Origin of the sequence: Variovorax sp. IB41, from assembly GCF_016405905.1 — a bacterium.
Classification (GTDB): domain Bacteria; phylum Pseudomonadota; class Gammaproteobacteria; order Burkholderiales; family Burkholderiaceae_C; genus Variovorax.
The window spans coordinates 1,014,305-1,069,532 of the sequence record NZ_JAEFCB010000001.1; the positions used below are offsets into that span (position 1 = coordinate 1,014,305).

Here is a 55,228-nt window from a genome sequence, read left to right on the forward strand (position 1 = left end):
ACGTGTGGCCCACGCAGGACGTGCTCGCGCTCGAAGACCTGGAGCGCATTCCCGTGCTGACCTACGTGCGCACCTCCAGCCCGCACGCGCATGTGCGCGCGCTGTTCGCGGGGCGCGAGGCCGAGCCGCGCATCTGCAGCTTTCCGTCGGTGCAGTCGATCGTGCAACTCGTGAAGGAAGGCTTCGGGGTGGCGGCGATTCCGCCGATCTTCGTGCAGCGCGAAATCGAGGCCGGCGACCTGAAGCTCTGCGAGGGCCCCGCCCTGCCGCCGCTGGTGGTGACGGTGACGCGGCCCCGCGAATCGTCGCCCGCCGTGATGGCGGTCGACACGATCATCCGGGAGGTGGTGGCCAGCTACTGCAAGGCGGCCGGGCCGCCGTGGGCCATCGACCTGCAGGAAGAGCTCGACGCGGCTGCTGCAGCCGCAACTGCGCCCCTCACCGGCAGCTGATCAGGACGCCTTCTGCACCAGCTTCAGCACGCTGGAGAAATCCAGCGCGCCGTGGCCCGCGAGACTGTGCGCCGCGTACAGGCTGCGCGCGAGACCGCCCAGCGGCGTGGCGGCGCGCACGGCGGCTGCGTTCTCCTGCGCCAGGCCCAGGTCCTTGAGCATCAGGTCGGTGCCGAAGCCGCCCGCGTAGTTCTTCGAGGCGGGCGACGTCTCCATCACGCCCGGCATCGGGTTGTACTTCTCGAGCGCCCAGTTGCCGCCCGAGCTGCGCCGCATGATTTCGGAAAGCACCTTCGGATCGAGCCCGTTGGCCACGCCCAGCGCCAGCGCCTCGGAGGTGCCGATCATGAGGATGCCGAGCAGCATGTTGTTGCAGATCTTGGCGGTCTGCCCCGCGCCTGCCGCGCCGGCGTGGAAGATGTTGGCGCCCATCTTCTCGAGCACCGGGCGCGCGCGCTCCAGATCGCGCGTCTCGCCGCCGACCATGAAGGTCAGCGTGCCTGCGATCGCACCGCCGGTGCCGCCCGAGACGGGCGCATCGATCATCGCGATGCCCTTGGCCTCCGCCGCTTCGGCCACCTTGCGTGAGGTGGCGGCGGCGATGGTGCTGCTGTCGATCACGAGCGTGCCGGCGCGGATGCTGTCGAGCAGGCCGGGCTTGCCCGCGCCGCCCAGGTACAGGCCTTCGACATGCGCGCTGGCCGGCAGCATGCTGATGACGACTTCGGCATCGGCCACGGTTTCCGCGGCCGACTTGGCAATCGGCAGGCCCTCGGCGCCGAACTTCTTGCAGGCCTCGGCCGAGAGGTCGAAGGCACTGAGCGTGTGGCCGGCCTTGCGCAGGTTCAGGGCCATCGGCCCGCCCATGTTGCCCAGGCCGATGAATGCGATCTTCATGTGTGTTGTCTCCGTTGTTCTCTGTGAATCGGGTCAGACCAGCGAGGCCAGTTCCACCGGCATGTCGCCGCGCGGGCGCAGGTGGTCGTCGATGAAGGCGGGCGTGATCTCTTCGATCGTCGCGGGGTTCCAGCGCGGGTTGCGGTCCTTGTCGATCAGCACCGCGCGGATGCCCTCGGCGAAGTCCTTGTGCGCGCAGAAGCCGAGCGACGCCCAGTACTCGAGCCGGAACACCTCGGCCAGCGACATGCGGTGCACGCGCTGCCAGAGCTCGAAGCTCAGTGCGGCCGAGCTCGGCGCGCCCTTCACGAAGGTCTTGGAGGCGGACTGCAGCCACGGGTCGTCGCTCTGCAGGTTGCGCAGGCGCTTGGCGATGTCCAGCAGGTCGTCGCCGGCCATCAGCGCGTTGATGGTGTCGTAGTGCTCGCGCACCTTCGAGGCCGGCAGCTCGGCGCCCTCGCCCGCCTTCGCGAGGATGCGCGAGAGCGTGGCGCGGTCGGCCTTGCTCTCGCCGGCCCATGCCGCTGCGGCGATGGCGTCGAGCACCTGGCCTTTGCGCTCCTGCGGCACGAGCACGTCGGCCAGGCCGCAGAAGATCGCGTCGGCCGCGTTGAGGTTCGCGGCCGTGAGCGCCAGGAACAGGCCGGTGCGCCCCGGCGTGCGGCGCAGGAACCAGCTGCCGCCCACATCGGGATAAAGGCCGATGGCGATCTCGGGCATCGCGATGCGGCTCTGCGTCGTCACCACGCGGTGCGAGCAGCCCGACATCAGGCCCACGCCGCCGCCCATCACGATGCCGTGGCCCCAGCAGAGGAAGGGCTTGGGAAAGGTGTGGATCAGGTAATCGAGCTCGTACTCTTCGCGAAAGAAGTCTTCGGCGTAGGTGTTGCGCGCGGGGCCGCATTCCAGCAGCGTCTGGTAGAGCTGGCGCAGGTCGCCGCCCGCGCAGAAGGCCTTCTCGCCAGCGGCCTGCAACAGCACGCCGACGATGCCGTCGTCCTTCGCCCACTCGCGCAGCTTGGGTGTGAGCAGGCGCACCATGTCCACGGAGAGCGCGTTGAGCGATGCAGGCGCGTTGAGCGTGGCGGTGGCGAAGCGCTGGCCGCCGGCGGTCTTGATTTCGTCGAAGAGAACTACGGAGTCGGTCATTGTCTTGAGGGGTTCCGGGTGCGGGGCGTCAGCGGATATCGCTGTCCCCTTCCAGCAATTTTCGCGCAACGATCACTCGCATGATCTCGTTGGTGCCTTCGAGGATCTGGTGCACGCGGGTATCGCGCACCAGGCGCTCCAGAGGGAACTCGCTCAGGTAGCCGTAGCCGCCATGCAGTTGCAGCGCGTCGTTGCAGACGTTGAAGCCCGCATCGGTCGCGAAGCGCTTGGCCATCGCGCAGTACGTGCTGGCGTCCGCATGGCCCGCGTCGAGCTTCGATGCGGCGAGCCGCACCATCTGCCGCGCGGCGACCAGTTCGGTCGCCATGTCGGCCAGCTTGAACTGCAGTGCCTGGAAGCTCGCGATCGGCTTGCCGAACTGCTGGCGCTCATGCAGGTAGCGGCGCGCCGCGTCGAGCGCGCCCTGCGCCGCGCCCACCGAGCAGGTCGCGATGTTGATGCGCCCGCCATCGAGCCCCTTCATCGCGATGCGAAAGCCCTCGCCTTCCTTGCCCAGCAGGTGGTCGGCCGGGATGCGCACGTTGTCGAAGTTGATGGTGCGCGTGGGCTGGCTGTTCCAGCCCATCTTGTGTTCCTTCTTGCCGTAGCTCACGCCGGGCGCATCGGCCGGCACCGCGAAGGCCGAGATGCCGCCCGCGCCGCCGCCGCCCGTGCGCGCCATCAGCACCAGCACGTCGGTCGCGCCCGCGCCCGAGATGAAGGCCTTGCCGCCGTTGATGACGTACTCGTGGCCCTGCAGTTCGGCACGTGTCTTGAGCGAGCCCGCATCCGACCCGGCGCCCGGCTCGGTGAGGCAGTACGACGCGAGCTTGCGCCCGCTCGTGAGGGCCTCGCCCCACTGCGCGGCCACCGCATCGGTCGCCCAGGTGCCGAGCATCCACGTGGCCATGTTGTGGATCGTGATGAAGGCCGTGGTCGACGGATCGACCGCGGCCATCTCCTCGAACACCAGCGCCGCATCGAGCCGCGGCAACCCGAGGCCGCCGATGCGCTCGGGCGCATAGAGCCCGCAGAAGCCCAGTTCGCCGGCCTTGGCGATGGCCTCCTTCGGGAAGATGGCCTCGGCGTCCCACTGCGCGGCGTGCGGCGCGAACTCGGCCCGCGCGAAGTCGCGCGCGGTCTGCGCAAAGGCGTTCTGTTCTTCGGACAGTTCGAAGTTCATTGTTCACGGCCCTTCCAGCGGTCCAGTTCGGCGGTGCGTTTGCGGGTCGATTTCTCCAGGCATGCGCTGAACACCAGCGGCCAGATGGAGCCGCCCTCGTTCGCTTTCGAAGCCCGCTTGCAAGCCGGGTCGCGGCCCTTGAGCCAGGCGCGCTGCTCGGTGCGCAGCGCGACGCGCATCTGCGGCGAGAGCGTCTTCATCACCTCGCCGTAGCGGATGTTGAGCGCTGCATCGGCCGCACGGAAATCGCGCGCCGCGCAGGCGTTCATCTGCTGCTGGTTGCCGTTGGGGTCGCAGTCGTCCGGGCCGGCGTCGGCAGCATGCGCGCTGCCGGCGAGCAATGCGAGCGCAGCGACGGCACCCCAGGCCGCGACGCGAAGCCCGTGCCTCATTTGAGGCTGATGGTGGTGTTGACGCCGTGCGAGACGGTGCTGTCGTCGAACCAGCGTGCCGTCACGGTCTTGGTCTGCGTGTAGAACATGATGACCTGCTTGCCGTACGGGCCCAGGTCGCCGAGCTTGGAAGCGCGCGAACCGGTGAACGAGAACATCGGCACCGGCACCGGAATCGGCACATTGATGCCGACCTGGCCGACGTCGATGTCTTCCTGGAAGCGGCGCGCCGCGGCGCCCGACTGCGTGAAGATCGCAGTGCCGTTGCCGTTCGGGTTGCTGTTGATCAGCTCGATCGCTTCGTCGATGGTCTCGGCATCGGACACGCACAGCACCGGGCCGAAGATTTCCTGGTCATAGATCGTCATGCCGGGCTTCACGCCCGTGAAGATCGTCGGGCCGACGAAGTTGCCCTTCTCGTAGCCGGGCACGGTCGGCTTGCGGCCGTCGAGCTCGAGCTTGGCGCCGTCGGCCAGGCCCCGTTCGATGAGGGTGTTCACGCGGTCGTACGCGGCGCACGAGACCAGCGGGCCCACGTCCACGCCCTTCTCGGTGCCGGCGCCGATCTTCAGCGTCTTCGCCTTGGCGATCAGTTCGGGCACCCACTTGCGCGCATCGCCCACCAGCACCGCCACCGACACCGCCATGCAGCGCTGGCCCGCCGCGCCGAAGCTCGCGCCGGCGAGGGCGTTGAGCGTCTGCTCCTTGTTCGCGTCGGGCATCACGATCGCGTGGTTCTTCGCGCCCATCATGCATTGCACGCGCTTGCCGGCCAGCGTGGCGCGGTTGTAGACGTGCGTGCCGACCTTGGTCGAGCCGACGAAGCTGATCGCCTTGATGTCCTTGTGGTCGCAGATGCCGTTGACGATGGCTTCGCCGCCATGGATCACGTTCAGCACGCCGGGCGGAATGCCGGCTTCGAGCGCGAGTTCGCACAGGCGCATGGTGACCATCGGGTCTTGTTCGGAAGGCTTGAGCACGAAGGTGTTGCCCGTGACGATGGCCATCGGGAACATCCACAGCGGAATCATCGCGGGGAAGTTGAACGGCGTGATGCCGGCGCACACGCCCAGCGGCTGCAGCAACGTGTAGGTATCGACGCCGTTGGCCACGTTGTTGGCCAGCTCGCCCAGCTGCAGGTTGCCGATGTTCGATGCGTGCTCGACCACTTCGAGGCCGCGGAACACGTCGCCTTCGGCGTCCGGCAGCGTCTTGCCCTGCTCGGCCGTGAGGATCGCGGCCAGCTCGCCCATGTTCTCGCGGATGAGCTGCTGCAGCTTCAGGAAGATGCGTGCGCGCGCGCCGATGGGGGTCTTGCGCCAGGTCTTGAAGGCTTCCTTGGCGGAGGCCACGGCCGCGTCGAGCTCGGCCTGCGTTGCGAAGGGCACGCGGGCCAGCACCTGCTGGGTGGCCGGGTTGACGATGTCGCGCCATTCGGTGGTCTTGGATTCGACGAGCTTGCCGCCGATCAAGAGCTTGACGGTGGCGATCTGGGTCGAGGGCGTGGTGGTGGCGTCCATGGGGTTTGTCTCCTGTGAATCTCTGCGAAATCTGGAAAGGCGATGCCGGCAGGCCGGTGCAGCCCGCATCCTAGCTTTGCAGATTTGCGATGACAATAGACAAATATGCGCCACGGCTTTGCAAAAATGCAGAGCCTTTGCGACGCATCGCTATGGAGACACGCGAGCACATGGACTGGGACAACCTACGCTACTTCCTGGAGCTGGCCCGCTCCGGCACGCTGATGAGCGCGGCGCGCCGGCTCGAGGTGGACCACACCACGGTCGCGCGGCGCATCCAGTCGCTCGAAAAGGAGGTCGGCGCCCCGCTCTTCTCGCGAGAATCGGGCGGCCACCGGCTCACCGAGGCGGGCCGCCGGCTGCAGCCGCAGGTCGAGGCGATGGAGAGCGCCTTCCAGGCCGTGGAGAGCACCGCGCCGGCCTCGCAAGAAGGCCTCTCGGGCCTCGTGCGCATCGGCGCGACCGAAGGCTTCGGCACGGTGGTGCTGGCGCCGCAGCTCGCGCTCTTCGCGTCGCAGCACCCCAAGCTCACCATCGACCTGCTCGCGATGCCGCGGCTGGTGCACCTGTCGCGGCGCGAGGCCGACATCGTGATCTCGCTGGAGCGCCCGGCGCGCGGGCCGGTGGTGGTGACCAAGCTCACCGACTACACGCTGCGGCTCTATGCCTCCAAGCAATATCTCGCCGCGCACAAGCCCATCAAGACGCGCGAGGACCTGCGCGGCCACACCTTCATCAGCTACGTGGACGACCTGCTGTTCAGCAAGGAGCTGCAGTACCTGGACGAGCTGCACCGGCCCGACACCTTCGCGCTGCGCAGCACCAGCGTGCTGGCGCAGCACAGCGCGGTGGCGGCGGGTGCAGGCATCGCGGTGCTGCCGGCCTTCATCGCGGAGAAAGACAGCGCGCTGAAGCCGGTGCTGCGAGGCCAGGCGAACTTCACGCGCTCGTTCTGGATGTCTATGCCGGCCGAGACCAAGCACTTGGCACGCATGCAGGCCGTGTGGGAATTCCTCCGCGAGACTGCGGCGGCGCAGCGGCTATTCCTTTTGCCTGACGGCGCGGCAGAGACAAAATGACCGACCTCGCGCTCCTAGCAGGAGTTAGATGGAAGACAACAGTCAAGGAATCCTTGACAGTTCAAAGCAAGGGCCTGCCGGACGCTTGGAGCGGAAGCGAAGCAGGGTTGAGCACCATGATGGGATTGCTGAAATCCCGATAAGCCTCGCTTGTCCACGAACCAGGAGACACGCATGCCCCGTCATCGTCCCGCTCGGCTCGAACACATCGCAGGCATCGGCGTCGACCGCATGGGCGCCATCGCGGACGATGCGGACGGCCCGCCCTTTCTTCGGCTCGAGAACCTCGACGTCGACATCCCGCCCGACCCCGAAGCCATCGCGCGCACCGTGCGCGCCGCCTCGGAGGATTCGGACAACAGCTACCTGCCCTTCGTCGGCCAGTCGCGTTTGCGCGAAGTCGCCGCGCGGCATGTGTCGGCGCTCTCGGGCGTGGACTACGGCCCGCGCCATTGCGTGATCTCCGCGGGTGGGCTCTCGGGCATCCTCAATGCGCTGCTCGCGACCGTCGAGGTGGGCGACGAGGTGCTGGTGACCGATCCGACCTACGCGGGCCTGCTCAACCGCATCCGCCTGGCGGGCGGCACGCCGAAGTACGTGCCCTTCCAGTTCACGCCCGGCGGCGCATGGAAGCTCGACCGCGCGGCGCTGCAGGCCGCCATCGGGCCGCGCGTGCGCGTGATGCTGCTGATGTCGCCGTCGATGCCGACGGGCGGCTATTTCGATGAAGACGACTGGCGCGCCATCGCCGCGCTGTGCGTGCAGCACGACCTGACGCTGATCCTCGACACGGCCATGGAGCGCCTGCTCTACGACGGCCGCCAGGTGATTCATCCGGCGGGTCTCCCCGGCATGGCCGGGCGCACGATCACCGTGGGCTCGTCGGCCAAGGAGCTGCGCATGATCGGCTGGCGCGTGGGCTGGACCGTCGCGCCGGAAAGCTACATGCCCGATCTCGTGGCCGTGTCGCTCGCCAATGTGGTAGTGCCTGTGGGCATCGCGCAGGACGCGGTGGCGACGGCGCTGGAACAGTCCGCGCACACGCTCGCGCCGTATGTGGCCGAGCTGGAACGCCGGCGCGATACGGTGCTGGACGAACTCAAGGGCCTGCCGGTCGGCGTTCCGGCGGGCGGCTGGTCGCTGCTGCTGCGGACCAGTGATTTCGGCATCGACGGACAGACGCTGTCGGAGCGGCTTTTGAAAGCACGCGTCTGCGCGACTGCGATGAAGGGCTGGGGTGAAACGCACGGCGCGCAGTACCTGCGCTTCGTGTTCTCCAACGAGCCGGTCGAGCGGCTGCGCGGGCTCGGCGACAAGGTGCGCGCCGCGCTGGGCGCCTGAGCGCCTGGTCGCTCAGGAGAAAAGGCGCTTCAGGAATCCGGGCTTCGCCGCTGGCGTCGCGGCCTTTTCCAGCAGTTCGATGAGCCCTTCGACGCGCGGCTTCTTCAGCCGCCGCGCGTAGTCGATGTAGCTCTCTTCCTTGTCCATGCTGTAGAACTGCGGCGGCATCGGCAGGCCTTGCGCCGCGGCCAGCAGCACACGCAGCGCGTCGAGCCGGTTCATGCGGATGGCGCTCGTGATCGCGGTTTCGCCGAACGAGGGAATGATCTCGTTGGGCTTGGCGAGCCCCGCGTCGAGCAGGGTCTTGATCGCCGCGGCATCGCCTTCGACCGCCGCCGCGCCCAGCGCCTCGAGCGCGGCGCGTTTCTCCGGTGAAAGACTGGCCTTGTAGGCGTCGCTGCGCTTGTCGTCTTCGTCGCGCGCATCGCCGCCGGTCATCGTCATGAAGTCGGTCACGAGCGCCACGGGCTCGCCCGCCGCATCGAGCGCCCAGTAGCTCGGGTAGCTGCCGTCGCCCCAGCCGGAGCGAAAGATCACCATGTTGCTCGCCGAGCCCGGCCCGAGCGGGTAGTGGTCGACGACGTCGGCATCGCCCATCTCGCCGTCGAGCACGTCGTCGTAGTAGTTGCTGAAATCGGGATTCCCGGCTTCGCGCTTGTCGCGCTCGGCCATGGCGATGGCTGCGTCGGGGTCCATGAAGCAGCCGAGGCCCGCGTCGACCGGGTAACCGTAGAACTCGTCGTCGCCCAGCGTGTCGAGCGTCTCCCCTTCGATCAGCGCCATCTGCCAGGTCAGCTCGGCCGCACGCACGCTGGCGCGGTCGCGCAGCCACAGCACGGCGAGCGCATGCCGGCCTTTGTCGTGCAACACCTCGACGGGAAATGCGCCGCGCGCCTCGAGTTCGCGCGCGAACGGTTGGCGCTCGGGCTGCACCAGTGGATCGCAGGCCACGATGCGGCCGCTCGTGATGTTCGCGGCGCCGCAAGGCAGACGCTGCAGATGCACGGCGCGAAGTGCCTCGTCGCCGAGAAAGATGGTGCGAAGGTTGTCGGTGTCGAGATAAGCCATGCGTGCAGTTTCTCATTGCGCCATGACGAAGGGCCGCAGAAGCGGCCCTTGTCGATGTCGGATGTGGCCGATCGTTTACTGGATCAGCTTGGCACCGGTCTTCGCCTGCAGCGCATCGAAGCTCACGCCGGGCGCGAGCTCGACGACCTTCAGGCCTTCGGGCACCACGTCCATCACCGCGAGGTCGGTGATGATGCGGTCGACCACGCCCACGCCGGTCAGCGGCAGCGTGCACTTCTCCAGGATCTTGAAGTCCTCGGTGCCGTCCTTCTTCTTTGCCACGTGTTCCATCAGCACGATCACGCGCTTGACGCCGGCCACCAGGTCCATCGCGCCGCCCATGCCCTTGACCATCTTGCCGGGGATCATCCAGTTGGCGAGATCGCCTTCGGTGCTCACCTGCATCGCGCCGAGGATAGAGAGGTTGATCTTGCCGCCGCGGATCATCGCGAAGCTGTCGTGGCTGCCGAAGATGGCCGAGCCCGGGATGGTGGTCACGGTCTGCTTGCCGGCGTTGATGAGGTCGGCGTCGACGTTGTCTTCGGTGGGAAAGGCGCCGATGCCCAGCATGCCGTTCTCGCTCTGCAGCCACACTTCCTTGGTGCCGGTGTGGTTGGCCACCAGCGTCGGGATGCCGATGCCCAGGTTCACGTAGAAGCCGTCTTCGAGTTCTTGCGCGGCACGGGCCGCCATCTGGTCTTGGGTCCAGGGCATCTCAGGCTCCTTCTTTCTTGTTGACAGGCACGGTGGGCACGGGCACTTCGCTGCCGGCCGCAGCCTGCGCAATGACGGCCTGGGCCTCGACCTTGGCGGCAGCCGCATCGACCGGCGCCGCGGCGCTCACGGTGCGCTTCTCGATGCGCTTCTCGGGCGTGGCGTTCAGCACGATGCGGTGCACGTAGATGCCCGGCAGGTGGATGTCGTCGGGAGCGAGCTCGCCCACTTCGACGATCTTCTCGACCTCGACGATGCAGAGCTTGCCGGCCATCGCCGCTGCGGGGTTGAAGTTGCGCGCCGTGAGACGGAAGCGCAGGTTGCCCGACTTGTCGGCCACGTCGGCCTTCACCAGCGCCACGTCGGGCACGAGCGAACGCTCCATGACGTAGGTCTCGCCATCGAACTCGCGCAGCTCCTTGCCTTCGGCCACTTGCGTGCCCACGCCGGTCTTGGTGAAGAAGGCCGGAATGCCGGCGCCGCCCGCGCGCAGCTTTTCGGCCAGCGTGCCCTGGGGCGTGAATTCGAGGGCCAGTTCGCCCGCGAGGTACTGGCGCTCGAACTCCTTGTTCTCGCCCACGTACGACGCGATCATCTTCTTGATCTGGCGCGTCTCGAGCAGCTTGCCGAGGCCGAAGCCGTCGACGCCCGCGTTGTTCGAGATGACGGTGAGGTTCTGCGCGCCGGAGTCCTTCAGCGCCTCGATCAGCGCCTCGGGAATGCCGCAAAGGCCGAAGCCGCCGACCGCGAGCATCTGCCCGTCGGCCACGACCCCCTTGAGTGCCGCTTCTGCGGAGGGATAAATCTTGTTCACTCGGGCTCCTTGATGGAATGGTGAGAGTGGGTGGGTGGTTGGGTGGGAAGCCGTCAACGATACTACGTACCCGCATACGTAGTATTTCGTAATGGTGACCCCCGATGCCCGAGATCGATTACAGGCTGGCGTTTGAGCATGCACCCGTGGGCATGGTGGTCTCGAGCAACCGCACCATCGTGGCCTGCAACCTGCGGGTGTGCGAGATCTTCGGCGCAACGCCCTCCGCGCTGGTGGGGCATTCGTTCAGCATCCTGTACCCGAGCGTGGCCGAGTTCGAGCGCATCGGCAAGCGCATGGAGCCGTTTCTGAACGCCAACGGCAACTACGCCGACAACCGCATGATGAAGCGCCTGGGCGGCCTGCACGGGGCGATGGCCGGCGAGACCTTCTGGTGCCACGTCACCGGCCACGCGATGAACCGCGACGCGCCGCACGAGGCCGGCATCTGGACCTTCGAGGACCTGGGCTCGCGCCGCGCGGTGAAGGCCGAGCTCACGCCGCGCGAGCGCGAAGTGGCGGCGCAGGTGATGCGGGGACTGACCTCCAAGGAGATCGGCAAGGCGCTGGGCATCAGCCACCGCACGGTGGAACTGCACCGGGCGCGGCTGATGCGCAAGTACGCGGCGGCGACGACCGCGGAGCTGGTGCAGAAGCTCATCGCGGGCTAGCTTCGCGCGGCGAGCCGGACCCGCGCGTCCGGCCTTCATGTTTCGTCTGTAATCCACGCCCGCTTCATCTGCATCGAAGCCCGGCCGGACGCAATTCGCGCGGAACGCGCGGCCACGAGAGTACGGGACATCGACTCCCCCTTCACCACTCTCTCCGCACAAGGACCCAGACCCATGAACCGCCGCTCCTTCTCCGCCGCCATCGTCGCAGGCGTTGCCGCATCCACCCTCTCCACCCGCGGCCTCGCGCAGACGCTCGCGCCGGGCGTGCGCAACGTGGTGCTGGTGCATGGCGCCTACGCCGACGGCTCGTGCTGGTCCGACGTGATCGGGCGGCTGCAGCAGGCGGGCCTGAAGGCCACCGCGGTGCAGAACCCGCTGACCTCGCTGGCCGACGACGTGGAGGCCACGCGGCGCATCCTCGCCTTGCAGGACGGCCCGACGGTGCTGGTCGGCCATTCATGGGCCGGCACGGTGATCAGCGAGGCCGGTGTCGACCCCAAGGTGTCGGCGCTGGTCTACGTGGCCGCGCGCGCGCCCGATGCCGGCGAGGACTACGGCGCGCTCGCCGCCAGGTTCCCCACGCCGCCGGCCAGCGCCGGCCTGGTCAAGGCGAACGGCTTTGCGCAACTGGGCGAAGAGGCGTTCCTTCGCGACTTCGCGGGCGATCTCGATCCGGCCAGGGCGCGCGTGCTGTACGCCGTGCAGGGCCGTATTTCCGACACGCTTTTCGCTTCGCGCACCACACAGGCCGCATGGCGCACCAAGCCCTCGTGGTACGCGATTTCGACCAAGGACCGGACCACTTCGCCCGAACTGGAGCGCTTTCTCGCGCAGCGCATGAAGGCCAGGACGATCGAGGTCGAGTCCAGCCATCTTTCATTGATTTCGCACCCGGACCGAATCGCCAACCTGATCCTGGAGGCGGCGGGAAGTTCCAGGACCTGAACGCCCGATCGTTGCGAAAACGGAAACGCCGCATCGTCGAAAGCGCCGTGTCGTTCCCTTCCCCGAGGCCTATCTTCGAACCCATGCGAACAAGCCGTTCGCAGCCACCCAGGAGTATTTGATATGTCCACAGCCCTTCATTCCGAAAAGAACCTCCTTCAGCAAACCAGGCTGTCGGTCGCCCAGGTCCACGCCATCGCCACGCATCGCCTGCCGGTGACCCTGACGCTGGCGGCGATCATCCTGTCGGTGCTCGGCGTCAAGGCGTAGCCGGAGTTTTCAGGGCGCGAGCTCTGAAATCTCGATGAGGTTCAAGTCGGGGTCGCGCACATAGACCGAGCGGATGCGCGAGGTGGCGCCCGTGCGCATCACGGGCCCTTCGATGATCGCCACGCCCTTCTCGCCCAATCGTTCGATGACCGCTTCGAGCGGCACGCTGGCGATGAAGCACAGGTCCAGCGAACCGGGCGTGGGCACATCGGCCTTCGGCTCGAACTCGTGGCCCTTCACGTGCAGGTTGATCTTCTGGTGGCCGAAGCGGAAGGCCTTGCGCCCGGCGCCGAAGGTCTCCAGCGTCATGCCCAGCGCGTCGACGTAGAAGCGCACGCAGGCCTCTTCGTTGGCGGTGGTGAGCACCAGGTGATCCAGGTGGTCGATCATGGGTTCTCCTTGAGTCCTTGGGGGTCGCGCGCCCCAGCCTACTTCTTCCCGAGCGTGGAGGCGGGCTTTGCCGCAGCCCGAGGCAACACCGGTGGCGCCACCGGCGCCTTGACCCAGCTGCGCAGCATCACGCCCAGCCAGATGCCGGCCGCGAAGATCACCCAGTACACCCAGCCCGGCAGGTTCTCCGCGCCGCTGTGCAGGTTCATGCCGAAGGCCGCGCCGATGGCCATCAGCGGAAAGGTCAGCGCCGCGATGGTGTTGAGCTTGTGCTGCGCGCGGTTCATTTCCATGGCCGAGCGCGCCTGCGCCTCCGCGGCGTGCGCGAGGCGGTAGTCCAGCGACATGCGCGTGTCCGCCAGCAGCAGTTCGAAGCCGCGCGAGATCTCGACCGCGAGGTCGCGCAGGTCGACGAGCATCACGTCGTCCTTGACGGCGTCGCGGGCGGCCTGCAGCGTGTCCTGCATGTTCCGCGCGGCTCGGGTGAGCGGAATCAAGGGGCCGAGGATCTGGAACAGGTCTTCCGAGGTCTCCGCCGCCTGGTGGCGGATCTCGAAGGTGCTGAAGGCCGCGCGATAGCTCTCCAGCAGCTTGGCGAGCGCGCGTTCGCCGGGGTTGTTGCCCTTGTGCAGCCACGCCCCGTCGGGCTTGCGCAGGAACACCGTGGGCTTGCGCTCGGCGCCGGTGCCGGCGGGCGGCTCGTGCAGGATCACCATCAGGTGCCCCTGCTCGTGGATGATGCGCTGCGCGCCATAGGTGGTGCCGCCCAGCCGCTGCTGCATCTCGGGAGGCAGCTCCCAGTCGTAGTCGATTCGTCTTGCCATCAGTCGGCCTGCAGTTCTTTCCACAAGGTGTCGAATTCGTCCGCGAAGCGGCGAACGAGCGAAGGGTCGTTGCTCAGGATCACGTTCTCCTCGTTGTAGTCGCAGGCGCTGCGCGTCCAGTTGTAGCTGCCGTTGATGAGCCGCGCGCCGTCGAAGATGGCGAACTTGTGGTGCATGTGCGCCTCGGTGCGGTCCACCGCGACCGGAATGCCGGCCGCGCGCAACTGGCCGACGTCGCTGCCGCGGTCGAACTCCTTGTCGTTGTCGGTGATGAAGCGCACCGCCACGCCGCGCCGCTGTGCGGCCAGCACCTCGGCGGTGATGCGGTCGTCCGACAGCGTGAAGACGCAAAGATCCACCGAGCGCTTCGCAGCCTTCAGCTGCTGATTGATCGCCTGCAGGCACCCCGTGCCCGGGCTGAAGAAAGCCTGCGAGCGCACAGCCACGGCATCGGGCGAGCGGCCGGTGTCGATCGCGCGCACCACGCCTTCGAGCCACTTGAGCAGCGACAGCTGCTCGGGGTCGGCCGTGCGTGCGCGCACCAGGTCGAAGGCGCGGTTGCGCAGCTGGCGCAGGCCGTCTTCGGGCGGCGACGCTTCGCGCAGCGTATGGACCAGCACGCGGCGCTCGTCGTCGCTCAGGCGTGCATCGGCCAGTGTGGCGTCCAGCTGCGCGAGCAGTTCGGGCAAGGCGGCCTGCGGCTCGTCCGAGGCGTATGTGGATGCGGATGCGGAAGTTGAAGTGGCCTGCATGTCTCAGTGGTCCTTGTCGGGTTTGGGCGTTGGCACGCGCTTGGGTGCCGCGCGGCTCGCCTGCACTTCAGCGGCCAGCCGCTCCATGTCCTGCCTGATCGAACGGTCGAGTTCGAGCCGGCGTTCGGTGGCGGTCACCAGCGGCAGGATCAGCTCGCGGTAGGTCACCGCGATCTGGAGCATGGCGTCGGCCAGGCGCTGACCTTCGCTCGGCCCTTCGGCCACCGGCATGGGCGCGGGCACGGGCTTGAGCGCATCGACCGCGCGCGCCACGTCGAGCATGCTGCTGGCGATGCGCTGGCTGCCGTCCACATCGGCACCGCCGAGCTTGCGCTGCCGCACGAACTCCTCGCAGATGGCGGTCCAGCGCGCGCTTTCTTCCGGCGTCGGGCTGCCCAGCAGTTGCGCGAGGCGCAGCAGGTTTTCTTCCGCGCCGGTGGTCAGCGTCTGCGCTTCGCCGCGGTAGTGGTCGCGCAGGAGCGCATCGAGTTCGTCGTCGCGCATGAGCGGCGTGATCTTGCCCGCGAGCTTGGTCATGTTGCGGTAGCTGCCCTGCAGCTTGAACGGTGGCGCGGCGCGGTAGGCCTCTTGCTGCGCGGCCGATTCGATGTACGCGAGGTTGACCTTGAGCAGCAGGTCGCGCGCGCGGAACAGGCGCTGCAGCAGCGCCTTGATCTCCTCCAGCTCGACCGCGCTGTAGGCGTGCGAGAGCGCGCTGCTGGGCACGTCGTGGCCCTGCGCCATCTTCACCAGCAGCTGCACGTCCTTCGGATCGCGCGAGGCCAGCGGCATCAGCGTGGGGTTGGAGGTCAGGCTGTTCTCGATGTACGAGAGCGCGAACGCCGCCTCGCGGCCCGAGAGCACGTCGCCCAGGTTGTAGATGTCGGCGCGGTTGGCCAGCATGTCCGGGATCTTGAACACGTCGCCCGACTCGGTGTAGGGGTTGCCCGCCATCACGATCGCGAAGCGCTTGCCGCGCATGTCGTAGCTGCGCGGCTCGCCGTTCCACACGCCCTCGATGCGGCGCGTGCCGTCGGCCAGCGCAATGAACTTCTGCAGAAACTCGGGGCTCGTGTGCTGGATGTCGTCCAGGTACAGCATCACGTTGCTGCCCATCGCCAAGCCCAGGTTGAGCTTCTCCAGCTCCTGCCTTGCCGCGCTGTTGGGCGCGTTGGCCGGGTCGATGGCCGTCACGCCGTGGCCGAGCGCCGGGCAGTTGATGCGCACGAAGATGAGGCCCAGCCGATCGGCCACGTACTCCATCAGCGTCGTCTTGCCGTAGCCGGGCGGCGAGATCAGCAGCAGGAGGCCCATGCGGTCGGTGCGGCTGCCCTCGCCCGCCGAGCCGATCTGCTTGGCGAGGTTGTCGCCGATGATGGGCAGATACAGCTCGTCGATCAGCTGGTTGCGCACGAAGGTCGAGAGCGGCTTGGCCTGGAACTGGCTGAGCTTCAGGCGCGCCTTCTCGCGTTCGAGCAGCGCGTGGCGCAGGCTCTGCAGCGCCTCGTAGCCCGGCACCGCGTGCATGGTGTGGAAGAGGAAGCGGCGCCAGAAGTCGTTGAGGTTCAGCGTGATGCGGCCTTCGGCCACGCGCGGATGCTCGCCGCGCAGCCCCTCTACCGTGCGGTCGAGCGCCGCATTGACGCGGGTGCGTTGCAGCGGAATGGCCAGCACGCTGGCTGCGTCGTCCACCCAGTCGATCGATTGCGGCGCCTGGTGCACGGCAAAGGCGCGCACCCAGTCGCGCGCGAGGCGCCAGCGCTCGGCGGGCGGCGCGGCATCCAGGTCGTGCTGCCAGGCGTCGCGCCGGCCGCCGCGCTCCAGCTCGCGCAGCAGCGCGGCCGCGAGGTCTTCGCCCGCGCCCGAGACGGCCCAGGTTTCGCCACCGCGCTCGCCGGCCAGTTCGCGCACGAGGTAGGCGGCGGCCTGGTCGCACAGCGTGGACACGCGGCCTTGGTGGGCGTCACGCTCTTCCTCGCTCGCGGCCTCGGCCAGCGGCAGCATGTCGGGCACCACGTCGTGCGCGAAGTGCTTCAGGGCGCGCGCCGTGTCGGCTTCGAGCTGCTCCAGCGCATCGCGCCGGCCGAACAGCGTCTGCATCTGCATCGCGGCGCGCGCGCGGCGCAGCAGCGATTCGCGGTGCGCGATCAGGTGCCCGTGCTGCCAGTAGAGCAAGGCCAGCGCGCGTTCGGTCGGGCCCCAGGCCAGCAGGCCCGCCTGGTCCTGCATCGCGACGAGCGCGCCCAGCAGGCGCAGGGCGTCGTCGTCGTGGATGCCCTTCTGGTAGCCCTCCTGATAGCGCGCCGCAGCGAAGCGGCGGACCATGTCCAGCAACTGCGGATGCAGCGGGTCTTCGGTAAGCAGCGTGCGCACGTCGGCCCAGCTGCGCTCGGCCTTGCCGTCGAGCAGCGCTTCCAGCAAGCGGCCCGCGAGGTACTCGGCGCGCGACAGCTCCGCTGTCTCCGACACCAGCGACTGGTTCCAGTAGCGTTGCAGCGGCAGCAGCCGGGGTTCGTCCACGGGGCTCTGATAGTCGGTGCCCGTCACCTGGTAGGCCATGCCCTCGTCGCGGGCCACCAGCGTCAGGTCGACCGGCTGGCGGTGAACGGTGAAGGCGTGGCGGCCCAGGCGCAGCGTGTCGCCGCCCTCGCTCACCAGCTCGCGCTTGTCGCGGATGGAGCGCAGCGCCTGGTCGCGCGCGGTCTTCAGGCGCGTGTCGAGCTCGTCGGCCGGCACCGCGGCGCCCAGCGTGCGCAGGTCGGCGATCAGTGTGCGCAGCTTGCCGATCATCGGGTCGGCCGCAAAGTAGCTGTGGACCTGCGTGAGGTCGGCCAGCTGCGCGATGCGGCGCGGAATGCCATCCAGGATGCGCCCCGCCGCATCGACCACGCCTTGCGCGCGGCGCTGGCGGGCTTCGACCAGGCTCTGGCGGCGCGCGGAGAGCGCCTCGTACACGGTCTCGCGCTTCTCGGCGATGTCGGCCAAAAAGTCTTCCTGCTCGGCGAAGCGGCCTTCGATTTCCTCGAGCTGGGCCAGCAGGCGCGTGAGCGCGTCGTCGCACTTCTCGGGCGTGTCGGCGAATTCCAGCGCGTTTTCCACCGCCTGGCTGAAGAGCTTGAACTGCGCGCCGAACTCCGCACGCGCCTCGGTCGCGCCCAGCGACTTGCGCCGCACGCGCGCATCGGCGCGCATGCGGTTGATGTCCGCGTAGATCAGCGAGATGCGGTCCAGGATCGAGGTGCGGATCACCGCATCGCCGCCCGGCAGGCTCCCCAGTTGTTCGGTCAGCAGATCCAGGCCCGCGGCCTGCTCGTCGAGCGTCGCGAGCATCTGCCCGAGCGCGGGCGACGTCGCCAGGTTGGGCAGTTCGAGCGCGAGCTTGTCCAGCGCCTGGCGCTGGCCGTTGAAGGCGGTGTCGGCGGCCAGGAACTGCATCGCGCGTTCGCCGATGCGCTGCTGCTCGACCTCGAGCGCCGCGTCCATCGCGGCGATGCGCGGCAGGTCGGCGTAGCGCAGCTCCTTGAGCATCTGCAGCGCGCCGCGGCGCTCCCGCAGGCGTGCGAGCGCCTTCACGAAATCGTCGGGCGCGCGCCAGATGGTGCTCGCGATATCGACCAGCAGCGCATGCTGCGCGTCTTCGGCGCGGGCCAGCGCGCGCGCGGTTTCGCGCCGGATGGTGTCGACCTTCTCGAACTCGGCCAGCGTGCTGCGCGCCACGTCGGCGATGCTGCGCAGCTCCGCCATGAGGCCGGCGGCCTCGGACGCATCGAGCCAGAAGTAGGCGTCGCTCACGCGGGTGCATTGGCGAATGAGGTCTTCGTAGGCGGCGCGCGTGGGCGCCTGCTCCCGCACCGCGCGCGCGATGCCCATCAAGTCGCTCACGCCGCGCACGAGCTCGGCGTTGCCGATCTTGCCGAAGAAGCCGGTGGCGGGCGGCTGCGCGCTCACATGCTCCTCGCTGGCGAACGGTGTCTGCCACAGCTGCATCGGGTGCACGCGCGTCGGCTCGCCGTCGTTGTCGTGGAACACCAGGATGCGGCCGTCCGCAAAGCGCGCGTAGCCGTTGGCGATGATCGGCGTGGCGAGCTTCTTGTCGATCAGGTTGTAGTTGAAGAGCGCGTAGCGCCCCGGCTTCGGGTCGTAGAACACATAGGCCACGTCCTCGCCGTTGGGCGAGCGCAGCATGCGCTTGAAGCGCAGGTGCTCCACCACCTCGGCCGGCAGGTCGAAGCGCTTGTACTCGCCCGACTGCAGGTAGTACCCGCCCGGAAAGATGATGCCGTGGTCTTCGGGCAGCTGCACGCAGGAGCCGCCGATGGCGTCGATGCGCTCGACCTGCTGCGTGCGGATGTTGAACACCAGGTAGCGCGTGACCTGCTCGCGGTAAGGCTTCACGCGCAAGAGGATCAGCATGCCCAGCTTGGCCCACGCGATTTCGGCGTCGGTGAGCGACTGGCTCTTGTCCTCCACCGGTTCGCTGTAGATGCCCAGGCCCGTCTCGGTGTTGTTCTCGATCTTGATCGTGAGGTCGCCGCCCAGCGTTTCGACGAACACCGTGTCCAGCACGTTCACATGCGGATGCTTGCCGCCCACGTGGTCTTCGCGCGTGGCGACGGTCCATTCGAAATCGTGGCTCGCGGGCAGCGCGATGTCGCGCTCGCCCCGGTTGTCGATGTACTGGATGCTGCCGTCGCGCTCGATGGCCCAGCGGAACACGCGCACGTCGTGCAGCTGCTGGCCGATCTGGAACGAGGCGAGCAGCTTGTCCTGCGTCACGCGCAGCTGCAGCAGCGTGGCCTGCTTGTAGTAGGCGTAGAGCTCGCGAAAGTCCGAGGTGAAGCGCGTATCTTCCAGGAAGGTGCCGGCCAGCGGCACGGGCTGCAGCTCGTCGTTCTCGGTGGCGGCTTCGCCCGGCGATGCGAGCCGGTAGAGGCCGAACACGTCGCCCACGGCCGTCTCCTTGCGAAGGCCGATGAACACGTTGTAGCCGAACAGCAGCAGGTCGCCGATGCGCACGATGTCGCGCGCCACGGCGTTGTTCTCGGTGCGTGCGCGGGTGCGCAGGATCAGCGTCTGGTCGGAGCGGCCGAACTCGGCCAGGCGCTGCTCGTTGAGCGCCTGCGTCTTCCTGAGCAGGCCCTCGCCCTGGGTTTCGAGCCGCTTCTTCAGCAGGTCGTAGCTGCCGCTGCCCGAGACCAGTGCTTCGGTCGGGTCGGTCGGCGTCTGGGCGCCCGGTGGCGCACCGGTTTCGTCGGTGGGTTGCATGGATCGGCGCGGTCAGTCCGCGCGAAGCAGTGCGAGCAGTTCGTCGCGATGAGGCTGGGTGTCGAGCCAGGCGCGGATGCGGTCCAGCTCGTCGATGCAGTCGTTGCCGTAGCGGCGGCGCAGCGCGGCCAGGCGCGCTTCGCGCACCTCCTCGGTCTGCAGGCGGCGCTGCCATCCGTCGGACAGCAGCTCGTCGAGCCGGCCCGCCAGGCCGCGGCTCACGATGGCGCGCCACTCGCCCGCGTCGAACCACAGGTTCTGGCAGGCCACGCAACGGTCGATGCGGAAATCGGGCCCGGCGCTCACGCGCAGGCGCTGCATCAGCCGGTCGCATTCGGGGCAGTGGCGCACGGCGGCGATGTCGAACACCTCGATCACTTCGTCATCGACCTCATGCGGCACGCGCTTCGGGTCGGCGGCCTTCCAGGCGCGCCAGTCGTCCATGGCCATCACCATGCCGCTGCAATCGGCGCACTGCACGCCCAGCAGCGCTTCGGCCAGCGCCACCGGCTGCATCGCTGCGTGCCCGGTGCAACTGCACTTCAGGTTGGGGTTCATTGCACGTTCCCGTTCAACGGACGGAAAGTGGAAATGAGGTTCTGCAGCGCCGACTTCTGCTTGTCGGTGCCGTCGGCGGCGATGCGACTCATCAGCGAGGCGACGCTCAGGTTCTGGATCTCGCCCGACGAATTGCCCAGCGCACCGACGATGTCGCGCAGGTCCTTCACCACGTCGCGTTCGCCCGAGAGCTGGTCCTTGAAGGCGACCTGCACCGCCTGGCTCTTGGAGATGACGCCGTCGATGCCCTTGCCCACCGAGAGCGAGCGCACGAAGCTGTCGAAGTAGTCGCCCGAGCCGCCCACGATGTCGATCTTGGCGTTGGCCAGCGCCGTGCCCAGCACGTCGGCCTGTTCCTTGGCAATGGAGGTCTGCGCGTCGATGCCCTTCATGGTCTCGATGTGCGACTTTTCCAGGCGCATGCGGAACTCTTCGTGGTCGCGGGTCTCGGGGCTCATCGACTTCATGGCCTCGAACTTCTCGTGCAGGCCCTTGGCCTCGGCGTTGAAGCGGGCTTCGATCACCTGCGCATCGGCCTGCCCCGACTTGAGCGTGGCCTCGGCATCGGCCGTGCGCACGGTCACGTCGGCGAGGCCGAGCTTTTCCTTGCCCGAGGCTTCGGCGTCGAACTTGGCGCGCATGCCGGCGGCTTCGGCCTGCGAGCGCGCCTCGATCACCTGCGCGTCGGCCTGGCCGGCCTTGAGGATCGCGTCGGCATCGGCCTGGCGCACGTGCACGTCGGCCAGTCCCAGCTTTTCCTTGCCCGAGGCTTCGGCCTCGAAGGTGGCCAGGCGCGCCTGCGCGGTGGCGATCTCGACCTTGGCAGCGGCCAGGCCCGGCGCGGCGGACAGGGCCTCCATGCCCTCGGCCTCGCGCTTCTTCGATTCGGCGTCGCGCTCGGCCACCTTCAGCTTGGCATCGGCCAGCGTCAGCTCTTCGGCCGCCTTGTGGCGTGCGCGCTTTTCCTGCGTTTCGGCCGCCTTCACGTCGATCACCATCTTCTCGTCGGCCTGGCCCTCGGCCATGATCACGACCGACTTCTTGGTGCGCTCGGCCTCGGCCACCACGCGCAGTTCCTTGATCGCTTCTTCCTGCTCGGCCACGGTGCGCTCGACCACGATGCGCTCGCGGATCACGTCGGCAATGGCCTTCTTCTGCACTTCGACGGCCTTGTCCTTCTCGATGCGCTGCAGCGTCACTTCCTTCTCGCGGTCGACGATCTCCAGGTCGCGGGCACGCGTGACCTTTTCTTCCTCGACGGCCACCGCGCGCTTGCGGTTGTTCTCGGCCACTTCCTTTTCGCGCTGCACGTTCTCTTGCTGCACGGCCACGGTCTGCTCCGAGAGCAGGCGCGCGGTTTCGGACTTGGTGCGCTCCTCGGACTGGATCTTGGAGGTCTCGGCTTCCTCGCGGGCACGCACGCTGGCGATCTCGCGGTGCTGGCGCGAAGTGGCGTCGGCCTGCTGGCGCTCGAGTTCGAGCAGCGCCTCCTGCGTCTCGACGTTCTTCTTCTTGATCTGCATTTCCTCGTTGCGGCGCAGCTCGTTGGTGCGCACATGCTCGACCGCCGTGAGTTCGGTGATCTTCTTGATGCCCTGTGCATCGAGGATGTTGTTGGCGTCCAGCTCCGACAGCGGCGTCTGCTCCAGGTAGTCGATGGCCGCGTCCTCCAGAACGTAGCCCGAGAGGTCGTTGCCGATCTGGCTGATGATCTGGTCGCGGAAGCCGTCGCGCGCCTGGTAGAGATCCACGAAGTCCATCGACTTGCCCACCGTCTTGAGCGCTTCGGAGAACTTGGCGGAGAACAATTCCTCCAGCGTCTCGTGGTTGGAGGCCCGTGCGCAGCCGATGCCCTGCGCCACCTTCAGCACGTCGTCGGCGGTCTTATTCACGCGCACGAAGAACTTCACCTTGATGTCCGCGCGGATGTTGTCGCGGCAGATGAGGCCTTCGTTGCCCGAGCGGTCGATCTCGATGGTCTTGACCGAGATGTCCATCAGCTCGGCCTTGTGGATGATCGGGTAGACCATGCGCCCGGTGAAGGTCACCTCGGGCTCGGCGCGCAGCGTGTTCACGATGAGTGCGTGGCCCTGTTCGATCTTGCGATAGAACTTGGCGAACATCGCGAACAGGCCGAGGATGACCACGGCCAGTATGACCACGGCAAAGATGATGGGCTCCATTTTTTCTCCAGATTTGCTTTGAGAGCGGACGAACAGTAAGGGATGCGCGTGATCAGACGATGTCTTCGTGCGCGGCGATGAGGTAGCGCCCGGCCACCCCGTCGTATTCGAGGATCAGCGCGTGCGAGCCGCGCGTGAGCGTGTTGGGCGTGGGTGCCCAGACGCGGATGTTGAGGCTCGCGCCACGGCGCGAAATTTCGGCGCGGCCGTCTTTCTCGTTCACCACGCCGGTGACCACCCGGCAGGCCTGGCCGACCAGCGCGGCGTTGCTCACGGCCGTGTGGCTCACGAAGAGACCGCGCAGCGGCCGGATGGCGATGGCCGTGACCGGAATGGCGATGGCGGCGCTCGCCACCAGCAGCACCGTGCCGGCCACGAGCTGGAGCAGCATCGTCGGCACCAGCGGCAGGAGCCATTCGCCGCCGAGGCACGAGACGGTCCACGCGACGAGCACCAGCAGGCTCACGGCCACCGAGAACGGCACGCCGTTCAGCCCGAAGGCGACGACGTAGCTCGCGAGCTGGCCCACATCGCTCGTGTCGCCGTCGGCGTGCGTGTGCAGGTCGACGTCGATGCCGCTGTGTTCGATGTCGACCATGCCGAGCACCGCGAGCACCCAATAGATCACCACGACGCCCAGCAGCACCGTGTAGATCGCGGTGGGGTACCCCGTCACCGCATCCATGAAATTGCCCATTGATCCCTCCCGCGAGCGGGTTGTTGTTCGTTGTTCTACTTGCGGCCCGGCTTCCCCAAGCCGGTGCCCTTCTTCCCACTGCTTGCACCGCTTGCACCACTTGCACCACTTGCACCACTTGCAAATGCGATCAGGTCGCGCGTGGCCCTCTCCTTGATGGCCAGCCGGTCGTCGGCGGCCAGGCCGTAGCGGCTGGCCAGGAATTCGTAGTCTGCCCCACTGAGCGAGACCGTCAGGCGCGGTCGCTTGGGCCTGGATGTGGTCGCCAGGCCCAGCACCTGGCGGATCTGGTCGGAGGTGGACACGTGCTGCGCAAAAGCCGCGGTGCGCACCGCCTCCAGCACGGCCTCCTCCACGTCGAACGCCACCTGCACGGCGCGTATCGCCTCGTCCGAGCCCTGCCAGCGAACCGGCTTGACCCGCACGTTCATTCCGAGGCGGTCCCGCCCGGGTTGGCCTGGCGGGCGCGGATGCGTTCCATCACCTTGCCGGTGCGGTCGGCGTCGCTGCCGATGCCGGCGGCGGCCAGTTTCTTCTCGAGCGCCTGGTGGCCCAGTTCGTTCTCCAGCGCCTGGCTGGCCGTCATGCGGTCGGCCAGGTCTTCGTGGCGGGCGCGGATGCGTTCGAGCGACTCGCGCGCATTGGCCAGGCGCGAACCGCCGCTGCCGATGTTCTCGGAAATCGACTGCGTGGCGCGGTAGACGCTCTCGGTGGTCTTGGCGATGCCGATCTCGCGCTCGTGCTCGCGGATGCGCGCCTCGGCCGACTTGATCAGCTCCTTCAGCTTGGAGACCTGCAGTGCATACGAAGCATGGGCCTTGGCCTGCTCCTCCAGCTCCTGCTCGATGGTGCCGACCTTGGCGGCCACGTCGAGCGCGAGGCCTTCCTGCGTCTTGTTGAGAGCCTCCACCGCGAGGCCTTCGTAGCGCGCGATCTCGTTCTTCAGGCGCTCGATATCGCGGGCCGACTGCATCTCCTTGGCCATCACGCCGGTGAGGTCGCCCTTGGCCTTCTCGATGCTGTGCTTGGCGTCGACGATTTCCTGCTCGTAGATGCGCGTGGCGTTGCTGTCGACCACGCTCTCGCCGATTTCGCGCGCGCTGCCACGCAGCAGGGTGACAAGCTTCTTGATGACGGTCATGGGAATCTTTCGCTTAATTCAGGAATTCGGACAGGGCGTCCAACGCATCGAGCGCGTTGTCGCTGAGCACGGCCACCTCGCGTGCGATGTCTTCCACGCGCGCATTGCGCCCGAGCGCACCGGTGAGCACGTAGCGGCCATCCACGCGGCCGAAGGACGACAGCGGCACGGAGGGGTTCAGGTCGAGCAGCGATTCGAGCAGCTCGGTGCGCCGCTCGGGCCTCACTTCATCTTCCGTCCAGAGGTAGCAGATGCAGATGATCTGCATGTCGGAACTCGTCACGAAGATCGGCAGCTCATCGCGCCCCTCGATGCTCACCTGGACCACGGGCGTGCTGCCCGGAATGGGCTGCAGCTGCACCGGCAGCCCACCCATTGCGGCGCCCGTCAGCGCATCGAGGCCCTTGAGTTGATCGAGCAGTGATTGCATACCTCTCCTTGTGGTTGCGTACCGTTGGAAGCGACCGGTGCTTCGATGGGTTCACTATAGGTGTCTCGACATAACATGTCAAAAAATTTCTTTTTTCACATCCGTGACTTTCGGCACTGGTGCGATTCACGGCCCGCCGATTCAAGCCACCTGGAACCCCGCCTTCAGCGCCTCTCGCAAGTGCTCGACGAACAAGGTCACGGCCCGCGGTATGTGCAGCGAATACGGACGGATGGCGTAGATCTCCTCGGCGAAAGCCCCCGTCGGCCGCCACTCGGGCAGCACCTCCACCAGCTTGCCTGCCTGCAGCCCGGCTTGCGCGCTGAAGTCCGGCAGCAGCGCAATACCCAGGCCAGCTTGCGCGGCGTCGCGAAGCGCCTCGCTGTTGTTGGCCGCCAGCGGTCCGTCGATGGGCACGGTCATGCGCTCGGCCTGGCGCGCGCGGCCGGCGCGCCGCTCGAACGACCACACGTTCGTCTCCTGCCCGCGCGGATAGTGCAGGCAGTCGTGCGCGGCCAGCATGTGCGGCGTGAGCGGCGTGCCCTTGCGGCGCAGGTACGCGCGGCTCGCCACCAGCACCGAGCGCGTGGCGCACAGCCGCCAGGCCACGTGGGTGTCGGGCGGTGCGGACGCATGCCGGATCGCCAGATCGAAGCCCTCCATCGCCAGCGAACTGAGCCGGTCCGAGAACTCCATCTCGATGCGGATCGACGGATGGGCCAGGAGAAAGTCGGTCAGCCTCGGCAGCAGCTGCTGCCGCCCCAGCGCCACCGGCACGGTGACCCGGATCAGGCCGCGCGGCTCGCCGGCCAGGTCCCGCGCATTGAGAAAACTGTGCGCGATCTGCTCGAAGGGCTCGCGGGTCTGGTCCACCAGGCGCTGGCCGGCCTCGGTGAGCCGCATGCTGCGCGTGGTCCGCCGCACCAGGGTGACGCCGACCGCGCGCTCCAGCTCGGTGATGCGTTGGCTCATCGCGGCCTTGCTCACGCCCAGCCGGGCGGCCGCGGCGGTATAGCTGCCCTGTTGGCCGAGCACGATCAGCCAGTGCAGATGGGCCCAGAGCGACTCGGCTTTTTTGGTGTCCATGGTTTCATTGTTCAGTTTGGCGAACAAACAATTCAGCGCTGGAGTATAGGCAGGCACCCTTCGCCTTCCTAGACTCGGCGCATTCCTCCAACCTCCCAGGACCTCCCCGTGACCGCTGCAAGCTCCAAGCCCGGATTGATCGCCCACTACATCGCAGGCCAGCATGCGGCCGGCGAATCGAGCCGCACGCAGGACGTGACCAATCCCGCGACTGGCGCCGTCACCGGCAAGGTCGCCCTGGGCGCCATCGCCGATGTGAACGCCGCCGTTGCGGCCGCCAATGCGGCCTTCCCGGCCTGGGCCGACACGCCGCCGATCCGCCGGGCGCGCGTGATGTTCAAGTTCCTGCAACTGCTCAACGAGCACAAGGACGAGCTCGCCCACCTCATCACCGCCGAGCACGGCAAGGTCTTCACCGACGCGCAGGGCGAGGTCTCGCGCGGCATCGACATCGTCGAATTCGCGTGCGGCATTCCGCAACTGCTCAAGGGCGACTTCACCGACCAGGTCTCCACCGGCATCGACAACTGGACGCTGCGCCAGCCGCTGGGCGTGGTCGCCGGCATCACGCCCTTCAACTTCCCGGTGATGGTGCCGATGTGGATGTTCCCGGTGGCCATCGCCGCGGGCAACACCTTCGTTCTCAAGCCCAGCCCGACCGATCCGAGCCCGTCGCTGCGCATCGCCGAGCTGTTCAAGGAAGCGGGCCTCCCCGACGGCGTGTTCAACGTCGTGCAGGGCGACAAGGTCGCGGTCGATGCACTCATCGAGCACCCCGACGTCAAGGCCGTGAGCTTCGTCGGCTCCACGCCCATTGCCAACTACATCTACGAAACGGGCGCGCGCCACGGCAAGCGCGTGCAGGCCCTGGGCGGCGCGAAGAACCACATGGTGGTCATGCCCGACGCCGACATCGACCAGACGGTGGATGCGCTGATCGGCGCGGGCTACGGCTCGGCCGGCGAGCGCTGCATGGCGATCAGCGTCGCGGTGCTGGTGGGCGACGTGGCCGACAAGGTGATCCCCAAGCTCATCGAGCGCACGAAGACGCTCAAGGTGCTCAACGGCACCAACCTCGCGGCCGAGATGGGCCCGATCGTCACGCGCGCGGCGCACGAGCGCATCACCGGCTACATCGCACAGGGCGAGAAGGAAGGCGCCAAGCTCCTGGTCGATGGCCGTTCGTTCGACGGCAGCACGGCCGGCGAGGGCTGTGGCGATGGCTTCTGGATGGGCGGCACGCTGTTCGACCACGTCACGCCCGAGATGCGCATCTACAAGGAAGAGATCTTCGGCCCGGTGCTCAGCTGCGTGCGCGTGGCCAACTTCAAGGACGCGGTGGACCTCATCAACGACCACGAGTTCGGCAACGGCGTGAGCTGCTTCACCCGCGACGGCAACGTGGCGCGCGAGTTCAGCCGCCGCATCCAGGTGGGCATGGTCGGCATCAACGTGCCGATCCCGGTGCCGATGGCCTGGCACGGTTTCGGCGGCTGGAAGAAGAGCCTGTTCGGCGACATGCACGCCTACGGCGAAGAAGGCGTGCGCTTTTACACCAAGCAGAAGTCGATCATGCAGCGCTGGCCCGAGAGCACGCCCAAGGGCGCCGAGTTCGTGATGCCCACGGCCAAGTAAAGACTTGACGGCCACCTGACCGGGTGGCTGTACAAAAGACTGACTTGCCCGGGCGCGCGGGAGCCGCGAGACTTTGCGCATGATCTCGCCCCTGCATTCATGACGACCAGCAAGCTCGCACGGCGCCTGTCGGCCGTTCCCTCCACCTTGCGGATTCCCCTGGCCGCGCGCGCGTCCGGCGACGCCATCTTTCCGCAGGTGGCCGTGCGGGACGCCTATGCCGCGGCCATCCTGGAGAAGATCCGCGACGACGGGCAGGCGCTGCCCGAAGACCGGGCGACCATCTACGGCATCCTGGCGCGCACGCGCCGCTTTCGCAGCCTCGCGCAGGATTTTCTGAAACGGCATCCCGGCGCGCGCGTGGTGAACATGGGCTGCGGCCTGAGCCACTACTTCCAGTGGCTGGACGACGACAAGTCGCGCATGACCGATGCCGACCTGCCCGAGGTGCTCGCGCTGCGCCGCGAACTCATCCCCGAGACCCATCCGCGCCACGACGTGCGCGAGCTCGACCTCACCTCGCCCGACTGGTGGGACCAGCTGGGCCTGCCGAAGAAGCGCAACGCGCAGCCGGTCTTCCTCTTCACCGAGGGCGTGTTCATGTACCTCAAGCCCGAGGCCGTCGAGGCCGTGCTCGCCGCCTTCGGCGAGCGGGCACCCGCAGGCTCGGTGCTGGCCTTCGATGCCATGTGCTGGATCGCGACCGGGCGCGCCCGCAACCATCCGTCGGTGCGGCCGACGGGCGCTGAATTTCTGTGGGGCCTGCGCCGCCCCACGGACCTGACCGAGCCGCACCCGCGCCTGCGCCTGGACGGCACCTACCGCGTGATGGAGGGCTTTGGCCTCGCCGCCACGCTGTTCGGCCCGGTGTTCCGGATGGTCTTCGGCGTGCCGCTCTACGCGGTGTATGCGCTGGGTACCGTGGACATGTTGAAGGTCGCCGATACATAAACGCACAATTTTTCGAATCGGCGGCTTTGTCCGGCCTGCATTGCGCGGAATGGCTGACGCGGGGTGTCCTGGTAGATGCGGCAAGCTTGCGGCTGCTTCCATCGCGGAAAATCATTCCGCGCCTCGCCCCGTTTTCCCTTTCCCCCAAAGAACCGAAACCCTCAAGAAACACATGCTTGATCGCCGATCCTTCCTTGCCGCAGGTGGTGCCGCCGCCGCACTCGCCGCCCTTGGACTGCCCGAAGAGGCGCTGGCCGCCAACGGCCTGCAACTGAGCCAGCCCGCGCCCTTCTCGTTCGATCGGCTCGTCGCGCAGGCCAAGCGCCTGGCCGCGCAGCCTTACGTCGCCGCCACGCCGCTCGCCCCCGACGTGCTCGAGAAGATCGACTACGACGCGCACGGCAAGATCAAGTTCGACCCCGCCAACGCGCTCTTTCGCGAAGGTCCCGGCGCGTTTCCCGTCACCTTCTTCCACCTGGGCCGCTTCTTCCAGACGCCGGTGCGCATGCACGTGCTGGAGAACTCCGACGGCGATGCCTTCGCCCGCGAAGTGCTCTACAGCCCCGACTACTTCTCGATGCCGCCAGACAGCCCCGCGCGCGCACTACCGCCCGGCGCAGGCTTCGCGGGCTTTCGCCTGCAAGAGAGCCGCCTGGGCGACCAGGGCAAGCTCGACTGGCAGAAGAACGACTGGGTCGCCTTTCTCGGCGCCTCGTACTTTCGCGCGATCGGCGAGCTCTACCAGTACGGCCTCTCGGCGCGCGGCCTCGCGCTCGACGTGGCGGTGCCCGACAAGCCCGAGGAATTCCCCACCTTCACCCGCTTCTATTTCGAGACGCCGGCCGCGAACAACACCGCCTCGATGACCGTCTACGCGCTGCTCGAAGGGCCGAGCGTGACGGGCGTCTTCAAGTTCGTGATGCAGCGCGGCAAGGCGGTGATCATGGACATCGACTCGCGCCTGTTCCTGCGCCGCGACGTCGCGCGCCTGGGCCTCGTGCCGCTCACCTCGATGTACTGGTACTCCGAGACCATCAAGCCCACCGCCATCGACTGGCGCCCCGAGGTGCACGACTCCGACGGCCTGGCGATCTGGAACGGCGCGGGCGAGCGCATCTGGCGCCCGCTCAACAACCCGGCGCAGACACGCGCCTCCGCCTTCGCCGACACGAAGCCGCGCGGCTTCGGCCTCTTGCAGCGCGACCGCTCGTTCGACCACTACCAGGACGGCGTGAACTACGAAAAGCGCCCGAGCCTCTGGATCGAGCCGCTGGGCGACTGGGGCGAAGGCTCGGTGCAGCTCATCGAGATTCCGACCGACGACGAGATCCACGACAACGTCGTCGCCTTCTGGGTGCCCAAGGCCGATGCCAAGGCGGGCGCGAGCTACAGCCTGCAGTACCGGCTGCACTGGACCGACCAGGAGCCCTTTCCCTCGCCGCTCGCGCGTTGCGTGGCCACGCGCATCGGACGCGGCGGCCAGCCGGGCCAGCCGAGGCCGCAGGGCGTGCGCAAGTTCATGGTCGAGTTCATCGGCCAGCCGCTGACCACCGTGCCCTTCGGCGTGAAACCAGAGCTGGTGCTCACGGCGCCACGCGGCAAGTTCTCGTACGTGTTCGCCGAAGCCGTGCCCAACGGCGTGCCGGGACACTGGCGCGCGCAGTTCGACTTCACGCCCGAAGGCAACGAGCCGATCGACATGCGCCTGTACCTGAAGAACGGCGAGCAGACGCTCACCGAGACCTGGCTGTACCAGTACCAGCCGGCGTGATGCTGGCGTGATGTTGCGGGCGCCTCAGCGCCTGCTCGCGTCGTTGTAAGGCGCGAAGAGTTCCACCGCCCAATCGACGAACACCCGCAGCTTCGCGCTCAGGTGCCGGTTGGTCGGGTACACCACATGCAGCGGATAGGTCGGCGGCGCCCAGGCCTGCAGCACCTCGACCAGCGCGCCGCTCGCCAGGTACGGCGCGGCCATCACGTCGAAGGTCTGCGCCACGCCGATGCCGGTGAGCACCGCCGTGAGGTGCGCGGTGCTCTCGTTCACGCCGACCACGGTGTGGCCGTGGATCTCGATGCGCTCGTCCCCATGCGCATAGCGCAGTGGAATCGGCCGATTGCTCAGCGACGAGAAATAGCCCACCACCCGGTGCGTGCCGTCGCCCAGGTTCGCGGGCGTCGCCGGGATGCCGTGGCGCGCGAGGTACGCGGGCGTGGCGCAGGTCACGAAGCGCAGGTTCGCGATGCGGCGCGCCACCAGCGACTGGTCCACCAGTTCGCCGGCGCGGATGACGCAGTCCACCGCATCGCCCACGAGGTTCACCGGCCTGTCGCTCACGCCGATCTCCAGTTCGATCTCCGGATAGCGCGCGTGGAACGCAGGCAACTGCGGAATCAGGATCATGTTGGCGAACGAAGAGCCCACATCCACCCGCAGCCGCCCGCGCGGATTGGCCTGCGCGTTGGTGAGGTCCGATTCGATGTCTTCCAGTTCTGCCAGCACGCGCGCGGTGCGCTCGTAATACGCCGCGCCCTCGGGCGTGACCGTCACCCGCCGCGTCGTGCGCTGCAGCAGCTTCACGCGCAGGTGCGTCTCCAGCTGCTGCACCATCTTCGTCACGGTGGGCTTGGGCAGTTGCAGCGAATCGGCCGCGCGGGTGAAGGTGCCGGCCTCCACCACCCGGGCGAAGACGCGCATGGCGGTGATCTGGTCCATCGCCGGATTATTAGTGATTCGGAAATAAACAAGTCACGCGCGGCACCTTGGTCTCGAAGGGGGTCGCGCCCAAACTTCCTTGCATCGTCAACGCTGCTTCGCAGCAAACCTCCAAGGAAGAAGTCATGTCCCAACTCAAGCTCAACGACAAGATCGCCCTCGTCACCGGCGGCACCAGCGGCATCGGCCTGGCGACCGCGCAACGCTTCGTGGCCGAAGGCGCCCACGTGTTCATCACGGGCCGCCGCCAGGCGGAACTCGATGCGGCGGTGAAGACCATCGGCCGCAACGTGACCGGCGTGCTCGGCGACGTCTCCAAGCTCGCCGACCTCGACAGGCTCTACGCCGCCATCAAGGAACAGAAAGGCCGGCTCGACGTGCTGTTCGCCAACGCGGGCGGCGGCAGCCTGGTGCCGCTGGGGCAGATCACCGAGGAGCACTTCGACAAGACCTTCGGCACCAACGTGCGCGGCCTGCTCTTCACCGTGCAGAAGGCGCTGCCGCTGATGCCCAAGGGCGCATCGATCGTGCTCAACGCATCGATCACCAGCATCAAGGGCACGCCCGCCTTCAGCGTCTACAGCGCGACCAAGGCGGCGGTGCGCAGCTTCGCGCGCAGCTGGGCGGTGGACCTGAAGGATGCCGGCATCCGCGTCAATGCGGTGAGTCCCGGCGTGGTGCCGACGCCGGCGTATGAGCTGCTCGGCCTCACGCCGGAGCAGGTGAAGGGCTTCATCGAGATGCAGGCGCAGACGATCCCGCTGGGCCGTGTCGGCACGCCCGACGAGATCGCGAAGGCGGTCGTGTTTCTCGCCTCCGACGACAGCAGCTTCGTGAACGGCACGGAGCTCTTCGTCGACGGAGGCTCTGCGCAGATCTAATCGATCAGCGCTTGGTGACCGACACCAACTCGACTTCGAAATTCAGCGTGGCGTTCGGCGGAATCACGCCGCCCGCGCCGCGCGAACCGTAGGCGATCGATGGCGGGCAGGTGAGCTTGGCCTTGCCGCCCGGCTTCATCTTCTGCACGCCTTCGGTCCAGCACGGGATCACGCCGTTGAGCGGGAACTCGGTGGGCTCGCCGCGCTTGTAGGAGCTGTCGAATTCCTTGCCGGTGTCGGGGAAGGTGCCGCGGTAGTGGACCTTCACGGTGTCGGTGGCGGCGGGCGATGCGCCGGTGCCTTCCTTGAGCGACTGGTAGACCAGGCCGCTGGGCGTGGTCACGGGCGCGGATTGCGCGAACGCTGCGGGGATGGCGAAGACGGACACGAGAGCGGCACAGAAAAGAGACTTCACGAAACACCTCGGGGATTGAAAGACCCCGATTATGGCCAGCGCCTGCGTCTCGGCGACAAGGCATCGACAAGGTGCCGATGAGCCCTCGATGTAGCGCGATGTAGCTAGTGGAACGGCCCTTGCTTTGCAGGATGTGCACTGTCAACATCCACGCAGAGAGGAAGCCCCATGCATTCCACCGAAGCCACGCCGGCCGCACCCCCCGTTCACGCCGGCACCGGTCACCTCAAGAAGGTCCTGGGCCCCATCCAGCTGTGGGGCATCGCGGTGGGCCTGGTCATCTCCGGTGAGTACTTTGGTTGGAGCTACGGCTGGAACACCGCCGGCACGCTCGGCTTCCTGGTCGCCACGGTGCTGGTGGCCACGATGTACACCACCTTCATCTTCAGCTTCACCGAACTCTCCACTGCCATCCCGCATGCGGGCGGCCCCTTCGCCTATGCGCGGCGCGCGTTCGGGCCGACCGGCGGCTTCGTCGCGGGCTTTGCGACGCTGATCGAATTCGTCTTCGCGCCGCCGGCCATCGCGCTGGCGATCGGCGCGTACCTCAACGTGCAGTTCCCGGGCATCAACCCGAAGTGGTTCGCGCTCGGGGCGTACGTGATCTTCATCGCGCTCAACTGGATCGGCGTCGGCATCGCCGCCGCCTTCGAGCTCTTCGTGACCGTGCTGGCCATCGTCGAGCTCCTGGTTTTCATGGGCGTGGTCACGCCGGGCTGGACGATGGCCAACTTCGTGGCCAACGGCTGGGCCGGCGGCAGCGTGCTCAATGGGGCGGCGATCTCGGGCATCTTCGCCTCGATTCCGTTCGCGATCTGGTTCTTCCTGGCCATCGAGGGCGCGGCCATGGCGGCGGAAGAAGCGCGCGATCCGCACCGCACCATTCCCATCGCCTACACCACGGGCATCGTCACGCTGGTGGTGCTGGCCTTCGGCGTGATGATCTTCGCGGGCGGCGTGGGCGACTGGCGCAAGCTCGCCAACATCAACGACCCGCTGCCACAGGCCATGAAGGCGGTTGTGGGCGACAACAGCGGCTGGCTGCACATGCTGGTGTGGATCGGGCTCTTCGGGCTCATCGCGTCGTTCCACGGAATCATCATGGGCTACTCGCGGCAGATCTTCGCGCTGGCGCGCGCGGGTTACCTGCCGCGCTACTTCGCGGGCCTGAGCCCGCGCTTCGACACGCCGCACCGCGCACTGCTGGCCGGCGGCGTGGTCGGTGTGATCGCGATCTTCAGCGACGAATGGGTGCAGTTCGGCGGGCAGACGCTCACCGCCAACATCGTGACCATGGCAGTGCTCGGCGCGATCGTGATGTACCTCATCTCGATGGCCGCGCTCTTCAAGCTGCGCAGGAGCGAGCCCGACCTGCTGCGCACCTACCGCGCGCCCTTCTATCCCGTGTTTCCGGCGATCGCGCTCGGCCTGGGCGTGGTGTGCCTGGGCGCGATGGTGTGGTTCAACTTCATGCTCACGGTGCTGTTTTTGGTGCTGATGGCCGCGGCCTACGGCTACTTCCTCCTGACCTCGTCGCAGCGCAAGGCGGCCGCGCCCGACGAGATGCTTTCTTCCACGGCCACGAACGCCTGAACGTCCACGCCTGAACTTCCACGCCTGAAAGACGATGCGCTACCGCACCACCATCGCAGAACAGGTCTTCGCCTTCGACGACCTCAAGCAAGTCATGGCCTTCGCCAGCCCCGCGCGCTCGGGCGACTACCTCGCCGGCGTCGGCGCCGCCACCGCGCAGCAGCGCATGGCCGCGCGTCACGTGCTGGCCGACACGCCGCTCAAGCAGTTCCTGACCGAAGCGCTCATTCCCTACGAGAGCGACAACATCACGCGGCTCATCATCGACGGCCACGACGCGGCGGCGTTCGCGCCGGTGTCGCACCTCACGGTCGGCGACTTCCGCAACTGGCTGCTGTCCCAAGAGGCCACCACCGCCACGCTCACCGCGCTCGCGCCCGGCCTCACGCCCGAGATGGTCGCGGCCGTGTCCAAGCTCATGCGCAACCAGGACCTCGTGTCGGTCGCGAAGAAGTGCAGCGTGGTCACGCGGTTTCGCAACACCATCGGCCTGCCGGGGCATCTGTCGGTGCGGCTGCAGCCCAACCACCCGACCGACGACCTGCGCGGCGTGGCCGCCTCCACGCTCGATGGTCTCCTCTACGGCGCGGGCGATGCGGTGATCGGCCTCAACCCCGCGTCCGACAGCATGCCGGTGCTCGGGCAACTGCTGCGCATGCTCGACGAGGTGATCCAGCGCTTCGAGATTCCCACGCAAAGCTGCGTGCTCACCCACGTGACCAACACGCTCAAGCTCGCGGAGGCCGGCGCGCCGGTGGACCTGGTGTTCCAGTCGATCGCGGGCACCGAGAAGGCGAACCTCTCGTTCGGCGTGACGCCCGAACTGCTCGACGAGGCCTACGCGGCAGCGCTCGCCTTGAAGCGCGGCACCGTCGGCGACAACGTCATGTACTTCGAAACGGGCCAGGGCAGCGCGCTCTCGGCCAACGCCAACTTCGGCGTCGACCAGCAGACCTGCGAGGTGCGCGCCTATGCGCTCGCGCGGCGCTACAAGCCGCTGCTCATCAACACGGTGGTCGGCTTCATCGGGCCCGAGTATCTGTACGACGGCAAGCAGATCATCCGCGCGGGCCTGGAAGATCACTTCAGCGGCAAGCTGCTCGGCCTGCCCATCGGCTGCGACATCTGCTACACCAACCACGCCGAAGCCGACCAGGACGACATGGACACCCTCCTCGTGCTGCTGGGCACCGCGGGCATCAACTTCATCATGGGCATTCCGGGCGCGGACGACGTGATGCTCAACTACCAGAGCACGTCGTTCCACGATGCGCTGTTCCTGCGCCAGACGCTGGGCCTGAAGCGCGCGCCCGAGTTCGAGGCGTGGCTGCAGCGCATGCAGATCACCGATGCCGCGGGACAACTCGCGCCGCCCTCGTCCAACCGATTGCTCGCCGACATGAGCGGGCTCAAGGCGCTGACTCCATGAGCGAATCCGTCACACCCAACCCCTGGGCGCAATGGCGCTCGGCCACGCCCGCGCGCCTTGCGCTCGGCCGCGCCGGTGCCGGCATGCCCACCGACGAGACGCTGCGCTTCGGCTGGGCGCATGCGATGGCGCGCGATGCGATCCATGCGGCGCTCGACGTCGATGCGCTCGAAGCCACGCTGGCCGCGCAACACTGGGAGGTCGCCCGCGCCCGCAGCCGCGCGGCGGACCGCACCACGTACCTGCGCCGCCCCGACCTCGGCCGCCAGCTCGACGAGGAGGACGACGCGCGCCTGCGCGCCATCGGGCGCTACGGCTGCGATGTCTGCGTCGTCATCGGCGATGGCCTGTCATCGCTGGCCGTCGCGCGCCACGCCGCACCGCTGCTCGCCGCGCTGCGTTCGCAGTTGCCGGCGGACACGCGCTTCTCGCCCGTGGTCATCGCCACGCAGGCGCGCGTGGCGCTCGCCGACGAGGTGGGCGAGTTGTTCGGCGCGATGCTCTCGGTGATGCTGATCGGCGAGCGGCCGGGGCTCAGTTCACCCGACAGCCTGGGCATCTACCTGACCCATTCGCCCAAGCGCGGACTGAACGATGCGGCGCGCAACTGCATCTCCAATGTGCGGCCCGAAGGGCTGCCGTATGAAGCCGCCGCGTTCAAGCTGGCGTGGCTGATGCGCGAGTCGCTCCAGCGCGGGCTGACCGGCGTGGGGCTCAAGGACGAGAGCGATGTTGCGGTGCTGGAGAAGCAGGCCACCCGACGACCGGGGCTGCCCGGATAGGCACCCTTTCCATATCGACAAATACGCAATAAAATGACTCTTAAGCCGTTTAATAGTCATTTTATTGATGTCAAAAAGCAGCCACAGCCTCTCCGCCCTGCCCTCGCAAACCATCGCGCCCCTTGAAAGGCTCGGCCTTCGCCTGCGTGCGCACAGGATCAACCGCGCGTGGACCGTCGCCGAAATGGCCAAGCGGCTGCTGTGCTCGCCCAACACCCTGCGCGCACTCGAATCGGGCAAGCCCGGCACCAGCATCGGGCTGCTGGCGCATGCGTTGTGGCTCTTCGGCGAGATCGATTCGCTCGACGGCGTGGCCCTTGCCCCCGCCGGCCTGGCGGCAAAGCGCCGCGTGCGCAGGTCGGCCGCGCAAGGTGCCGCGGGCGTGATCGCGGAGGGCGAACGTGATTTCTGACGACGCCGATGTCGAGCGCCGCATCTACGTTGGCCTCGCGCGGCACACGGGCCAACGAGTGCAACCGGCCGGCCTGATGAAGGTCGTTCGCCGCGGCGTGGTGGAGTCCGGCGAATTCGCCTACGGCCGGCGCTATCTCGAAGACCCGGCGGCCGCACCGCTCAACCCCGAGCACCTGCCGCTGCGCGATGCCGCCTTCGTGCTGCCCGAGCGCCGCATTCGCGACGGCGGTGCCATGCCGCTCACGCTGCGCGATGCGCTGCCCGACAGCTGGGGCCGCAAGGTGCTCGAGATACGCCAGGGCAAGCCGCTGTCCGACATCGATGCATTGCTGCTGACCAACGAAGACCGCATCGGCGCGATGGTGTTCGCCGAATCGCTGCCCATCGAGAGCGAGGAGCCGCCATCGGTGCTCCTGTCGCTGGAAGAACTCGCCGAAGCGTCGCGGCGTGTCGAAGCCGGCATGGAGATCGGGCCCGACATGCATCGCCTGCTGCGCGGCGGCAGCCTGGGCGGCGCGCGGCCCAAGGCGGCCTTCGTGCATGAAGGCCGGCGCTTCATCGCCAAGTTCGCATCGCGCGGCGACGACCACGACGTGGAAGTGATCGAGGCGGCCACGCTCTGGCTGGCCAATGCCTGCGGCATCGACGTTCCCCCCTTCCTGCTGCAGCCTCTTGCATCGGGGCACGCGCTGCTGGTCGAGCGGTTCGACCGCGCAGGGCCGGTCGCCGACGAGCGGCGCTTTCACTACCTCTCGGCCTCGGCGCTGCTCGACGTGCCCTATGAATCCAGCCGGGGCAGCTACGTCGAGCTGGCGCAACTGCTGCGGCGCATTTCGCAACGGCCGCAAGAAGACCTGGCCGAACTGTTCCGCCGCCTGGTCTTCAACCTGGCGGTGGGCAACAGCGACGATCACGTGAAGAACCACGGCGCGCTGCGAGGCGAAGACGGACAGTGGCGCCTCGCCCCTGCCTTCGACCTCGTGATGCAGCTGGGCGGCCATACGGGTTATCAGGAACTGGCCGTGCTTCCCGGGCAGCACGCATCGAGCCTTGCGCTGGCGCGCGAGGCGGCGCCGCACTTCGGCCTCGCGGCCGCGGCGGCCGAAGAAGTCATCGTTGCCATCTGCGAGACCGTCGCCATTCAGGCGGCGGCCGGCGTGGCATCTGCCGGTGGCGATCGGGCGTTGGTGCGGCGCGTGGCCGCCTTCATCGCGCAACAAGCCGAACGCATCGGCGCCTGACGGGTGCAGAATCGAAACCGTATCGGGCGGCCAAGAACGGACACTCCACACTGAGCCAACAGGAAGTGAGGCAGGCGCAATGAGCTGGCAAGACGGGGACATCAAGAAGGCGTTTCAAGCCAGGCGACACAAGCCCTGGACGGTGGGCTACGAAACACCCGTCAGCGCCGACATGCAGACAGGCCCTCTCGAAGTCACCGGCAAACTGCCGAAGGACCTGCAAGGCGTGCTGTACCGAAACGGCCCCGCCATGCACGAGCGCGGCGCAGGCCGCTATGCCCACAAATGGGACGGCGACGGCATGATCCAGGCCTTCCGTTTTGCGGACGGCCGCGTGACGCACACCGGCCGCTTCGTGCGCACGAAGAAATTCCAGGCCGAAGAGGCTGCCGGCGAATACCTGCTCAGTGCATTCGGTTCGGCAGTGCCCGGAAAGACCGAGCTCAACACCGACATCGACGAGATGAACTCCGCCAACCTGAGCGCGGTCTATCACGCGGGCCGGCTGCTGGCGCTGTGGGAACCCGGATCGCCCCATGAGCTGGACCCCGAGACGCTGGAGACCAAGGGCATCTATCGGGCAGACAGCGCCGAACTGCTCAGGCCCTTTTCGGCACATCCGAAGATCGGCACCAATGGCGATGGCGATCTCTGGAATTTCGGATCGGACCCGATTGCGTCGGAGCTGAGCATCTACAAGCTGTCGGCCACGGGGGCGGTGGAGGTATGCCGCCGCTTCGCGGTGAAAGACCTGCCGCCGATGCACGACTTTGCCGTCACGCAAAACCATTTGATTTTTCTGCTTCCTCCCGCGCTCTTCGACAGGGAAAAGCTGATCGCCGGCAAGGCATTTGGCCTGTCGGTGAACTGGATGCCGGAGCTCGGCACGCGCGTGCTGGTGATCGACAAGCGAAGCTGGAACCAGACCTGGTACCAGCTTCCGCCATGGATCATTCACCACGTGGGCAACGCCTGGGAAGACGCCGACGAGGTGATCCGCTTCGACGTCTTTGCCAACGCGGAACCGCAGGCGATGGCCACTGGCTGGAACGTCATGCGCGGGAAGTACGTGCATATGCAGGGGCCCGTGATGACGCTGGTCGAACTTCGTGCAGGCAAGCCGCCGCGGGTCACGCGGTTCGATGCATTGGAAGGTGAGTTTCCGGTGATCGACCCTGCGCTGGCCGGGCGCGACTATGAGCAGGTGCTGTGCGTGGCTCGCAACCGTGCGCGGCCGAGCGGCATGCCGGATTGGGGAGATGTGGCGAGCTTCAACCTGAAGCAAGGGACCATCCAGTCATACGGCTTCGGTGACGACTGGATCGCCGAGGAGCATGTGTACGCAGGGGGGAATTCGCAATGGGCTGTCGGCACCGCGCTGGACACCGCGGCGAGGCAAACGGTGATCTCCGTGTTCAACGTGCACCACGTCGGTGATGGGCCGGTGGCGCAAGTCCGGCTTCCTTATGCGCTTCCGCTGGGGGTGCATGGGACGTTCAGGGCGATGTAGTTTGCGGTGCCGCGCAATCAAGGACCCACACGATGACCATGACCATCACCATCACCGCCTTTGAACGCTCGCCCGACGGCGGCAAGGGCCTGGCGCGCGACACGCGCGTGCGCTGGGCGCTGGAGGAAGCCGGCCTGCCCTATGAAGTGCGCCTGGTGTCCTTCCACGCGATGAAGGAGCCCGCGCATCTGGCGCTGCATCCCTTCGGCCAGATCCCCACCTACGAGGAAGGCGGTCTCGTGCTGTTCGAGACCGGCTCCATCGTGCTGCACATCGCCGAGCGCCACCCGGGCTTGCTCCCCGCCGATGCGGACGCCAGGGCGCGCGCCATCACGTGGATGTTCGCGGCGCTCAACACGGTCGAGCCTCCCATCCTCGAACTCGTCACCGTCAAGTTCATGGAAGGCGACAAGCCCTGGAAAGACGAGCGCCTGCCCCTCGTGCAGGACCGGATACGCGCCCGGCTCACCCTGCTCGCCACCCGCCTGGGCGACGCCGACTGGCTGGACGGCGGCTTCAGCGCGGGCGACCTGCTCATGGTGTCGGTGCTGCTGCGGCTGCGGCCGTCCGGCCTGCTGAACGAGTTTCCCAGCCTGGCCGCCTATGTCGCTCGCGGCGAAGCGCGGCCGGCCTATCAGCGCGCGTTCGCCGCGCAACTGGCGATCAACGCCGCCCCCTTGCCGGCGGGCTGACGGGCGCTTGCCTACGCCCCTGCCAAGGGAGCGCGTTGTTGCCGGAGCTTGTTCAACTCGCTCAGGTACGAGCCTGGAATCTGCGGCACTTCGCCGTCTGCCCCGAGCACGCCGATGCCGGCGCCGTCCACGACGACTTGCAATCCCGCTGGCACGGCGAAGAACTTGACCAGGTCCGGGCGGTCGACGCCGAGTTGATAAAGGGACGTCTTGACGAAGCGAGCCGGGTCCTGGGAGCCCGCCTCGTCATCAAGGTCCGAGAGCCACCAGCCGGAGTCCGCCCCGTCGAGCGCATCGCTTCGGGTGAGCAGGACCCGCGTTGCTTCCTTGTAATTCACGTGCACGACAGCGCTTTGGCGCAGCGACGGAAAGTCCGGCTCGGCCGGAAGCGAGAGGCTCCTGACAACGTCTTGCTGGTTTCGCAGGTGCATCAGCGTGCTGTCTACCGAATCGACAAACTTCACCGGAACCGCCTTCATGTCAGGCTCCAGAACGCGCAGGAATCCCTCGGGTCCGTCCTCGAGCATCGTGAACATCCAGCCGACCTGCAGGCTCTGGCCGCTTCGGAACTTCGCGCCCTCGGCCACGCGTTGCTCGAAGAACCGCAGGAGCCAGGAGATGTCTTCAGCCGGCACGGCGCTGTTGGAAACGCGAATCTGAAACTCGGGGTGGTCGTGGCGTTTGCAGCCGGACGTTGCGTGGACCGACGACATGCCCGATAGCACGGAGGGTGGGTTCCGGCCGAACTTCGAGAAGATGGAGCGCAGAGACATAGGCGGGATCAAGGCGTGGTGGACGTTGCGGTGGTGGCTTGCGTCATGACGGTGGTCCATGCACCGTCGATGCGCTTCCAGACTTCCACGACCCAGAGCCCGCCGCTGAAGAAGCGAGTGACGACAAGGTCGCCTTGCTGTTCGTGCTGCTCGCGTTCGCGTGGGACATAGGGGCGGTGCTTTTGCGTTTGAAGGTTCTCGATCCGGTCGGCCCGGGACATGAACCGGCCGTTCTGCTGGACGGTCGTGAAGTCGCTCGCGGTGTACTTGGCCCACTGCGCCGCATCGACGGCGTAGAAGGCTTCGTCGCGTGCGCGCATGGCGGCTTGAAGGTCGGGAGGGAGTGGGTTTGTGCCGGTCATGAAGGGACTGTAGCGGCCATGCCGAGGTCTGCTGGGACCCGTGCTGCCGGAAGTGCCCGGCTACAGTCGGCCACGAGGAGCCCGTTCCTCGTGCCCCGCGCAACGCAGAGCAACGCCCGTTGAGCGCATACCTTGCGAGACGGGATGCGTCTTTCGCCTCGGGAAAATTTCGGAAAACGAGCCCAAATCATGAGCCTGTCCAAACGACTGAATATTGAGCTTGCTCGTCTTGGATGCAAGCAGGTTGAGCCACTGGTATTCGACGTCCCGTCTTACGACGGCGCGATCGATTGGCGCCTCAGCTTCAAGACCCTCGGATTCACTAAAGGCCGAGTCGGCGGGGCACTCCGCTATCGCCATCGAATCGCAACGGACTTCGGCTGGCTGTGCCTGTCACAGCTGGGCGGGCCGCTCTTGAGCCGCGCTGAAGCGCCGCCTTGGGGATTCAGCGGCGGCGTTCCGTTCGGGCTGATGGCTGGATGGCGAGCCGATTGGACGATCGACAGCCCGTCCTCTCAGCACGAAGCGACGGCCCAGAGAATCGCTGCGGACGTCCAGGCCAATGTTCTTCCTTTCGTTCTGAACATGCAGTCAGACGAAGATTTGTTTCGTCTGCTACTGCAAGATTCAGAGCCTTGGTCTTGGCAGCGATCGCAACCACTGAGTCGGTTCGCGGAAGTCGCTTGTATTGCGAAGATTTTGAACGTGCCGGCTTCAGTGTTCCTGCCTCTGGCAGAGAAGCATTCTTTTCAGATGCAAGACCAACTGGACAGCGTAGATTTGGCAACGTTCATCGACGGCGTGATGCAAAAGGTCGAAGACGTTGTTTGAGCTGATCTGCATCAAGCGGCTTAGAAGCGGACATCGTGAACTGCCAGTTGCCTGGGCTGACGCTGCCTTCAGCTGGCGCGGCTGAAAGATTGCGACCCCATCAGGACAGCATCAATATCTGCAGGTCCTGCTCGAATTCTGTACGCACCTTGGAGGAAACGTAGAGCTACTTGTTTCGAGCCGAGCGGACAGATCAGGGGATGGTCAGTGATCGACTTCAACCGTCCGTTCAATGAGGGATCAGGGCTTACCCTTTTGCGTGTTGCGAACGGCAAGCAGCCAGAACACAAGGCCCCCAACTGCACCTGAGCCAAGGTAGTTGAGCGAGTCGAAAAACCCCGACTGGGCCCAGCGCACAGAGCCGAACGGCTGGGCAAGCTCATTCCAAAATGGAACGGCGAGCACGAAGCCGCCTAACGTGAATTGCCACCAACGATCGAGGTTCCAACGCCTCATTGCCGCGTATGCGGGCAGGCCAAGAACCAGGGCGCAAAGGATTGCCATTGGAAACCCTGCAATCCAATAAAAAGGCAGGCCACACCAAGTGAATGTTCCCGCGAGCAGTCCGATCCCACAGGTACCGGCGGTCGCCAAGGCCACGCCGGCGCAGGCAGAAAAGCAGAGCAGTCCCAGGAATCGAAGCATCCGTACGCCTTGAATGAAGGTGTGGGTGGAGGACGCGAGCAACGTCCGCAGCGGGCCGATAGTACCCATCCGCGCTTGTCGCGTGAAATCCCTTCTCCCCTCGCAAACGGCAGGCCGCGAAAAATCGCAGCCTGCCAGACCAGCCATCCAGCGTTACTGGCCAGTCTCAGGCGCCTTGCGCAGCGCCGCCACACTCAACTGAAACAACGCCACCGCCCTGCGCGTCAGGTCGGATGCGAGCCAATGCAGGTTGGCCAGCTGCGTAGGGCCATCGCCGCCGCTCCAGTCGATGTCTTCTCCGTGGCAGGTCCACATGAGCGCTTCGAGCTGTGCGAGGGTGGCTTCGAGCAAGTCCGTCGGGTCTTGATCGGGGGGTACCGGCGTGCGAGGCCGGGCTATAGTCTTGGTAGCCATTTGGTGTGCACTCCTTCGAAAGATTGGGCACGTCTTTGGTTAGACGGCTGGGGTGCTCGTTACACCCCGGCCGTCGCCTTTTGATACCTCGCATTTGCATCGGTGCTTTCGCACCGACAACCCGCCGCGAGGCGTAGCGGTTCTTCAATCATTGGGCTTGCTGTGTGTGTGGCGCCTTGCTGCTCCCCTTGGTGGGGCGCTGAGTGACAGGGGCATTCACTTTAAAGAAGAGCGGCTGCGATGTGGCCGCCACGTGTGGAACGAAGTCTCGATTCGCGCGAACAAATGCAGCTTCGGCCGTGCAACGCGAACGCGCGCCGAACTCGTGCCGATCACCTACCGATCGCGCACCGATCGCGCACCGATCACGCACCGATCACACAGCCTGGCACGGCTGATGCGTACGTCGATGCGGAAGTGTCACGAGCGCTGCATACGCTCGGCGCTTCTCGTCCACAACGCACAACAACAGGGAACGCATGCAACGCCGCCTCGTCCTTCTCACGCCGCTCGCTGCCGCGCTCACGACCACGCTCGCCGCCACCGGCTGCGCCAGCCTCTCGCCCGGCAAGGGCCTGTCCCCCGCCCACTGGGACGCCTTCAACCGCGCGCAGATCGAAGGCCTCATCGCCGGCCTCGGCAAAGGCAGCGCGGGCTACAACGCCGCCAGGCCGCCCTACGTGGTGTTCGACTGGGACAACACCAGCGTCTTCCTCGACATCGAGGAGGCCTCGCTCATCTACCAGTTGGAGAACCTCGCCTTCGGCGCGACGCCCGCGCAGCTCGAAGTGGCGCTGCGCAAGAACATTCCGAAGAAAGACTTCCTGCCCGCGTACAACAACGCGGCGGGCAAGCCGGTCAACATCGACCTCGTGGTGCCCGACATCGTGGCCAGCTACACCTGGCTCTACCAGAACTGCAGCGCCCTGAAGGGCAACAAGCCGCTGGCGGCCGTGAAGCTCGATCCGAACTACATCGCCTTCACCACCAAGGTGCGCTATCTCTACGAGGCCATCGGCGACACCTTCGACCACGACACGGCCTACCCGTGGGTCACATACCTCTTCGTCGGCATGACCGAGGCGCAGGTGCGCAAGCTCACGGCCGACACGGTGGCGTGGCAGTTGAAGGAGCCGGTGGCCAAGATCAAATGGACCTCGCCGGCCGCGCTGCCGGGCCAGGCGGGCGTGGTCTCGGTGAGCTGGAAGAACGGCCTCCGGCTGCAGCCCGAAATGCAGGCGCTGTATGCCGCCTTTCGCAACGCGGGCTTCGATGTGTGGGTGTGCTCGGCGTCGTTCGTGGATGTGATCAAGGAGATCTCGTCGAACCCCGCCTTCGGCTACAACAACCCGCCCGATCGCGTGCTCGCGATGGAGCTGGAGCGCGACGCCAACGGCCTGATCCAGCCCGAGTACCGCCGCGGCTACGACCAGACGCAGGGGCCGGGCAAGACCAAGAACATCCAGCGCTTCCTGGTCGCCAAGTACGGCTACGGCCCGAGCTTCATCGCCGGGGACAGCGAGGGCGACCAGAACATGATGGCCGACTTCGCCGACACGAAGAAGGTGCTGATCGTCAACCGCCTGCGCGATCCGAAGACCGACATCGGCAAGTTCTCGGCGATGGCCGTGCAGGGCTACGGCAAGCCCGACACGCGCTACCTGCTGCAGGGCCGCGACGACAACACCGGCCAGTGGGTGGCCTCGCAGCTGCACACGCCGCTGGGCGCGACGCAGGGCAAGGCGCTCAAGTAGCGCCAGGGCCCGACAGCGAGAGCTGGATGGGTACGTGCCTATGATCCTGGCATCGAACACCAGGAGACAAACCATGGCCGCCCGCTATCCCCTCGCCGAACTCAAGGACCTGCCCGAAGACATCCGCACCGCGATCCTCGCCGTGCAGGAGAAGGCGGGCTTCGTGCCCAACGTGTTCCTCGGCCTCGCGCGCCGCCCGGCCGAATGGCGCGCCTTCTTCGCGTACCACGACGCGCTGATGCTCAAGGAAGAAGGCTCGCTCACCAAGGGCGACCGCGAGATGATCGTCACCACCACCAGCGCGGCCAACCAGTGCCTCTATTGCGTGGTGGCGCACGGCGCGCTCTTGCGCATCTACGAGAAGAAGCCGCTGGTCGCGGACCAGGTGGCGGTCAATTACCGCAAGGCCGACATCACGCCGCGCCAGCGCGCGATGCTCGACTTCGCGATGAAGGTGTGCGACCGCTCGCACGAAATCGACGACAGCGACTTCCCGCCGCTGCACGCGCACGGCTTCGATGACGAGGACATCTGGGACATCGCGGCCATCACCGCCTTCTTCGGCCTGAGCAACCGCCTCGCGAGCTTCAGCGGCATGCAGCCGAACAACGAATTCTTCCTGATGGGAAGGCTGCCGCGCGAGAAGAAGTAAAGGCCTGCGTCCGACAAGGCACGAACCGGTGTTCTCGGTTCTTGCCGAAGAAAAATCCGTTCACGCTGAGCTTGTCGAAGCGCCGCGCAAGGCTTCGACAAGCTCAGCCCGAACGGTTGGACATCAGGCCTTCGCGCGGCACGTCGCCAGCGCGTCCAGCGCGGGCTTGTAGGTGGGCGTGTTCACGTCCATCACGCCCAGCACCGTGTGATAGAGGTTGTCGTGCGTGAGCGGCGCATCCAGGCCCGCTTCCATGCACGCGCGCGAGAGCTTGCGGCGCTCGCTCAGGCCTTCGCCGAACCAGGTGACCATCGGCACGTGCTTCTGCGCTTCGGGCGCGAAGCTGTAGGGCACGCCGTGCAGGAACAGGCCGTATTCGCCGAGCGATTCGCCATGGTCGCTCACGTACAGCATGCCCGGGTCGTACTGCTTCGATTGGGCCTGGAGCCAGTCGATGGTGCGTGCGAGAAAGCGGTCGGTCTCGGCGATGGAGTTGTCGTAGACGTTCATCAGCTCGTTGTGCCCGCACTCGGCCAGCGCGTTGGTCTTGCACTCGGGCGTGAAGCGCTTCACGTCGGGCGCGGAACGCTTGTAGTAGGCCGGGCCGTGGCTGCCCATCTGGTGCATGACCAGCACCACGCCCTTGGCGCGGCGCTCGGCCGGGAGCGCGGCGATGCGTGCGTCCAGGTTCTTCAACATCACGTCATCGAGGCACTCGTCGCCATCGCACAGCGCCTTCTTGGTGGCCGCATCGAGCCCGTCGAAGGCCGAGGCGTTGGGGATGCGCGTGCACACGTCCTTGCAGCCGGCCTGGTTGTCCAGCCACAGCACGGCCAGGCCCGAGGCCTGCAGCACGTCCACGAGGTTCTCGTAGTCGTCCTTGCGCGATTCGTAGCCTTGCTTCCCCAGCGGCGAGAACATGCAGGGCACCGAGGCCAGCGTGTTGGTGCCGCATGAGTGCACGTCGCGGTAGCTCAGCACGCCGCGCTTGGCCAGCTCGGGCGTGGTGTCGCGCGCATAGCCGTTGAGCGCGAAGTGGTCGGCCCGCGCCGTTTCGCCCACCACCACCACGAACATCGGCGGGCGCACCTGCGCCGCGTAGCTCGCGCCGAGCGAGGTGCCGGCGGTGATCGAGATGAGCTTGCCGCTGCGCTTGAAGAGCGGCTTGATGAACACCGCGCCCGTCGAATACAGGCTCGCGATCGGGTTCATCATGTAGCGCAGGTGGATGTTGTTGCGCATCAGCGGCGCGAGCTGCCGGTTCATCGCCACGCCCGTGCCTACCGCCACGAGCAAGGCCAGCACCAGCAGCGCCGCGTTGCGCCAGAGCTTCGACAGAAAGCCCATCCGCGCGATGCGCACGCGCCAGAGCAAGAGGCCCGCGGGCAGTGCGACCACCAGCACGTTGAAGGCCATGCGCCAGCTCAGCAAGTCGCGCGCTTCGTTGGGGTCGGTCTGCAGCGCGTTGGCGATCATGGTCGGGTCCATGACGACGCGGTATTCGAGCATGTAGTGCTGCGTCACCGCGGCCAGCACGACCACCGCGAACCACAGCGGCTTGAGCCAGCGCGACCAGGCCGTGAGCGAGAGCATCGCCACCGTGCCGCACAGCGTGAGCAGGCTCATGGCCATGACCGTCGGCAGGTAGGTGCTGGGCGCACCGCCGATGCGGGCCAACTCGTTCCACAGCGGCCAGTTGGCGGTGAGCGCCAGGTACAGGCCGAGCCAGAGCACGACCTGCGCCGCGGAGCGCGGGCGGGCGAGCCACTGGTCGATACGTTGCCACAGCGCGCCGGCCGAGGGAAGGTGTGGCGCCGATGCCTCGGGAGCCTCGGAAGCTCCGGGAAAAGGCACGCGATGCGCGGGTGCAGGCTCGATACGCGAAAACGACATACAACGAATGTAGGGACCGCGCCTGAAAGGAACCTGAACTCCCGGTTCAGGCCGTGTTCAGGCTCGCCGTGCGCGCGCCCGCCGGCGGCGGGCCGGCATCCTGGCCAGCGCGAGGTGCAGCGGACGGCTCACGCCGCGTTCCACCATGATCGACACCAGCGCGCCCAGCAGCACCGCCGCGGCCACGTCCGAGGGGAAATGCAGGCCCAGGTAGAGGCGGCTCCAGCCCACCACCGCCGCCACGGCGAGCGCCGCCAGCATGGGCGCGCGGCGCGGCAGGCACCACAACGAGAAGGCGGCGGCAAAGGTCGTGGCCGTGTGCAGGCTCGGAAAGCCGGGCCGCGCGCCCTGCGGCGCCCACTGGATGCCCAGGCCGTAGGCCGCGGGCCGGGGAAACGGCAGCGCCGAGCGGAACACGTTCACGACGATCCACGTCACCAGCACGCTCACCAACGCGGTGAAGAGCGCATAGCGCCAGCGCTTGTCGAACATCGCGCCCGCGACGATCGTCAGGGCCAGCAGGGCCGGCAGCACCTCGGAGGCGAAACGGGCGAATTCGATGAGCCACAGCGGCGCCGAGACGTCCGCGTTGAGCCACGCGAACAGGGCGAAATCAAGAGCTTGCATGAAGGGGGGCTGATGGTTCGAGCAGGTTCTGTTTGCGCGGGGCCATCGCCATGTCGATGGCGAACGCCACCGACCAGCAGATCCACGCGGTCCACAGCGTGTGGCTCATGTAGTGGGCGCCGCGCAGTTGCTGCGACAGCCCCAGCGTGAGGCCGGCGAGCACCGCCACGCCCAGCCAGATGAACGCCGCGCGGGCGGACACCCGGCGCAGCACGAAGTAGCCGCCGACATAGGCGAACGCGGCCGAGGCGTGCCCGGCCGGGAAGCACCCACCCGCCCCGCCGTCGCCGACGCCCCACGCCCAATGCGACACGTAGTGCGCGACACCGCCGAACTCCTTGAGGTCCCAAGGGCAGCTGGTGTCGCTGAAATGCTTGATGAGGCTCACGGCCAGCACCGAGGCCAGCACGGTCAGCGCCAGCTGCGCGCGGTCTCGCACGGGCAGCTTGCGCAGGATGCCCACCGGCCAGCGGATGGCGGCGAACAGGCCGATCACCAGCAGCCAGCTCAGGTTTCTGGCGCCCGCATGCATCACGTGGACCAGGAACGGGTTCTCGCGCCACGGAAAGCCCATCGGCGTGCCGGCCATGCGTGCGAGCCAGAGGTCGCCGCCGGAGGCGTCCCACGTCATCAACAAGGCCAGTGCGAGCAAGGTCAGGACTCCGGAACGGAGATTCGCGGTGCGTGTCATTTGAAAAAACCAGGCCTCGACAAAAACTGGCGCGAGCCTACGTTCGCGAAATGAACCCAGTCTGAAGCGACCTGAACGAATCCTGACGCGGCCCTCCGGCCGCCCTGCGGCGCTAGACTTCGTGTTTTTTCAGAGACACACCGCGTGCGCATATTGCTCGTCGAAGATGACACTTCCTTGGCAGATGCCGTGTGCAGCTATCTGCTGGCCAAGGCGTTCGTCGTCGATGTGGCGCCCAGCCTGGCCGATGCGCGCGGCGCCCTGCTCTCGGTGCAGTACGCGGCGGTGCTGCTCGATCTGCACCTGGGCGACGGCGACGGCCTCTCGCTGCTGCCGCAGGTGCGCGCGTTGCGCGAGCCCCCGATCGTCATCGTGCTCACGGCGCGCGACCAGGTCACCGACCGCATCCGCGGCTTGGATGCCGGCGCCGACGACTACCTCATCAAGCCCTACGACCCCGCCGAATTGCTCGCACGGCTGCGCGCGGTCGAGCGCCGGCGCAGCGCCAACACCTCGCCCGTGCTGCAGTTCGGCACGCTGGAGATCGACCTGGCCCACGACCGCGTGCGCAAGGACGGCACGCCCGTCGTGCTCACGCAAAAGGAATGGGCGCTCTTGCGCGTGATGGCCACGCGCCCCGAGCGCATCCACACGCGCGAGAACCTGGCCGATGCGCTCTACGGCTTCGGCGACGAGGCCGACAGCAACACGCTCGAAGTCTTCATCAGCCGCCTGCGCCGCAAGCTCGGCAAGAGCCACATCCAGACGCTGCGGGGCCTGGGCTACCGGCTGTCGTTCTCGGCGGACGAGGACGAATGAGCGCGGCCCGCATCACCTACGGTCGCGACTCGCTGGCCGGGCGCCTCACGCGCACGCTCATCCTGTGGGTCGGCGGCGTGTGGCTCCTGTGCGTGTTCGCCGTCGTCTGGTATGTGGACCGCGAGATCAACCACAACTTCGACAACGAACTGGTCGAGGTGTCGCACCGCATGTTCGACATGGCCGTGCAGGAGCTGGACAAGCTGCAGCACAAGGGCGGCGCCGTGCCGAGCACGCCGCTGGTGGCGCCCAAGCAACTCTTCTCCGAAGACGCGGTGATGTACCAGGTGGTCGACATCCACGAGCACGTGCTGCTGCGCTCGGCCGAGGCGCCCATCGATGCCTTCGATGTTCCGCTGGCCGCGGGCTTTGCGAACAACCAGACCTGGCGCATCTACACCGTGCGGCATCCGACGCTCGGGCTCTATTTCCAGGTGGCCGATCCGCTGGACGAGCGCCGGCGCGCGCTCAACCGCACATTGTTCGGCCTCATCATTCCGCTCGGCGCGGTGCTGCCGCTGCTCGCGCTGGTGCTGCGCAACGTGGCGCGCACCGAGCTGCGCGTGCTGCAGCAACTGGCCGGCGAGATCGAGAAGCGCAGCGGCACCGACCTGCGCCCGATCACCCTCCCCGGCCTGCCGCAGGAGCTGCGCTCGGTGGGCGACCACGTCAACAGCCTCCTGGAGCGCCTGGCGCAATCGCTCGACGTGGAGCGCGCGCTCGCCGCCAACGCGGCGCACGAGTTGCGCACCCCGCTGGCCGCCGCGCGCCTGCGCCTGCAGACCGCGCTGGACCATGACCTCAAGCGCGAGGACGTGCAAGGCGCGCTCCAGGCGCTGCAAATGCTGAGCCATCGCACCGAAAAGCTGCTGCAGCTCTCGCGCGCGGAATCGGGCGCATCGCTCACGCGCGCGCGGGTCGACCTGGTGCAGCTCGCGGGCACCGTGGCGCAGGAGTTCTGGCAAGACCCGCTCAACAGCGAGCGCCTGAAGCTCAAGGTGCCCGACAGCGCCGCGCCCGTGGCGTTCGGCGATGTCGATGCGCTGGCGATCGCGCTGCGCAACCTGGTGGAGAACGCGCTGCGCTATGGCGGTGGCGGGCGCGTGGTGATCGAAGTGGCGGCGCCCTGCACGCTGGTGGTGAGGGACTTCGGCGCGGGCGTGAGCGCGGTGCAGCTGAAGACGCTGCAGCAACGCCACGTGCGCCACGGCTCGGACCGCGCGGGCTACGGGCTGGGCCTGTCGATCGTGGGCACGATCGTCGAGAAGCACAACGCGAAGCTCGAGCTCGCGTCGCCGCCTGCGGGTGCGGCGCAGGGGTTCGAGGCGCGGATCGTGTTGCGGCCGGCCTGAGCGGGTCGCGCCGCGTGCGGCGCTACAGGGGCCGCCAGGGATAGTCAGAGACGAGCTTCATCGCCAACGCCATCATCGAAAAAGCGACGATGAGGTCGAGCGCCTGCCAGGCGCGCCGATCGCGGAACAAGGGCGCTGCCAGGCGGGCGCCGAAGCTCAGGAAAGTAAACCAGATGAAGAAATCAATCGAGACAGTGGTGTATTGATTTGGATTTTTGAAAACGGCTGTTCACGCAGCCGCCAGGGTCTGCGCGGCGCCCGGCAAGCCGGCGCACTCTTTCTCGCGCGGCCCTCTCATCAATCCCGCTGTCACCTTGTTAGTGTTTGGAAAATTGAAATAACAATTCAATCAAAAAAACCGCCGACCTGCTCAATTCCATCGTGTCTTTTGTGAAAAACTTCCATATCGCGCTACGTTTAGGGACTAATCTAGTTCGTTCGCGCTTTGCGGACGATTTTTCAACAAAGGGAGTCGTTAAATGAAGAAGAAAATTTCAATCGGCCTTGCCTCATTTGTGTTCGGAATTGGCGCAGCCCAAGCATCCGTCCCTGCCGAGGAAATAATGGGCAATCGTGCGGTGGAGACGCAGCCTGTGATCAAGATCTCTGTAGCGGAAAGGCCATCGAGCAGTATCACGACGACGGGGCCGTCCCGGATGACGGTGAATCGAGGATGCCACGTCGCGCCAGATCGGATGCAGGTTCTCTGCAACTGACAACACCGCAACTACAGAATGCACGGCCGCTATGCCTTCAAGCGTAGCGGCTTTTCTTTTTTATTTTTCATACTCGGCATGGAAGATCATATTTTTATAAACGACCATATCCTGAGCTACCGTGGCAAGCCCTTGGGAATTATTTTGCCGTCGACCTTTTTTGGCAATTCCGAGAATGGGAGCACCTTTGTTTGGAGCCCCAAAGGAACATGCCATTTCGATGGAAATTCCGAAGAAGACCTGCTCGAAGCGCTGGAAATGTCCGGCGCTTTGCTGAACGGGAGTTCCGAAGCACAAATTCAAACACAACGATTGCTGTCGAGCGCGCAGCACAGCAGAAATGCGAGCTTTTACTGCTGCAATGCGGAGACTTGCGAAGATGTGAACTCGACCATGGAAACCATATCCCGAGTCAGAGTGATGATCGTCGGCTGCGGAGGTATCGGGAGCAACACGGCGATGATTCTGGCCGGAGCCGGGATCAGAAAATTCACTATCGCCGATGGCGATTCAATCGAGGAAAGCAACTTGAATCGCCAGCTTTTCTGGACCCGAAAGGACATCGGAAAATTCAAGACTCGCGCATTGGTCGAGAAACTGCACGAGCGATTCGACGGCTGCGATATTCAGGCGATCAATCAAAAAATCGACAAGGACTGGATAAAGGCAAATGCGCGGAACTCAGAATGCATTGTGATCGCTGCGGACGAACCGGAAACCCTGGTCGGAAGCGGACCGGAAATTGCATTGGAATGCGGTGTTCACGTATTTGGTGCAGGCTATATGCACCACATGGCGCATGTAATTCACAGTCCGCCCGACATGAAGAGCGATCAGCCGACCCCCAATCCATCGCCCCGGATTCAATGGCGGCGCTCACCGAATTCAATCATGCCGAGCTATGGACCGACCAATATGCTGCTTGCATCGCTCCTTTCATCGCGCCTCATTCAAGCGCTGATCGGCAAAGCCTCGATTGACCGTCCCCGGATTCAATCCTGGAATCCCATCGAATCATCGCTCGAGTCCCACGTCCCGGAAGCATTTCCGAAATTGCACAATGACGATTTGCGCGCCATGGCCGTCGGCACTTCGATCAAACTGAAAGCCATTTCGCAAAGCGATGGGCCGGCGCTTCACCAAATGATCGTGAGGGAAAAAGAGCGGCTTTCAAAATCCCTGCACTGGCCAAGATTCATCAACAGCTTCGAAGACACGGCCCGGTTTTGCGCAAACTCTGAAAAATCCTTTGGAAACTCCAATGCCATCTATATCGCGGAATTCAATGGCGAGCTTGCCGGCGTCATATCTTTCAACCACCTCGATTTTTCCAACGGCATCGGCGATTTAGGGTATTGGCTGGCCAGCGATCACGAGAAGGAGGGCATCGTTTCGAACTCGATCAAAGCGCTTGTCCAAGCCTACGCCGCAGCCCGCGAGATCCGGCGCTTCATCATCAAATGCGCTGCCAGAAACCGACAAAGTCGCGCCGTTGCCGAACGTCTGGGATTCCAGTTCGAAGGAACGCTCCGGCAGGCGGAAAAGATAGGCGACGAATATCTGGACCAGAGGATCTACGCCAGGATCGTCTGACCAGTCGCCTTCCCTTCGCCTGCTCGCTTTACCGGGCCTAGCGCGCCTTCGCCTTCTTCGGCATGAAGTCGTCGGAGTTGTCGAAGCCGAACTGGCCGGCCTTGTACATGCCGGCCATCTTCGCGACAAGGTGCGCGCGCACGGGCTTCGGCAGCGCGAAGAAGTCCGCGTTGGCCCTCGTGCTGCGATCGCCGTCCAGGTCGCCGGTGATGGCGTGGATCACCACCTTGCGCCCTTGGTGGAACGCGACGATCTTGATGGCGCCCGAGAAGTCGTCGCTGTCGAAGTTGTCCTTGTCGCTCGGGGCGAAGAAGCGGTAGACCAGGATCGGATCGATGAGCCCGTCCCCATCGAGATCGGCGAACTCGGAGAGCTTCGACCTGAAGTTGATGCCCGCATCGTCCTTGCCCGCGAAGTCGCGGATCGACCATTGCCGGGTGAGGCTGCCGTCGCTCCCTACCTTGAAGAGCGTGGCCTGGAGGGCGGAGGACAGCGTCTCCTTGGTGAAGGGCAGGTCTTGCTTCTCGGAGAGCAGCAAGGCGTAGCTGCCGGACTTGTCGGTGTAGCAATAGCGCTTGAACACCGGGAGTTCGACGCCGGCTTTCTTCACCGCGTCCGCGTTCAGGAACGGCGCATCGGCCGGGCATGCGTTCGGCTCGGCCTTCGTCGTCTGGGCATGGCTCGCGGCGGCGAGCAGCGCGAACGCGGCGAGCGTCAACAGGTTGCGTTTCATCGTGCGTTACTCGCTCACCAGCGTGCGCAGCCAGTCGGGCAGCGCCAACGCCTTCTGCTTCGGAAAATCCACCCAGATCGTTGTCGCCCCGCCGGCCGCGCAGATCACCTCGGGCGCTTCTTCGCGCGCCATCGTGCCCCAGCTCTCGAAGGTGGTGCGGCCCGGGTCGCTCACGTACATCTTGAGCAGCACGTTGCCCGGGTATTCGATCTGCCGGTAGAAATTGCAGAAGGCATTGACGATCACCATGCCCTCGCCGCCCGGCTCGGGCTCGAAGCCGATGGAGCGCATCCAGTCGATGCGCGCGGTTTCGAGATACCGGAAGTAGGTGCCGTTGTTCAGGTGGCCCATGGCGTCCATGTCGCCCCAGCGGATGGGGATGGACATCTCGTACACGAGCTTCTTCTTTTCGGGGATTTCGATTCTCATCGGTGCGCCTTGATGGATGCGAGGATGCCCAGCACGAACAGCAGTGCCGCCACCCATTCGGTGGCCTGCGGCCAGCGGCCGTCCCAGACGAAGGAATAGAGCAAGGCGAACAGCGTCTCGCTCACGATCAGTTGGCCGCACAGGCTCGCCGAGAGGCGCTGGCTGGCGACGTTCCAGAGGATGGTCGCGAGCCACGAGGAGCCGAAGCCGCCCGCCAATGCGATCCAGATGAAGAGCGTGCCGTCGGGCTGCGACTGCAGCGTGGTGAGGCTGCTGCCCGCCACCAGCCACAGCAGTAGTGCGCCCAGGCCCGTGGCGATGCCGAGCCAGTTGGCCCAGTCGGTCGCGTTCAGCTCGGTGTGGCGCTGCAGCCATTTGGCGTTGAGCAGTCCGTAGATGGTCCAGCTCACCATGGAACACAGCGCGAGCGCGATGCCCCAGCCGAAGCGCGCGCCGCCATCGCCCGCCGTGCCATGCTGCGCCGACCATGCGCCCCAGATCATCAGCGCGATGCCCGCGCCCGTGAGCACGAGCCCGGGCAGCAGCGCGCGCATCTGCAGCCCCGCGGGCCGGCCGAGCAGCATCATCCAGACGGGAATCGTGCCGATGATGAGACTGGGCACCTCGGTGCCGGCCGCCGCGATGCCGAAGGCCAGCAGCAGGTAGTAGCCGCTGAAGCCCAGCACGCTCAGGCCCAGCGCCGCGAGCGCCTGCTGCCTATTCGGCCAGCGCACGGCGGCAGGCCGCGCGAACAGCGCGAGCCCCGAGATCGCGCCGAACACCGCGAAGCGCGCGGCCGTGATGTCGACCATGCCGAAGTGCCCGACCATGCGCGGCGCCACGAACACCAGGCCCCAGAGCGCG

56 protein-coding genes (1 of these 56 only partly in view) are annotated in these 55,228 nt (G+C 66.5%); 24 read left to right on the forward strand and 32 right to left on the reverse strand.

Going from position 1 to position 55,228, the window contains the following annotated elements; genetic code table 11:
- Window positions 1-452: the 3' end of a LysR family transcriptional regulator gene (locus JC881_RS04700; protein WP_198784497.1), read on the forward strand. Its footprint begins 523 nt before the window's first position; the window shows 452 of its 975 coding nt (coding positions 524-975); its start codon lies off the left edge, out of view; the stop codon is at window positions 450-452.
- Here the strand turns inward: JC881_RS04700 and mmsB are convergent, their stop codons facing one another.
- The 5 genes from mmsB to JC881_RS04725 are packed head-to-tail and all read right to left on the reverse strand — an operon-like array spanning window position 453 to window position 5,593.
- The gene (gene mmsB, locus JC881_RS04705; protein ID WP_198784498.1) at window positions 453-1,349 is read right to left on the reverse strand and encodes a 3-hydroxyisobutyrate dehydrogenase; all 897 of its coding nucleotides are present in this window, start codon (window positions 1,347-1,349) and stop codon (window positions 453-455) included.
- A 33-nt stretch (window positions 1,350-1,382) separates the two neighbouring features.
- Complete coding sequence (locus JC881_RS04710; RefSeq protein WP_198784499.1) at window positions 1,383-2,498, reverse strand: enoyl-CoA hydratase/isomerase family protein; 1,116 nt, start codon at window positions 2,496-2,498, stop codon at window positions 1,383-1,385.
- Between the two features lie 28 nt (window positions 2,499-2,526).
- Window positions 2,527-3,681, reverse strand: a complete 1,155-nt coding sequence (locus JC881_RS04715) for an acyl-CoA dehydrogenase family protein (protein WP_198784500.1) — start codon at window positions 3,679-3,681, stop codon at window positions 2,527-2,529.
- Window positions 3,678-4,073, reverse strand: a complete 396-nt coding sequence (locus tag JC881_RS04720; protein ID WP_198784501.1) for a lysozyme inhibitor LprI family protein — start codon at window positions 4,071-4,073, stop codon at window positions 3,678-3,680. Before JC881_RS04720 ends, JC881_RS04715 begins: the two co-directional genes overlap by 4 nt.
- The gene (locus JC881_RS04725; protein ID WP_198784502.1) at window positions 4,070-5,593 is read right to left on the reverse strand and encodes a CoA-acylating methylmalonate-semialdehyde dehydrogenase; all 1,524 of its coding nucleotides are present in this window, start codon (window positions 5,591-5,593) and stop codon (window positions 4,070-4,072) included. Before JC881_RS04725 ends, JC881_RS04720 begins: the two co-directional genes overlap by 4 nt.
- Window positions 5,594-5,763: 170 nt before the next feature.
- On the opposite strand from JC881_RS04725, the gene JC881_RS04730 reads away from it, so the two are divergent.
- Both JC881_RS04730 and JC881_RS04735 read left to right on the forward strand, forming a co-directional pair.
- The gene (locus JC881_RS04730; protein WP_198784503.1) at window positions 5,764-6,672 is read left to right on the forward strand and encodes a LysR family transcriptional regulator; all 909 of its coding nucleotides are present in this window, start codon (window positions 5,764-5,766) and stop codon (window positions 6,670-6,672) included.
- A gap of 174 nt (window positions 6,673-6,846) precedes the next feature.
- The gene (locus JC881_RS04735; protein WP_198784504.1) at window positions 6,847-8,013 is read left to right on the forward strand and encodes a pyridoxal phosphate-dependent aminotransferase; all 1,167 of its coding nucleotides are present in this window, start codon (window positions 6,847-6,849) and stop codon (window positions 8,011-8,013) included.
- A gap of 12 nt (window positions 8,014-8,025) precedes the next feature.
- Here JC881_RS04735 and JC881_RS04740 read toward each other — a convergent pair whose 3' ends face one another.
- From JC881_RS04740 to JC881_RS04750, 3 genes are all read right to left on the reverse strand, one after another.
- Window positions 8,026-9,081: a DUF4241 domain-containing protein gene (locus JC881_RS04740; RefSeq protein WP_198784505.1), complete on the reverse strand. Its 1,056-nt coding sequence runs from the start codon at window positions 9,079-9,081 to the stop codon at window positions 8,026-8,028.
- A gap of 75 nt (window positions 9,082-9,156) precedes the next feature.
- A complete protein-coding gene (locus JC881_RS04745; RefSeq protein WP_013540817.1) occupies window positions 9,157-9,795 on the reverse strand; it encodes a 3-oxoacid CoA-transferase subunit B in 639 nt (212 codons plus the stop codon).
- Window position 9,796: 1 nt separating this feature from the next.
- Window positions 9,797-10,609 carry a CoA transferase subunit A gene (locus tag JC881_RS04750; RefSeq protein WP_198784506.1) on the reverse strand — a complete coding sequence of 271 codons (813 nt, stop codon included), beginning with the start codon at window positions 10,607-10,609 and terminating at the stop codon, window positions 9,797-9,799.
- Window positions 10,610-10,713: 104 nt separating this feature from the next.
- Between JC881_RS04750 and JC881_RS04755 the strand changes: the two genes are divergently transcribed.
- From JC881_RS04755 to JC881_RS04765, 3 genes are all read left to right on the forward strand, one after another.
- Window positions 10,714-11,280, forward strand: coding sequence for a LuxR C-terminal-related transcriptional regulator (locus tag JC881_RS04755; RefSeq protein WP_198784507.1), 567 nt, complete (start codon window positions 10,714-10,716; stop codon window positions 11,278-11,280).
- Between the two features lie 174 nt (window positions 11,281-11,454).
- Window positions 11,455-12,228, forward strand: a complete 774-nt coding sequence (locus JC881_RS04760) for an alpha/beta fold hydrolase (RefSeq protein ID WP_198784508.1) — start codon at window positions 11,455-11,457, stop codon at window positions 12,226-12,228.
- Between the two features lie 123 nt (window positions 12,229-12,351).
- Window positions 12,352-12,498, forward strand: a complete 147-nt coding sequence (locus JC881_RS04765) for a hypothetical protein (protein WP_177224783.1) — start codon at window positions 12,352-12,354, stop codon at window positions 12,496-12,498.
- A gap of 9 nt (window positions 12,499-12,507) precedes the next feature.
- Here the strand turns inward: JC881_RS04765 and JC881_RS04770 are convergent, their stop codons facing one another.
- The 11 genes from JC881_RS04770 to JC881_RS04820 all read right to left on the reverse strand — a co-directional run bounded on the left by JC881_RS04770 (window position 12,508) and on the right by JC881_RS04820 (window position 25,824).
- Window positions 12,508-12,888, reverse strand: a complete 381-nt coding sequence (locus JC881_RS04770; protein WP_198784509.1) for a VOC family protein — start codon at window positions 12,886-12,888, stop codon at window positions 12,508-12,510.
- Between the two features lie 38 nt (window positions 12,889-12,926).
- Window positions 12,927-13,712: a CorA family divalent cation transporter gene (locus JC881_RS04775; RefSeq protein WP_198784510.1), complete on the reverse strand. Its 786-nt coding sequence runs from the start codon at window positions 13,710-13,712 to the stop codon at window positions 12,927-12,929.
- Window positions 13,712-14,464 (reverse strand): phospholipase D-like domain-containing protein, encoded by a 753-nt coding sequence (locus JC881_RS04780; protein WP_198784511.1) that lies wholly within the window; start codon window positions 14,462-14,464, stop codon window positions 13,712-13,714. Before JC881_RS04780 ends, JC881_RS04775 begins: the two co-directional genes overlap by 1 nt.
- A 3-nt stretch (window positions 14,465-14,467) precedes the next feature.
- Window positions 14,468-19,729: a DNA repair ATPase gene (locus JC881_RS04785; protein WP_198784512.1), complete on the reverse strand. Its 5,262-nt coding sequence runs from the start codon at window positions 19,727-19,729 to the stop codon at window positions 14,468-14,470.
- Window positions 19,730-19,741: 12 nt separating this feature from the next.
- Window positions 19,742-20,287 (reverse strand): zf-TFIIB domain-containing protein, encoded by a 546-nt coding sequence (locus tag JC881_RS04790; protein ID WP_198784513.1) that lies wholly within the window; start codon window positions 20,285-20,287, stop codon window positions 19,742-19,744.
- Complete coding sequence (locus JC881_RS04795) at window positions 20,284-22,470, reverse strand: hypothetical protein (RefSeq protein WP_198784514.1); 2,187 nt, start codon at window positions 22,468-22,470, stop codon at window positions 20,284-20,286. The genes JC881_RS04790 and JC881_RS04795 overlap by 4 nt, the downstream gene beginning before the upstream one ends.
- 52 nt (window positions 22,471-22,522) lie before the next feature.
- Window positions 22,523-23,167 (reverse strand): DUF1449 family protein, encoded by a 645-nt coding sequence (locus JC881_RS04800; protein ID WP_198784515.1) that lies wholly within the window; start codon window positions 23,165-23,167, stop codon window positions 22,523-22,525.
- A gap of 35 nt (window positions 23,168-23,202) precedes the next feature.
- On the reverse strand, window positions 23,203-23,598 hold the full coding sequence (locus tag JC881_RS04805) for a hypothetical protein (protein ID WP_198784516.1): 396 nt from the start codon (window positions 23,596-23,598) through the stop codon (window positions 23,203-23,205).
- Entirely contained in the window at window positions 23,595-24,308 is a 714-nt protein-coding gene (locus tag JC881_RS04810; protein ID WP_198784517.1) for a PspA/IM30 family protein, read from the reverse strand. Before JC881_RS04810 ends, JC881_RS04805 begins: the two co-directional genes overlap by 4 nt.
- 13 nt (window positions 24,309-24,321) lie before the next feature.
- Window positions 24,322-24,738 (reverse strand): YjfI family protein, encoded by a 417-nt coding sequence (locus JC881_RS04815; RefSeq protein ID WP_198784518.1) that lies wholly within the window; start codon window positions 24,736-24,738, stop codon window positions 24,322-24,324.
- Window positions 24,739-24,879: 141 nt separating this feature from the next.
- Window positions 24,880-25,824, reverse strand: a complete 945-nt coding sequence (locus JC881_RS04820; protein ID WP_198784519.1) for a LysR family transcriptional regulator — start codon at window positions 25,822-25,824, stop codon at window positions 24,880-24,882.
- Between the two features lie 108 nt (window positions 25,825-25,932).
- Here JC881_RS04820 and JC881_RS04825 point away from each other — a divergent pair, with 108 nt between their 5' ends.
- The 3 genes from JC881_RS04825 (at window position 25,933) to JC881_RS04835 (ending at window position 30,181) form a co-directional block, all read left to right on the forward strand.
- Window positions 25,933-27,459: a CoA-acylating methylmalonate-semialdehyde dehydrogenase gene (locus JC881_RS04825; protein WP_198784520.1), complete on the forward strand. Its 1,527-nt coding sequence runs from the start codon at window positions 25,933-25,935 to the stop codon at window positions 27,457-27,459.
- Window positions 27,460-27,558: 99 nt separating this feature from the next.
- Complete coding sequence (locus JC881_RS04830) at window positions 27,559-28,410, forward strand: class I SAM-dependent methyltransferase (protein WP_198784521.1); 852 nt, start codon at window positions 27,559-27,561, stop codon at window positions 28,408-28,410.
- A 172-nt stretch (window positions 28,411-28,582) separates the two neighbouring features.
- Window positions 28,583-30,181: a glucan biosynthesis protein gene (locus JC881_RS04835; protein WP_198784522.1), complete on the forward strand. Its 1,599-nt coding sequence runs from the start codon at window positions 28,583-28,585 to the stop codon at window positions 30,179-30,181.
- A gap of 24 nt (window positions 30,182-30,205) precedes the next feature.
- On the opposite strand, the gene JC881_RS04840 is transcribed toward JC881_RS04835, so the two are convergent.
- Window positions 30,206-31,123 (reverse strand): LysR family transcriptional regulator, encoded by a 918-nt coding sequence (locus JC881_RS04840; RefSeq protein ID WP_198784523.1) that lies wholly within the window; start codon window positions 31,121-31,123, stop codon window positions 30,206-30,208.
- 125 nt (window positions 31,124-31,248) lie between these two features.
- Here JC881_RS04840 and JC881_RS04845 point away from each other — a divergent pair, with 125 nt between their 5' ends.
- Complete coding sequence (locus tag JC881_RS04845) at window positions 31,249-32,004, forward strand: SDR family NAD(P)-dependent oxidoreductase (RefSeq protein WP_198784524.1); 756 nt, start codon at window positions 31,249-31,251, stop codon at window positions 32,002-32,004.
- Window positions 32,005-32,008: 4 nt separating this feature from the next.
- Here JC881_RS04845 and JC881_RS04850 read toward each other — a convergent pair whose 3' ends face one another.
- On the reverse strand, window positions 32,009-32,419 hold the full coding sequence (locus tag JC881_RS04850) for an FKBP-type peptidyl-prolyl cis-trans isomerase (RefSeq protein ID WP_042579315.1): 411 nt from the start codon (window positions 32,417-32,419) through the stop codon (window positions 32,009-32,011).
- A gap of 168 nt (window positions 32,420-32,587) precedes the next feature.
- Between JC881_RS04850 and eat the strand changes: the two genes are divergently transcribed.
- The 7 genes from eat (at window position 32,588) to JC881_RS04885 (ending at window position 40,080) form a co-directional block, all read left to right on the forward strand.
- Complete coding sequence (gene eat / locus JC881_RS04855) at window positions 32,588-34,012, forward strand: ethanolamine permease (protein WP_198784525.1); 1,425 nt, start codon at window positions 32,588-32,590, stop codon at window positions 34,010-34,012.
- Between the two features lie 34 nt (window positions 34,013-34,046).
- Window positions 34,047-35,441: an ethanolamine ammonia-lyase subunit EutB gene (locus JC881_RS04860; protein WP_198784526.1), complete on the forward strand. Its 1,395-nt coding sequence runs from the start codon at window positions 34,047-34,049 to the stop codon at window positions 35,439-35,441.
- A complete protein-coding gene (eutC, locus tag JC881_RS04865) occupies window positions 35,438-36,223 on the forward strand; it encodes an ethanolamine ammonia-lyase subunit EutC (RefSeq protein ID WP_198784527.1) in 786 nt (261 codons plus the stop codon). Before JC881_RS04860 ends, eutC begins: the two co-directional genes overlap by 4 nt.
- Window positions 36,224-36,290: 67 nt before the next feature.
- On the forward strand, window positions 36,291-36,635 hold the full coding sequence (locus JC881_RS04870; protein ID WP_198784528.1) for a helix-turn-helix domain-containing protein: 345 nt from the start codon (window positions 36,291-36,293) through the stop codon (window positions 36,633-36,635).
- Complete coding sequence (locus tag JC881_RS32670; RefSeq protein ID WP_198784529.1) at window positions 36,625-37,878, forward strand: type II toxin-antitoxin system HipA family toxin; 1,254 nt, start codon at window positions 36,625-36,627, stop codon at window positions 37,876-37,878. The genes JC881_RS04870 and JC881_RS32670 overlap by 11 nt, the downstream gene beginning before the upstream one ends.
- A gap of 79 nt (window positions 37,879-37,957) precedes the next feature.
- Window positions 37,958-39,388 (forward strand): carotenoid oxygenase family protein, encoded by a 1,431-nt coding sequence (locus tag JC881_RS04880; protein ID WP_198784530.1) that lies wholly within the window; start codon window positions 37,958-37,960, stop codon window positions 39,386-39,388.
- Window positions 39,389-39,426: 38 nt separating this feature from the next.
- Window positions 39,427-40,080 carry a glutathione S-transferase family protein gene (locus JC881_RS04885; RefSeq protein ID WP_198784903.1) on the forward strand — a complete coding sequence of 218 codons (654 nt, stop codon included), beginning with the start codon at window positions 39,427-39,429 and terminating at the stop codon, window positions 40,078-40,080.
- Window positions 40,081-40,091: 11 nt separating this feature from the next.
- On the opposite strand, the gene JC881_RS04890 is transcribed toward JC881_RS04885, so the two are convergent.
- A complete protein-coding gene (locus tag JC881_RS04890) occupies window positions 40,092-40,853 on the reverse strand; it encodes an immunity protein Imm33 domain-containing protein (protein ID WP_198784531.1) in 762 nt (253 codons plus the stop codon).
- Window positions 40,854-40,861: 8 nt separating this feature from the next.
- The gene (locus JC881_RS04895) at window positions 40,862-41,173 is read right to left on the reverse strand and encodes a nuclear transport factor 2 family protein (protein WP_233101524.1); all 312 of its coding nucleotides are present in this window, start codon (window positions 41,171-41,173) and stop codon (window positions 40,862-40,864) included.
- Between the two features lie 231 nt (window positions 41,174-41,404).
- Here JC881_RS04895 and JC881_RS04900 point away from each other — a divergent pair, with 231 nt between their 5' ends.
- On the forward strand, window positions 41,405-42,046 hold the full coding sequence (locus JC881_RS04900) for a hypothetical protein (RefSeq protein WP_198784533.1): 642 nt from the start codon (window positions 41,405-41,407) through the stop codon (window positions 42,044-42,046).
- A gap of 240 nt (window positions 42,047-42,286) precedes the next feature.
- Here the strand turns inward: JC881_RS04900 and JC881_RS04905 are convergent, their stop codons facing one another.
- Window positions 42,287-42,760: a hypothetical protein gene (locus JC881_RS04905; protein WP_198784534.1), complete on the reverse strand. Its 474-nt coding sequence runs from the start codon at window positions 42,758-42,760 to the stop codon at window positions 42,287-42,289.
- A gap of 84 nt (window positions 42,761-42,844) precedes the next feature.
- Window positions 42,845-43,105, reverse strand: coding sequence for a hypothetical protein (locus JC881_RS04910; protein WP_198784535.1), 261 nt, complete (start codon window positions 43,103-43,105; stop codon window positions 42,845-42,847).
- A gap of 479 nt (window positions 43,106-43,584) precedes the next feature.
- Here JC881_RS04910 and JC881_RS04915 point away from each other — a divergent pair, with 479 nt between their 5' ends.
- A complete protein-coding gene (locus tag JC881_RS04915; protein ID WP_198784536.1) occupies window positions 43,585-44,859 on the forward strand; it encodes an HAD family hydrolase in 1,275 nt (424 codons plus the stop codon).
- Window positions 44,860-44,932: 73 nt separating this feature from the next.
- Complete coding sequence (locus JC881_RS04920) at window positions 44,933-45,511, forward strand: peroxidase-related enzyme (protein WP_042577136.1); 579 nt, start codon at window positions 44,933-44,935, stop codon at window positions 45,509-45,511.
- A 123-nt stretch (window positions 45,512-45,634) separates the two neighbouring features.
- Here JC881_RS04920 and JC881_RS04925 read toward each other — a convergent pair whose 3' ends face one another.
- The 3 genes from JC881_RS04925 to JC881_RS04935 are packed head-to-tail and all read right to left on the reverse strand — an operon-like array spanning window position 45,635 to window position 48,683.
- Window positions 45,635-47,404 carry a phosphoethanolamine transferase gene (locus JC881_RS04925; protein ID WP_198784537.1) on the reverse strand — a complete coding sequence of 590 codons (1,770 nt, stop codon included), beginning with the start codon at window positions 47,402-47,404 and terminating at the stop codon, window positions 45,635-45,637.
- A 57-nt stretch (window positions 47,405-47,461) separates the two neighbouring features.
- Window positions 47,462-48,031 (reverse strand): phosphatase PAP2 family protein, encoded by a 570-nt coding sequence (locus tag JC881_RS04930; RefSeq protein ID WP_198784538.1) that lies wholly within the window; start codon window positions 48,029-48,031, stop codon window positions 47,462-47,464.
- Window positions 48,018-48,683 (reverse strand): phosphatase PAP2 family protein, encoded by a 666-nt coding sequence (locus JC881_RS04935; protein ID WP_233101525.1) that lies wholly within the window; start codon window positions 48,681-48,683, stop codon window positions 48,018-48,020. Before JC881_RS04935 ends, JC881_RS04930 begins: the two co-directional genes overlap by 14 nt.
- Before the next feature lie 183 nt (window positions 48,684-48,866).
- On the opposite strand from JC881_RS04935, the gene JC881_RS04940 reads away from it, so the two are divergent.
- Window positions 48,867-49,541, forward strand: coding sequence for a winged helix-turn-helix domain-containing protein (locus JC881_RS04940; RefSeq protein WP_198784540.1), 675 nt, complete (start codon window positions 48,867-48,869; stop codon window positions 49,539-49,541).
- Complete coding sequence (locus JC881_RS04945) at window positions 49,538-50,893, forward strand: sensor histidine kinase (RefSeq protein ID WP_198784541.1); 1,356 nt, start codon at window positions 49,538-49,540, stop codon at window positions 50,891-50,893. Before JC881_RS04940 ends, JC881_RS04945 begins: the two co-directional genes overlap by 4 nt.
- 22 nt (window positions 50,894-50,915) lie before the next feature.
- Here JC881_RS04945 and JC881_RS04950 read toward each other — a convergent pair whose 3' ends face one another.
- Window positions 50,916-51,080, reverse strand: a complete 165-nt coding sequence (locus JC881_RS04950; protein WP_198784904.1) for a LysE family transporter — start codon at window positions 51,078-51,080, stop codon at window positions 50,916-50,918.
- Between the two features lie 292 nt (window positions 51,081-51,372).
- Between JC881_RS04950 and JC881_RS04955 the strand changes: the two genes are divergently transcribed.
- The gene (locus tag JC881_RS04955) at window positions 51,373-51,609 is read left to right on the forward strand and encodes a hypothetical protein (protein ID WP_198784542.1); all 237 of its coding nucleotides are present in this window, start codon (window positions 51,373-51,375) and stop codon (window positions 51,607-51,609) included.
- An 18-nt stretch (window positions 51,610-51,627) separates the two neighbouring features.
- A complete protein-coding gene (locus tag JC881_RS04960; protein WP_198784543.1) occupies window positions 51,628-53,202 on the forward strand; it encodes a GNAT family N-acetyltransferase in 1,575 nt (524 codons plus the stop codon).
- Window positions 53,203-53,239: 37 nt separating this feature from the next.
- Here the strand turns inward: JC881_RS04960 and JC881_RS04965 are convergent, their stop codons facing one another.
- The 3 genes from JC881_RS04965 to JC881_RS04975 are packed head-to-tail and all read right to left on the reverse strand — an operon-like array spanning window position 53,240 to window position 55,194.
- The gene (locus JC881_RS04965; RefSeq protein ID WP_198784544.1) at window positions 53,240-53,935 is read right to left on the reverse strand and encodes a M949_RS01915 family surface polysaccharide biosynthesis protein; all 696 of its coding nucleotides are present in this window, start codon (window positions 53,933-53,935) and stop codon (window positions 53,240-53,242) included.
- A 6-nt stretch (window positions 53,936-53,941) separates the two neighbouring features.
- Window positions 53,942-54,364, reverse strand: coding sequence for an acyl-CoA thioesterase (locus tag JC881_RS04970; RefSeq protein ID WP_198784545.1), 423 nt, complete (start codon window positions 54,362-54,364; stop codon window positions 53,942-53,944).
- Entirely contained in the window at window positions 54,361-55,194 is an 834-nt protein-coding gene (locus JC881_RS04975) for a DMT family transporter (protein ID WP_233101528.1), read from the reverse strand. Before JC881_RS04975 ends, JC881_RS04970 begins: the two co-directional genes overlap by 4 nt.
- Window positions 55,195-55,228 lie beyond the last annotated feature (34 nt).

Bases quoted from the DNA above. Each gene is read 5' to 3' on its own strand.
- JC881_RS04895 (WP_233101524.1), bottom strand. From the start codon at position 41,173: ATGCGCGCACGCGACGAAGCCTTCTACGCCGTCGATGCGGCGCAGTGG.
- JC881_RS04945 (WP_198784541.1), top strand. From the start codon at position 49,538: ATGAGCGCGGCCCGCATCACCTACGGTCGCGACTCGCTGGCCGGGCGC.
- JC881_RS04785 (WP_198784512.1), bottom strand. From the start codon at position 19,729: ATGCAACCCACCGACGAAACCGGTGCGCCACCGGGCGCCCAGACGCCG.
- JC881_RS04815 (WP_198784518.1), bottom strand. From the start codon at position 24,738: ATGCAATCACTGCTCGATCAACTCAAGGGCCTCGATGCGCTGACGGGC.
- JC881_RS04765 (WP_177224783.1), top strand. From the start codon at position 12,352: ATGTCCACAGCCCTTCATTCCGAAAAGAACCTCCTTCAGCAAACCAGG.
- JC881_RS04780 (WP_198784511.1), bottom strand. From the start codon at position 14,464: ATGCAGGCCACTTCAACTTCCGCATCCGCATCCACATACGCCTCGGAC.
- JC881_RS04710 (WP_198784499.1), bottom strand. From the start codon at position 2,498: ATGACCGACTCCGTAGTTCTCTTCGACGAAATCAAGACCGCCGGCGGC.
- JC881_RS04920 (WP_042577136.1), top strand. From the start codon at position 44,933: ATGGCCGCCCGCTATCCCCTCGCCGAACTCAAGGACCTGCCCGAAGAC.
- JC881_RS04835 (WP_198784522.1), top strand. From the start codon at position 28,583: ATGCTTGATCGCCGATCCTTCCTTGCCGCAGGTGGTGCCGCCGCCGCA.
- JC881_RS04965 (WP_198784544.1), bottom strand. From the start codon at position 53,935: ATGAAACGCAACCTGTTGACGCTCGCCGCGTTCGCGCTGCTCGCCGCC.
- JC881_RS04830 (WP_198784521.1), top strand. From the start codon at position 27,559: ATGACGACCAGCAAGCTCGCACGGCGCCTGTCGGCCGTTCCCTCCACC.
- JC881_RS04800 (WP_198784515.1), bottom strand. From the start codon at position 23,167: ATGGGCAATTTCATGGATGCGGTGACGGGGTACCCCACCGCGATCTAC.
- eutC (WP_198784527.1), top strand. From the start codon at position 35,438: ATGAGCGAATCCGTCACACCCAACCCCTGGGCGCAATGGCGCTCGGCC.
- JC881_RS04840 (WP_198784523.1), bottom strand. From the start codon at position 31,123: ATGGACCAGATCACCGCCATGCGCGTCTTCGCCCGGGTGGTGGAGGCC.
- JC881_RS04900 (WP_198784533.1), top strand. From the start codon at position 41,405: ATGAGCCTGTCCAAACGACTGAATATTGAGCTTGCTCGTCTTGGATGC.
- JC881_RS04925 (WP_198784537.1), bottom strand. From the start codon at position 47,404: ATGTCGTTTTCGCGTATCGAGCCTGCACCCGCGCATCGCGTGCCTTTT.
- JC881_RS04960 (WP_198784543.1), top strand. From the start codon at position 51,628: ATGCACGGCCGCTATGCCTTCAAGCGTAGCGGCTTTTCTTTTTTATTT.
- JC881_RS04915 (WP_198784536.1), top strand. From the start codon at position 43,585: ATGCAACGCCGCCTCGTCCTTCTCACGCCGCTCGCTGCCGCGCTCACG.
- JC881_RS04860 (WP_198784526.1), top strand. From the start codon at position 34,047: ATGCGCTACCGCACCACCATCGCAGAACAGGTCTTCGCCTTCGACGAC.
- JC881_RS04760 (WP_198784508.1), top strand. From the start codon at position 11,455: ATGAACCGCCGCTCCTTCTCCGCCGCCATCGTCGCAGGCGTTGCCGCA.
- JC881_RS04910 (WP_198784535.1), bottom strand. From the start codon at position 43,105: ATGGCTACCAAGACTATAGCCCGGCCTCGCACGCCGGTACCCCCCGAT.
- JC881_RS04890 (WP_198784531.1), bottom strand. From the start codon at position 40,853: ATGTCTCTGCGCTCCATCTTCTCGAAGTTCGGCCGGAACCCACCCTCC.
- JC881_RS04970 (WP_198784545.1), bottom strand. From the start codon at position 54,364: ATGAGAATCGAAATCCCCGAAAAGAAGAAGCTCGTGTACGAGATGTCC.
- eat (WP_198784525.1), top strand. From the start codon at position 32,588: ATGCATTCCACCGAAGCCACGCCGGCCGCACCCCCCGTTCACGCCGGC.
- JC881_RS04790 (WP_198784513.1), bottom strand. From the start codon at position 20,287: ATGAACCCCAACCTGAAGTGCAGTTGCACCGGGCACGCAGCGATGCAG.
- JC881_RS04805 (WP_198784516.1), bottom strand. From the start codon at position 23,598: ATGAACGTGCGGGTCAAGCCGGTTCGCTGGCAGGGCTCGGACGAGGCG.
- JC881_RS04715 (WP_198784500.1), bottom strand. From the start codon at position 3,681: ATGAACTTCGAACTGTCCGAAGAACAGAACGCCTTTGCGCAGACCGCG.
- JC881_RS04870 (WP_198784528.1), top strand. From the start codon at position 36,291: ATGTCAAAAAGCAGCCACAGCCTCTCCGCCCTGCCCTCGCAAACCATC.
- JC881_RS04770 (WP_198784509.1), bottom strand. From the start codon at position 12,888: ATGATCGACCACCTGGATCACCTGGTGCTCACCACCGCCAACGAAGAG.
- JC881_RS04735 (WP_198784504.1), top strand. From the start codon at position 6,847: ATGCCCCGTCATCGTCCCGCTCGGCTCGAACACATCGCAGGCATCGGC.
- JC881_RS04725 (WP_198784502.1), bottom strand. From the start codon at position 5,593: ATGGACGCCACCACCACGCCCTCGACCCAGATCGCCACCGTCAAGCTC.
- JC881_RS04720 (WP_198784501.1), bottom strand. From the start codon at position 4,073: ATGAGGCACGGGCTTCGCGTCGCGGCCTGGGGTGCCGTCGCTGCGCTC.
- JC881_RS04730 (WP_198784503.1), top strand. From the start codon at position 5,764: ATGGACTGGGACAACCTACGCTACTTCCTGGAGCTGGCCCGCTCCGGC.
- JC881_RS04885 (WP_198784903.1), top strand. From the start codon at position 39,427: ATGACCATCACCATCACCGCCTTTGAACGCTCGCCCGACGGCGGCAAG.
- JC881_RS04930 (WP_198784538.1), bottom strand. From the start codon at position 48,031: ATGCAAGCTCTTGATTTCGCCCTGTTCGCGTGGCTCAACGCGGACGTC.
- JC881_RS04845 (WP_198784524.1), top strand. From the start codon at position 31,249: ATGTCCCAACTCAAGCTCAACGACAAGATCGCCCTCGTCACCGGCGGC.
- JC881_RS04820 (WP_198784519.1), bottom strand. From the start codon at position 25,824: ATGGACACCAAAAAAGCCGAGTCGCTCTGGGCCCATCTGCACTGGCTG.
- JC881_RS04955 (WP_198784542.1), top strand. From the start codon at position 51,373: ATGAAGAAGAAAATTTCAATCGGCCTTGCCTCATTTGTGTTCGGAATT.
- JC881_RS04745 (WP_013540817.1), bottom strand. From the start codon at position 9,795: ATGCCCTGGACCCAAGACCAGATGGCGGCCCGTGCCGCGCAAGAACTC.
- JC881_RS04810 (WP_198784517.1), bottom strand. From the start codon at position 24,308: ATGACCGTCATCAAGAAGCTTGTCACCCTGCTGCGTGGCAGCGCGCGC.
- JC881_RS04740 (WP_198784505.1), bottom strand. From the start codon at position 9,081: ATGGCTTATCTCGACACCGACAACCTTCGCACCATCTTTCTCGGCGAC.
- JC881_RS04755 (WP_198784507.1), top strand. From the start codon at position 10,714: ATGCCCGAGATCGATTACAGGCTGGCGTTTGAGCATGCACCCGTGGGC.
- JC881_RS04975 (WP_233101528.1), bottom strand. From the start codon at position 55,194: ATGGTCGGGCACTTCGGCATGGTCGACATCACGGCCGCGCGCTTCGCG.
- mmsB (WP_198784498.1), bottom strand. From the start codon at position 1,349: ATGAAGATCGCATTCATCGGCCTGGGCAACATGGGCGGGCCGATGGCC.
- JC881_RS04775 (WP_198784510.1), bottom strand. From the start codon at position 13,712: ATGGCAAGACGAATCGACTACGACTGGGAGCTGCCTCCCGAGATGCAG.
- JC881_RS04795 (WP_198784514.1), bottom strand. From the start codon at position 22,470: ATGGAGCCCATCATCTTTGCCGTGGTCATACTGGCCGTGGTCATCCTC.
- JC881_RS04905 (WP_198784534.1), bottom strand. From the start codon at position 42,760: ATGGGTACTATCGGCCCGCTGCGGACGTTGCTCGCGTCCTCCACCCAC.
- JC881_RS04880 (WP_198784530.1), top strand. From the start codon at position 37,958: ATGAGCTGGCAAGACGGGGACATCAAGAAGGCGTTTCAAGCCAGGCGA.